38 protein-coding genes and 1 tRNA gene are annotated in these 46,262 nt (G+C 73.0%); 20 read left to right on the top strand and 19 right to left on the bottom strand.

Annotated elements, in window-relative coordinates:
- Nucleotides 1–157: 157 nt before the first annotated feature.
- The 7 genes from Aru02nite_RS10340 (at nucleotide 158) to Aru02nite_RS10310 (ending at nucleotide 12,096) form a co-directional block, all read left to right on the top strand.
- The gene (locus tag Aru02nite_RS10340; protein ID WP_203657114.1) at nucleotides 158–3,118 is read left to right on the top strand and encodes a bifunctional [glutamine synthetase] adenylyltransferase/[glutamine synthetase]-adenylyl-L-tyrosine phosphorylase; all 2,961 of its coding nucleotides are present in this window, start codon (nucleotides 158–160) and stop codon (nucleotides 3,116–3,118) included.
- A gap of 60 nt (nucleotides 3,119–3,178) precedes the next feature.
- Entirely contained in the window at nucleotides 3,179–5,128 is a 1,950-nt protein-coding gene (locus Aru02nite_RS10335; RefSeq protein WP_203657098.1) for a hypothetical protein, read from the top strand.
- 112 nt (nucleotides 5,129–5,240) lie between these two features.
- Complete coding sequence (locus tag Aru02nite_RS10330) at nucleotides 5,241–6,647, top strand: FAD-binding oxidoreductase (RefSeq protein WP_203657096.1); 1,407 nt, start codon at nucleotides 5,241–5,243, stop codon at nucleotides 6,645–6,647.
- Nucleotides 6,644–7,738: a (Fe-S)-binding protein gene (locus tag Aru02nite_RS10325; protein ID WP_203657089.1), complete on the top strand. Its 1,095-nt coding sequence runs from the start codon at nucleotides 6,644–6,646 to the stop codon at nucleotides 7,736–7,738. Before Aru02nite_RS10330 ends, Aru02nite_RS10325 begins: the two co-directional genes overlap by 4 nt.
- A 49-nt stretch (nucleotides 7,739–7,787) precedes the next feature.
- Nucleotides 7,788–8,957 (top strand): low temperature requirement protein A, encoded by a 1,170-nt coding sequence (locus tag Aru02nite_RS10320; RefSeq protein WP_239076589.1) that lies wholly within the window; start codon nucleotides 7,788–7,790, stop codon nucleotides 8,955–8,957.
- A 138-nt stretch (nucleotides 8,958–9,095) separates the two neighbouring features.
- Nucleotides 9,096–10,040, top strand: coding sequence for a ribose-phosphate diphosphokinase (locus tag Aru02nite_RS10315; protein WP_203657088.1), 945 nt, complete (start codon nucleotides 9,096–9,098; stop codon nucleotides 10,038–10,040).
- Between the two features lie 1,087 nt (nucleotides 10,041–11,127).
- The gene (locus Aru02nite_RS10310; RefSeq protein ID WP_203657087.1) at nucleotides 11,128–12,096 is read left to right on the top strand and encodes a glycosyl hydrolase family 18 protein; all 969 of its coding nucleotides are present in this window, start codon (nucleotides 11,128–11,130) and stop codon (nucleotides 12,094–12,096) included.
- A gap of 570 nt (nucleotides 12,097–12,666) precedes the next feature.
- Here the strand turns inward: Aru02nite_RS10310 and Aru02nite_RS10305 are convergent.
- From Aru02nite_RS10305 to Aru02nite_RS10295, 3 genes are all read right to left on the bottom strand, one after another.
- Entirely contained in the window at nucleotides 12,667–13,317 is a 651-nt protein-coding gene (locus Aru02nite_RS10305) for a LuxR C-terminal-related transcriptional regulator (RefSeq protein ID WP_203657085.1), read from the bottom strand.
- A complete protein-coding gene (locus tag Aru02nite_RS10300) occupies nucleotides 13,269–14,621 on the bottom strand; it encodes a sensor histidine kinase (protein WP_239076588.1) in 1,353 nt (450 codons plus the stop codon). Before Aru02nite_RS10300 ends, Aru02nite_RS10305 begins: the two co-directional genes overlap by 49 nt.
- A 75-nt stretch (nucleotides 14,622–14,696) precedes the next feature.
- Nucleotides 14,697–15,638, bottom strand: coding sequence for an MHYT domain-containing protein (locus Aru02nite_RS10295; RefSeq protein WP_203657083.1), 942 nt, complete (start codon nucleotides 15,636–15,638; stop codon nucleotides 14,697–14,699).
- Between the two features lie 268 nt (nucleotides 15,639–15,906).
- On the opposite strand from Aru02nite_RS10295, the gene Aru02nite_RS10290 reads away from it, so the two are divergent.
- Entirely contained in the window at nucleotides 15,907–17,547 is a 1,641-nt protein-coding gene (locus Aru02nite_RS10290; protein WP_203657081.1) for a hydrogenase maturation protein, read from the top strand.
- Nucleotides 17,548–17,561: 14 nt separating this feature from the next.
- Here Aru02nite_RS10290 and Aru02nite_RS10285 read toward each other — a convergent pair whose 3' ends face one another.
- The 3 genes from Aru02nite_RS10285 to Aru02nite_RS10275 form a co-directional block, all read right to left on the bottom strand.
- Nucleotides 17,562–18,668 carry a winged helix DNA-binding domain-containing protein gene (locus tag Aru02nite_RS10285; protein ID WP_239076586.1) on the bottom strand — a complete coding sequence of 369 codons (1,107 nt, stop codon included), beginning with the start codon at nucleotides 18,666–18,668 and terminating at the stop codon, nucleotides 17,562–17,564.
- 73 nt (nucleotides 18,669–18,741) lie between these two features.
- A complete protein-coding gene (locus Aru02nite_RS10280; RefSeq protein WP_203657079.1) occupies nucleotides 18,742–19,767 on the bottom strand; it encodes an LCP family protein in 1,026 nt (341 codons plus the stop codon).
- Between the two features lie 230 nt (nucleotides 19,768–19,997).
- Nucleotides 19,998–20,498: a universal stress protein gene (locus tag Aru02nite_RS10275; protein WP_203657077.1), complete on the bottom strand. Its 501-nt coding sequence runs from the start codon at nucleotides 20,496–20,498 to the stop codon at nucleotides 19,998–20,000.
- A gap of 180 nt (nucleotides 20,499–20,678) precedes the next feature.
- On the opposite strand from Aru02nite_RS10275, the gene Aru02nite_RS10270 reads away from it, so the two are divergent.
- From Aru02nite_RS10270 to Aru02nite_RS10260, 3 genes are all read left to right on the top strand, one after another.
- Nucleotides 20,679–21,161: a MarR family winged helix-turn-helix transcriptional regulator gene (locus Aru02nite_RS10270; RefSeq protein ID WP_203657075.1), complete on the top strand. Its 483-nt coding sequence runs from the start codon at nucleotides 20,679–20,681 to the stop codon at nucleotides 21,159–21,161.
- On the top strand, nucleotides 21,148–22,404 hold the full coding sequence (locus tag Aru02nite_RS10265; RefSeq protein ID WP_239076585.1) for a lactate racemase domain-containing protein: 1,257 nt from the start codon (nucleotides 21,148–21,150) through the stop codon (nucleotides 22,402–22,404). Before Aru02nite_RS10270 ends, Aru02nite_RS10265 begins: the two co-directional genes overlap by 14 nt.
- A gap of 242 nt (nucleotides 22,405–22,646) precedes the next feature.
- The gene (locus Aru02nite_RS10260; protein ID WP_203657073.1) at nucleotides 22,647–23,654 is read left to right on the top strand and encodes a gamma carbonic anhydrase family protein; all 1,008 of its coding nucleotides are present in this window, start codon (nucleotides 22,647–22,649) and stop codon (nucleotides 23,652–23,654) included.
- 6 nt (nucleotides 23,655–23,660) lie between these two features.
- Here Aru02nite_RS10260 and Aru02nite_RS10255 read toward each other — a convergent pair whose 3' ends face one another.
- Nucleotides 23,661–25,022 carry a type I glutamate--ammonia ligase gene (locus Aru02nite_RS10255; RefSeq protein WP_203657071.1) on the bottom strand — a complete coding sequence of 454 codons (1,362 nt, stop codon included), beginning with the start codon at nucleotides 25,020–25,022 and terminating at the stop codon, nucleotides 23,661–23,663.
- 140 nt (nucleotides 25,023–25,162) lie between these two features.
- Here Aru02nite_RS10255 and Aru02nite_RS10250 point away from each other — a divergent pair, with 140 nt between their 5' ends.
- Nucleotides 25,163–26,239, top strand: coding sequence for an amidohydrolase family protein (locus Aru02nite_RS10250; RefSeq protein WP_203657069.1), 1,077 nt, complete (start codon nucleotides 25,163–25,165; stop codon nucleotides 26,237–26,239).
- A gap of 10 nt (nucleotides 26,240–26,249) precedes the next feature.
- Here the strand turns inward: Aru02nite_RS10250 and Aru02nite_RS10245 are convergent, their stop codons facing one another.
- The 4 genes from Aru02nite_RS10245 to Aru02nite_RS10230 form a co-directional block, all read right to left on the bottom strand.
- Complete coding sequence (locus Aru02nite_RS10245; RefSeq protein WP_239076584.1) at nucleotides 26,250–26,630, bottom strand: rhodanese-like domain-containing protein; 381 nt, start codon at nucleotides 26,628–26,630, stop codon at nucleotides 26,250–26,252.
- Nucleotides 26,627–27,070, bottom strand: coding sequence for a cysteine dioxygenase (locus Aru02nite_RS10240; protein WP_203657068.1), 444 nt, complete (start codon nucleotides 27,068–27,070; stop codon nucleotides 26,627–26,629). The genes Aru02nite_RS10245 and Aru02nite_RS10240 overlap by 4 nt, the downstream gene beginning before the upstream one ends.
- A 41-nt stretch (nucleotides 27,071–27,111) precedes the next feature.
- On the bottom strand, nucleotides 27,112–28,410 hold the full coding sequence (locus Aru02nite_RS10235; RefSeq protein ID WP_203657067.1) for an FAD/NAD(P)-binding protein: 1,299 nt from the start codon (nucleotides 28,408–28,410) through the stop codon (nucleotides 27,112–27,114).
- A 102-nt stretch (nucleotides 28,411–28,512) separates the two neighbouring features.
- Nucleotides 28,513–29,340 (bottom strand): oxidoreductase, encoded by an 828-nt coding sequence (locus Aru02nite_RS10230; RefSeq protein WP_203657066.1) that lies wholly within the window; start codon nucleotides 29,338–29,340, stop codon nucleotides 28,513–28,515.
- 71 nt (nucleotides 29,341–29,411) lie between these two features.
- On the opposite strand from Aru02nite_RS10230, the gene Aru02nite_RS10225 reads away from it, so the two are divergent.
- Both Aru02nite_RS10225 and Aru02nite_RS10220 read left to right on the top strand, forming a co-directional pair.
- The gene (locus Aru02nite_RS10225) at nucleotides 29,412–30,065 is read left to right on the top strand and encodes a DUF6879 family protein (RefSeq protein WP_203657064.1); all 654 of its coding nucleotides are present in this window, start codon (nucleotides 29,412–29,414) and stop codon (nucleotides 30,063–30,065) included.
- A 179-nt stretch (nucleotides 30,066–30,244) separates the two neighbouring features.
- Nucleotides 30,245–31,177 (top strand): HU family DNA-binding protein, encoded by a 933-nt coding sequence (locus Aru02nite_RS10220; RefSeq protein WP_203657062.1) that lies wholly within the window; start codon nucleotides 30,245–30,247, stop codon nucleotides 31,175–31,177.
- 277 nt (nucleotides 31,178–31,454) lie between these two features.
- Here the strand turns inward: Aru02nite_RS10220 and Aru02nite_RS10215 are convergent, their stop codons facing one another.
- The gene (locus Aru02nite_RS10215; RefSeq protein ID WP_203657060.1) at nucleotides 31,455–32,429 is read right to left on the bottom strand and encodes a pirin family protein; all 975 of its coding nucleotides are present in this window, start codon (nucleotides 32,427–32,429) and stop codon (nucleotides 31,455–31,457) included.
- A gap of 238 nt (nucleotides 32,430–32,667) precedes the next feature.
- On the opposite strand from Aru02nite_RS10215, the gene Aru02nite_RS10210 reads away from it, so the two are divergent.
- Entirely contained in the window at nucleotides 32,668–33,636 is a 969-nt protein-coding gene (locus Aru02nite_RS10210; protein ID WP_203657058.1) for an NAD(P)/FAD-dependent oxidoreductase, read from the top strand.
- Nucleotides 33,637–33,694: 58 nt separating this feature from the next.
- Here Aru02nite_RS10210 and Aru02nite_RS10205 read toward each other — a convergent pair whose 3' ends face one another.
- Genes Aru02nite_RS10205 through Aru02nite_RS10195 form a run of 3 tightly spaced genes read right to left on the bottom strand, consistent with a single transcriptional unit; the run spans nucleotide 33,695 to nucleotide 35,554 of the window.
- The gene (locus tag Aru02nite_RS10205) at nucleotides 33,695–34,507 is read right to left on the bottom strand and encodes a MauE/DoxX family redox-associated membrane protein (RefSeq protein ID WP_203657056.1); all 813 of its coding nucleotides are present in this window, start codon (nucleotides 34,505–34,507) and stop codon (nucleotides 33,695–33,697) included.
- The gene (locus tag Aru02nite_RS10200; RefSeq protein ID WP_203657053.1) at nucleotides 34,504–35,115 is read right to left on the bottom strand and encodes a cell wall protein; all 612 of its coding nucleotides are present in this window, start codon (nucleotides 35,113–35,115) and stop codon (nucleotides 34,504–34,506) included. The genes Aru02nite_RS10205 and Aru02nite_RS10200 overlap by 4 nt, the downstream gene beginning before the upstream one ends.
- Before the next feature lie 13 nt (nucleotides 35,116–35,128).
- Nucleotides 35,129–35,554 (bottom strand): RlpA-like double-psi beta-barrel domain-containing protein, encoded by a 426-nt coding sequence (locus tag Aru02nite_RS10195; protein ID WP_203657052.1) that lies wholly within the window; start codon nucleotides 35,552–35,554, stop codon nucleotides 35,129–35,131.
- 473 nt (nucleotides 35,555–36,027) lie between these two features.
- On the opposite strand from Aru02nite_RS10195, the gene gad reads away from it, so the two are divergent.
- Complete coding sequence (gene gad, locus Aru02nite_RS10190; RefSeq protein ID WP_486303906.1) at nucleotides 36,028–37,416, top strand: glutamate decarboxylase; 1,389 nt, start codon at nucleotides 36,028–36,030, stop codon at nucleotides 37,414–37,416.
- 37 nt (nucleotides 37,417–37,453) lie between these two features.
- Here the strand turns inward: gad and ctaD are convergent, their stop codons facing one another.
- Nucleotides 37,454–39,259, bottom strand: a complete 1,806-nt coding sequence (gene ctaD / locus Aru02nite_RS10185) for an aa3-type cytochrome oxidase subunit I (protein WP_203657050.1) — start codon at nucleotides 39,257–39,259, stop codon at nucleotides 37,454–37,456.
- Nucleotides 39,260–39,481: 222 nt separating this feature from the next.
- On the opposite strand from ctaD, the gene Aru02nite_RS10180 reads away from it, so the two are divergent.
- Nucleotides 39,482–40,438, top strand: a complete 957-nt coding sequence (locus Aru02nite_RS10180; RefSeq protein WP_239076583.1) for a cation diffusion facilitator family transporter — start codon at nucleotides 39,482–39,484, stop codon at nucleotides 40,436–40,438.
- Nucleotides 40,439–41,964: 1,526 nt separating this feature from the next.
- On the opposite strand, the gene Aru02nite_RS10175 is transcribed toward Aru02nite_RS10180, so the two are convergent.
- The 3 genes from Aru02nite_RS10175 to Aru02nite_RS10165 all read right to left on the bottom strand — a co-directional run bounded on the left by Aru02nite_RS10175 (nucleotide 41,965) and on the right by Aru02nite_RS10165 (nucleotide 43,093).
- Nucleotides 41,965–42,037, bottom strand: a tRNA-His gene (locus Aru02nite_RS10175).
- Between the two features lie 59 nt (nucleotides 42,038–42,096).
- On the bottom strand, nucleotides 42,097–42,708 hold the full coding sequence (gene orn, locus Aru02nite_RS10170; RefSeq protein ID WP_203657048.1) for an oligoribonuclease: 612 nt from the start codon (nucleotides 42,706–42,708) through the stop codon (nucleotides 42,097–42,099).
- 16 nt (nucleotides 42,709–42,724) lie between these two features.
- The gene (locus tag Aru02nite_RS10165; RefSeq protein WP_203657046.1) at nucleotides 42,725–43,093 is read right to left on the bottom strand and encodes a DUF488 domain-containing protein; all 369 of its coding nucleotides are present in this window, start codon (nucleotides 43,091–43,093) and stop codon (nucleotides 42,725–42,727) included.
- A gap of 182 nt (nucleotides 43,094–43,275) precedes the next feature.
- Here Aru02nite_RS10165 and Aru02nite_RS10160 point away from each other — a divergent pair, with 182 nt between their 5' ends.
- From Aru02nite_RS10160 to Aru02nite_RS10150, 3 genes are all read left to right on the top strand, one after another.
- Nucleotides 43,276–44,274 carry an NAD-dependent epimerase/dehydratase family protein gene (locus Aru02nite_RS10160; RefSeq protein WP_203657045.1) on the top strand — a complete coding sequence of 333 codons (999 nt, stop codon included), beginning with the start codon at nucleotides 43,276–43,278 and terminating at the stop codon, nucleotides 44,272–44,274.
- 280 nt (nucleotides 44,275–44,554) lie between these two features.
- Nucleotides 44,555–45,427 carry a MurR/RpiR family transcriptional regulator gene (locus tag Aru02nite_RS10155; protein ID WP_203657100.1) on the top strand — a complete coding sequence of 291 codons (873 nt, stop codon included), beginning with the start codon at nucleotides 44,555–44,557 and terminating at the stop codon, nucleotides 45,425–45,427.
- Between the two features lie 111 nt (nucleotides 45,428–45,538).
- The gene (locus Aru02nite_RS10150) at nucleotides 45,539–46,168 is read left to right on the top strand and encodes a DUF4232 domain-containing protein (protein WP_203657043.1); all 630 of its coding nucleotides are present in this window, start codon (nucleotides 45,539–45,541) and stop codon (nucleotides 46,166–46,168) included.
- The last annotated feature ends 94 nt before the right edge of the window (nucleotides 46,169–46,262 follow it).

Here is a 46,262-nt window from a genome sequence, read left to right as displayed (position 1 = left end):
TGTACCTGCCGGAGGTCGGAGCGAATCGCCTCTTCCGGGTGGGGCTTCGGGGGCGGGATCCGTTGGGGCGGAAGCGGATCCGGGGCATTCGGTTGTACCGGGGGGTGAGCCGGCGTCGGTGGTGGCGGCGGTGCGGGCCGGGGCGTCGGGCGGTCTGGTGTCGCGGCCGGAGTCGGCGCGTCGGCGGGGTGACCGGCTGAGCCGGTACGGGTTCGCCGACGTGGCGCGGGCGGCGGCGTTGCTCGGCCCGGACGGGCTGGGCTGGTGGGATGCGGGCGCGGGCGGGCCGACGGACGACGGGGCGGCGGCGCTGGTGCGTACGGTGGGGTCGACGGCGGACCCGGACCTGGCGCTGCACCAGGTGCACCGGTTGGTGGCGGTGGCGCCGGAGGTGCCGGCGGCGTTGCGCGCCGACCCGGGGCTCGCCGCGCGGCTGCTGGCCGTACTCGGGGCGTCGGAGGCGTTGGGGGACCATCTCGTCGGTGCGCCGACGCACTGGGCGCAGTTGGCTTCGGACACCGATCCGGACACGTTCCGGGGCGCGGAGGCGTTGCGGGCGGAGCTGTCCCCGGCGGGCGGCGGTACGGCGGCGGTGGAGGAGCTGCGCCTGGCGTACCGGGGGGTGTTGTTGCGGATCGCCGCGGCGGACCTGACCGGGGCGCGGACCGTGGACGAGGTGATGGCGGAGCTGGCGGCGCTGGCGGACGGGACGCTCGCCGCGGCGTTGCGGATCTCCGAGGCGGAGGCGCCGGGCGAGCTGCCGCGGCTGGCGGTGGTCGCGATGGGCAAGTGCGGCGGCCGCGAGCTGAACTACGTGAGCGACGTGGACGTGCTGTTCGTGGCGGAGCCGGTCGGCGACGGGGACACGGACGCGGCGCTGCGGGCGGCGACCGCGATCGCGGTACGGCTGATCGACGTGTGCCGGCAGGTGGCGTGGCAGGTGGACGCGGGGCTGCGGCCGGAGGGCCGGGACGGCCCGCTGGTGCGTACGGTCGCGAGCTACCGGGCGTACTACACGCGCTGGGCGAAGGGCTGGGAGTTCCAGGCGCTGTTGAAGGCGCGGCCGGTGACGGGGGACGCGGCGCTGGCCGAGGAGTGGCTGGACTGCGTACGGCCGCTGGTGTGGCAGGCGACGGACGCGGCGCAGCGGCCGAAGATGGTCGCCGAGGTGCGGGCGATGCGCCGCCGGGTCGAGGACCAGCTGTCCGCGGCGGACGTGGAGCGCGAGATCAAGCTGGGGCGCGGCGGGCTGCGCGACATCGAGTTCGCGGTGCAGCTGCTCCAGCTCGTACACGGGCGGTCGGATCCGGAACTGCGCGAGCCGAACACGCTCGCCGCGCTCGCCGCGCTGACCGCCGGCGGGTACGTGGGGCGCGCCGACGGCGAGGAGCTGGCCGGGTCGTACCGGTTCCTGCGGACGGTGGAGCACCGGCTGCAGTTGCAGCACCTCCGGCGTACGCACCGGATCCCGGACGACGAGGCGGGGCTGCGCTGGCTGGCGCACGCGCTGGGCTACCGGGCGGAGGGCGACCGTACGGTGGTGCAGGCGTTCCTGCGCGACTGGTCCCGGCTGGCCCGCAACGTCCGGCGGCTGCACGAGAAGCTGCTGTACCGGCCGCTGCTGGAGGCGGTCGCGAAGGTGCCGACCGAGGCGCTGCGGCTGACCAGCGGCGCGGCCGAGTCGCGGCTGGCGGCGCTCGGGTTCGAGGACCCGGCCGGGGCGCTGCGCCACATCGGCGCGCTGACCGGCGGCGTGTCGCGTACGGCGGCGATCCAGCGGACGCTGCTGCCGGCGCTGCTGCCCGAGTTCGCGGACGCGCCGGAGCCGGACCACGGGCTGCTGGCGTACCGGCGGGTGTCGGAGAAGCTCGGCCGTACCCCGTGGTACCTGCGGCTGCTGCGCGACTCGGGCCCGGTCGCGATCCGGCTCGCCCGGCTCCTCGGCACCAGCCGGTACGTGACGGACCTGCTCGCCCGCGACCCGGAGGCGCTGCGGCTGCTTGCCGACGACGCCGAACTCGTACCGCGGGAGCCGGCGGCGCTCACCGAAGCCATGTCCGCCGCGGTACGCCGGCACGACCGGCCGGACGACGCGGTGGGTGCGCTGCGCGCGCTGCGCCGGCGCGAACTGTTCCGGATCGCCTGCGCGGACCTGCTCGGCCGGCTCGACGTGGTCGCCGTCGGCCGCGCCCTGTCGGACGTGACCGACGCGGTACTCGCCGCGGCGCTCCGGGTCGCCCGCGCCGCCGTCGACGCGCCCGCCGACCTGCGGTTCACGGTGATCGGGATGGGCCGGCTGGGCGGCGCGGAGATGAGCTACGGCTCGGACGCCGACGTGCTGTTCGTCCACTCCGGCGGCGACGACGCGCAGTCCCGGGCGCACGCGGTCGCGGAGAAGCTGCGCGCGCTGCTGTCCGCGCCGGCGCCCGACCCGCCGCTGCCGATCGACGCCGGCCTGCGCCCCGAGGGCCGCCAGGGCCCGCTGGTCCGCAGCCTCGCCGCGTACCGGAGCTACTACGCGCGCTGGTCGCGGGTGTGGGAGTCGCAGGCGCTGCTGCGCGCCCGGTACGTGGCCGGCGACGCCGCGCTGGGCGACGAGTTCCTCGCGGTCGCCGACCCGGTGCGGTACCCGGCGAAGGGCCTGGACACCGCGCAGGTACGGGAGATCCTGCGGATCAAGGCCCGGGTCGACGCCGAACGGCTGCCGCGCGGTGCCGACCCGGCGACGCACACCAAGCTCGGCCGCGGCGGGCTCGCCGACGTCGAGTGGACCGTGCAGCTCCTCCAGCTCCGGTACGCCGGCGCGACGCCGACCCTGCGTACCACCCGGACGTTGGACGCGCTGGACGCCGCGGTCGGCGCGGGGCTGCTGACCGCCGCCGACGCGATGGAACTGTCCGCCGCGTGGCGCCTCGCCGGTTCGGTACGCAACGCGATGATGCTGGTGCGGGGCCGCCCGTCGGACCAGCTTCCGCGGCACGGCGTCGAGCTGGCCGGGGTGGTCCGGGCGTTGCGCTTCGACGGCGAGGACCCGGGCGAGTTCGTTGACGAGTACCTGCGCACCGCGCGCCGCGCCCGGCACGTGGTGGCCGACCGGATGGAGGCCGAGGTCCCGTGACCGCCACCGTCCCCGTACGCCGGAGCGTGGTGCGCCGCCGGTCGTTGTTCGGGTGTGGTCATGGGTAGGGACGAGGCGCGTGGCATGTCCGTACCGGCCGGGCGCCGCCCGCCGGACGACGATCCGCCGCGCCCCGCCGGCGACCTGGGCAGTACGCAGCCCATCGACGCCGTGCACGACCTGGGCGGTACGCAGGGCATGGACGCGGTGGACGACCTGGGCGGTACGCAGGGGATGGACGCTGTCGAGGAGGGGGTGGACGACCGGCGGGAGCGGTCGGACCCCGTGGACGCGGGGCTGCCGGAGCGGGCCGGGCCGTACGTGGAGCCGACGCCGACGGCGATGATCCCGAAGGTACGCCGGGACTGGGTGGACCTGGTCGACCACTGGTTCCCGGAGCGGTACCGGGTGCCGACGATCGCGACGACGGCGGTGTCGCTGACGCTGACGGTGGCGTTCCTGTTCCTGCCGCTGGCCGGCACGGACCTGTCCGCGCAGGTCGCCCGCGGCCACTTCTTCGAGACGTACGGCTGGCACACGATCGACTTCCGCTGGTACGGCGGGGTCTACCCGTTCGGGTACAGCCTGCTGGCGGGGCCGCTGAACGCGCTGATCGGCGCGCGCGGGGTCGGCGCCGTCTCCTGCGTACTCACCTCGGCGGCGTTCGCGTGGCTGCTCGCCCGCTACCGGGTGCCCCGCCCGACCGTCGGCGGCGTACTGGCGGCGCTGGTCGGGGTGTTCAACCTGGTGAGCGGGCGGACCACGTTCGCGCTGGGGTTGGCGGTCGCGATGTTCGCGGTGGTGGCGGTGTCGCTGCCGCGCGCGCCCCGCCGGGTACGGCTGCCGCTCGGTTTCGTACTGGCCACGGGGTCGGTGGCGGGCAGTCCGGTGTCCGGGCTCTTCCTCGGGCTCGCCGGCACCGCGGTACTGATCGCCGGCCTGCGCCGCCGTACGCCGGAGGGTGGGGTGCCCGTCGGGCCGCGGCTGCCGGGCGGGTGGCACCTGACCGGCGCCTGGCGGGAGGGCCTGGTGCTGTGCCTGGGCGCGCTGCTCGGGCTGACGCCGAGCCTGATGTTCGCCGACGGCGGGGTGCAGCCGTTCAACGGCGACTCGATGAAGGTGTTCGTCGCGGTCGGGGTGGCGTCGTTCTTCCTGGTCCCGGCGCGGTACCGGGCGCTGCGGGTGGGCGCGGTGCTGCTCGTACTGGCGATCCTGCTGTCGTACTTCGTACCCAGCCCGATCGGGTCGAACGTGACGCGCCTGCCGATGCTGTTCTGCGCGCCGCTGGTCGCCGCGGTCAGCCAGGTACGCCGGCTCAAGCTGGCCGGCGCGATCGTCGCGCTGACCCTGTGGCAGCCGCCGCTGGTGGCGAGCGACCTGGGCAGCGCCGGCGACCCGGCCGCGCAGTCCGTCTTCTACCAGCCGCTGATCGAGCGGCTCGACACCCTGCGCCCGGTGGGCCGGATCGAGGTCGTCCCGCTGTACGACCACTGGGAGTCCACGTACGTGGCGGAGGCGGTGCCGCTGGCGCGCGGCTGGGAGCGGCAGGTCGACGTGGAGCGCAACCCGCTCTTCTACGACGACAGCCTCACTCCCGGCAACTACCTGACCTGGCTGTACCGCAACGCGGTGTCGTACGTGGCGGTGCCGCGACAGGTCAAGCTCGACAAGTACGGGCGGGAGGAGGCGGCGCTGATCGCCGCCGGCCTGCCGTACCTGCGGCTGTCCTGGTCGAACGCGGACTGGCTGGTCTACCGGGTGCTCGGCGCGCAGCAGCTGGTGTCCGGGGTGGGCGTGCTGGTCGACTCGGGGCCGACCGGGGTGACGTTCGACGCGACGTCCGCGGGCCGCGCCACGGTACGGGTGCGGTGGAGTCACTGGCTGACCCTGTCCGGGCCGGATGCCTGTTTCGCCCCGGAACCGGACGGCTGGACGTCGGTCACCGTGGGCAAACCCGGGCGGTACCGGATTTCCAGTGGGTGGCACCTGCGGCAGGGCCACCGCTGCTGAAGTTTTTCGCCGTCGTACCGTCATGGCGTGCAGGTCGGTTACCAGGGCGTGGGTCGCCTGGTGACCGTGGGCTCCACCCGCAACGACCCACCACCCCGTACAGGAGGGGCGCGTGGCCACACTCGTCGAGCGGCTGACCTCGATCGTCGGCGCCGCACACGTCCGGACCGCCGCCGGCGAACTGGAGGTGTACGCCCGCGACGCCACCCCGCTGTTCCACCACCGGCCGGACGTCGTGGTCTTCCCCGGCAGTACGGCCGAGGTGGCGGAGGTGCTGCGGCTGGCGACCGAGCTGCGGATCCCCGTCGTACCGCGGGGCGCCGGGTCGAACCTGTGCGCCGCGACCGTACCGCTGGCCGGCGGGATCGTGCTGGTGCTGACCCGGCTCGACGAGATCCTGGAAGTCTCCGGACCCGAACTCCTCGCCCGGGTCCAACCGGGCGTGTCCACGCAGGCGCTCGCCACGGCCGCCGCCGCCCAGGGCCTGCTGTACGTGCCGGATCCCGGCTCCAAGGTCGTCTCCACGGTCGGCGGCAACGTCGCCACCTGCGCGGGTGGCCTCCGCGGCCTCAAGTACGGGGTGACCCGCAACTACGTACTGGGGCTGGAGGTCGTGCTGCCGACCGGCGAGGTGGTCCGTACCGGCGGGCGGCTCTGGAAGGACGTCGCCGGCTACGACCTGACCCGGCTGCTCACCGGCTCCGAGGGCACGCTCGGCGTGATCACCGAGGTCACCGTGGCGCTGCTGCCCGCACCCGCCGCGACCCGTACCGGGGTGGCGTACTTCGCGGACCTGGCCGCCGCGGGCCGTGCCGTCGACGCCGTCATCGGCGCCGGGATCACGCCCGCCACCTGCGAGTTCCTCGACCGTACGTGCGTCGCCGCGGTCGAGGACTACGCGCACCTCGGGCTGGACACCGAGGCCGGCGCGCTGCTGCTGTTCGGTGACGACGGCGACCCGGAACTCGTCGACAGGAGCCTTGGCCGGATCGCCGACGTCTGCACGGAGCACGGCGCCACCGGCGTCACGCTCGCCGCCGACGTCGCCGCGTCCGAGGACCTGCTCGCCGCCCGCCGCTGCTCGCTGCCGGCGCTGTCCCGGCTCGGCTCGCTGACCATCCTGGAGGACGCGACCGTACCGAGGCCGCGGTTGGCGGAGATGGCCGACCGGATCACCGCGATCGCCGCGAAGCACGAGCTGACCATCGGCACGTTCGGCCACGCCGGCGACGGCAACCTCCACCCCACCTGCGTACTCGACGCCTCGGACGCGGCGGCGGTGGAACGCTCGCACGCCGCGTTCGGCGAGATCTTCGGCGCGGCGATCGACCTCGGCGGCACGATCACCGGCGAGCACGGCGTCGGCGCCGCCAAGCTGCCGTACCTGTCGCGCCGGCTCGGCAACGACCAGATGGCCCTGTTGAGCCGGATCAAGACCGCGTTCGACCCGGCCGGCATCCTCAACCCGGGGAAGCTCGGCTCGACCGGCGACCAGACCACCGAGGCGGGTACGGCATGAGCGACGAGCCGCGCACCGCCGCGGGTACCGGGGACGTGTTCGATCCGGACCTGCTGAGCCGGTGCATGTCGTGCGGGTTCTGCCTGCCGTCGTGCCCCACGTACCGGATGACGGGGGAGGAGGCGTCGTCGCCGCGCGGCCGCATCACCCTGATGCGGGCGGTACAGGACGGCCGGCTCGACGTCACCGACCCGACCGTACTGGCGCAGTCGCAGTTCTGCCTCGGCTGCCGCGCCTGCGAACCGGTGTGCCCCGCGGGCGTGCAGTACGGCGAGCTGCTGGAGGAGTGGCGCGACACCGCCTGGCAGGGCCGGAACCGCCCCGTACTGGCGAAGCTGCTGATGCTGATGATGTCCCGGCTCGGCATGGTCGGCATCACGCTCGCCGGCCTGGTCCGCCGCGCCGCCCGCACCCGCCGCGGTACGCCAGCGGCACCCAACCTGATGCTCGGCTGCGTCGAACGCGTCCTGTACCCGAAGGTGTCGCGCGCGGCGCGCCGGGCGGACCCGTCGCTCGTGGCGCCCGCCGTACAGGGCTGCTGCGGCGCGCTGCACGCGCACAACGGCGAGTCCGGACTCGGCAGGCGGATGGCGCGCCGGCTCGGCCGGCAGCTGCCCGGCACGATCGTCACCACGTCCGGCGGCTGCTCCGCGCACCTCGCCGCCGAACTCGGCGCCGACCGGGTACAGGAGTTCTCCGCCTGGCTCGCCGCCGGCCACGGCCCCGACCTGGCCGACCTCACGCCCATCCAGGTGGACGGCCGGCGCGCCCGCCTCGGCCTCCAGGACTCCTGCCACCTGCGCAACGCCCTCGGCGTCTGGCGCGAGCCCCGCGAGGTCCTCGCCCACCTCGGCGACTACGTCGAGGTACCGGACGCCGGGTCGTGCTGCGGCGCCGCCGGCTCGTACTCGGTGCTCCGGCCGGCCGACTCGCGCGAGGTACTGGCCCCGAAGGTCGCCGCGATCGCCGAGCTCGACCTCGACTACCTCGTCGTGGTCAACCCCGGCTGCTACCGGCAGATGGCGGCCGGGCTGCGCGGCTCCGGCACCCGCGTCGTGCACCTCGCGGAACTCGTCGCGCGGGCGCTCTGACCCGGCGCCCGTCACCGGATTCCCGCCGGCTGTGGCAGCATCACGTGGCGTGAGTGTCGTGGGGGTGTGGGTACGCCGCATGCAGGGGCGCGACCCGGGCGAGCAGCACCGGGCGTCGACCCCGCTGGAACTGCTGTTCGACCTGTGCTTCGTGGTCGCCGTCGCGCAGGCGTCCGGCCAGCTGCACCACGGCCTGGCCGAAGGCCACCCGAGCGTGATCCTCGGGTACGCGATGGTGTTCTTCGCGATCTGGTGGGCCTGGATGAACTTCACCTGGTTCGCCTCCGCGTACGACACGGACGACGTGCTCTACCGGCTGCTGACGCTCGTGCAGATCGCCGGCGGGCTGGTGCTCGCCGCCGGCGTACCGCGGGCGTTCGAGCACTACGACTTCACCGTCATCACCATCGGGTACGTGGTGATGCGGGTGGCGCTCGTCGCGCAGTGGCTGCGCGCCGCACGCCAGGACCCGGCCGGCCGCGCCGCCGCCCTCCGGTACGCGGTCGGCATCGTCGTGGTCCAGATCGGCTGGCTGCTGCGGCTCCTGCTCCCCGGCGACGCCGCGTACGTCGGGTTCGCGGTGCTCGTCGTCGCCGAACTCGCCGTCCCCGTGTGGGCGGAGGCGCGCGGCCGCCGCACGTCCTGGCACCCCGGCCACATCAACGAACGGTACGGCCTGTTCACGCTGATCGTGCTCGGCGAGTGCGTGTCCGCGTCGACCCTGGCCGTACAGGGGGCGACCACCCGGCACGGGCTGTCCACCGGCCTGCTCGTCACCGCCGCCGGCGGCCTCGTCCTCCTCTTCGCCATGTGGTGGTCGTACTTCAAGCACGAGGCCACCGCCGCCCTCCGCGTCAGCCAGTTCACCAACATGCTCTGGGGCTACGCGCATTACGTGATCTTCGCGGCGGTGGCCGCCGTCGGTGCCGGCCTGTCCGTCGTCGCCGCCGGGAGCGACATCCCGCCCGCCGCGACCGCCGCCACCGTCGCCGTCCCCGTCGTCGGGTACCTGCTCGTCAGCGGGCTGCTGCACGCCCGGATGCGCCCCGGCTCGGTGCAGCTCATCCCGCTGCTCGTGGCCGCCGCGCTCATCCTGCTGACCGCGGGCGGCGCCGGCGTTCTCGGCGTACCGGCCGCGATCCTCGTCATCGGGCTGCTCGTCGCCGCCCTCGTCGGCCTCGGTGTCGTCACCGCCAACCGCACCGCCACCCGCACCTGACCCCGGGCGGCGGCGCGCTCGCCCGCTTTTCGCAACCGGAAACCGGGCCCGCGGCAGGGCATAACGGCCGGCGGCGGCGGGCTGCGGCCCGCTGGGTACCGTGTGCGTGCCGTCCGCCGACGACAGGAGCGCCAGGCCGTGCACGAGATCGCCGTGTTCTCCGGGTCCGCCCATCCCGAGCTGGCGACGGAGATCTGCCAGCACCTTGAGGTACCGCTGCGGCCCTCGCGGGTCACCCGGTTCGCGAACGACTGCCTCGAAGTGCAGCTGGAGGCCAACTGCCGGGAGCGCGACGTCTACCTGGTGCAGCCGCTCGTCCCGCCCGTACAGGAGCATCTCGTCGAGCTGCTGCTGATGGCCGACGCGGCGCGCGGTGCCTCGGCCGCGCGTACCACGGTGGTCATGCCGCACTACGCCTACGCCCGGTCCGACAAGAAGGACGCGCCGCGCATCTCCATCGGCGCCCGCCTCGTCGCCGACCTGCTCGTCACCGCCGGCGTCGACCGCGTCCTCACCATGACGCTGCACTCCCCGCAGGTGCACGGCTTCTTCGGCGTACCGGTCGACCACCTGCACGCGCTGCGCGAACTCGCCCGCCACTTCCGGCAGTACGACCTGTCCGACGCCGTCGTCGTCTCCCCGGACCTCGGCAACGCCAAACCCGCGTCCGCGTTCGCCCGGCTGCTCGGCGTCGGCGTCGCCGCCGGCGCCAAGCAACGCTTCTCCGACGACCGCGTCGAGATCACCTCCGTCATCGGCGACGTCGCCGGCCGCGACGTGATCGTCCTCGACGACGAGATCGCCAAGGGCAGCACCATCCTCGAACTCCTCGACCGGCTCCGCGAACTCAAGGTCCGCTCCGTCCGCGTCGCCTGCACCCACGGACTCTTCGCCGCCGGAGCCCTCGACCGGCTCGCCGCCCAACCCGACGTCACCGAGATCGTCTGCACCAACACCGTTCCGGTACCGCACGAGCGCCGTACCGACAAGCTCCGCGTACTGTCGATCGCCCCCGCGCTCGCCGAGGCGATGCGCCGCATCCACAACGGCGAGTCCGTCAGCGCCCTCTTCGACACCCCCTGACCCACAGCTTCCACTCCGCCGGAACCCTTGCCACCACACCATTTCCGGTACTCCGCCGCGCGCCGGCCAAGGGGAGCGCGCGCCTACAGTGATGTGGTGCCGCGCCGATCCGTGTCGTGTGCGCCGGGATCGGTTGGGACACCACGGTCGGGCGTGCGCCGGGGGTCGGTTGTGTCACCGCGGTCGCGTGTGGTGTGCGCCGGGATCGGTTGTGTCACCGCGACCCTGTGTCGCGCCTCAGGTCGCCGCGGCCGTGTCGTCCACGCCGGGATCCCTTGCGCCGCCCAGTTCCGTGTCGGGTATGCCGGGGTTCGTTCCGCGGGTTGCGTGTCGCGTGCCGGGGATCCGTTGTGCCAACGGGAACCTCGCGTCGAGGGCGCCCGGTTCGTTGTTCCGTGGCGGTCTTTCGTTGGAGCCCCGAGAGCTGTTGCCGTCGCGCCGTTCAACGCCTTGGTGAGTGGGATCCGTTGCTGTTGCGGCTCTCCCGCGTGACCCCATGCTGCGTTCCGCAGTCAGGGCCCATGCCGAGTTCGTGGCGGGCGCCGCTCTGCCGCGTAACGGTCGGTCGGTGGTGACCGTGGTGGGGGCGATCGCGGGGTAGGGCGGCGGGCAGTGATCGCCCGGTGGGCGGGCGTTGCCGACTGCCAGGAGCGGGGACTGTCACGAGCGTGGCTGACAGCACAGGGTCGGCCATGAGCGGGGTCCTCGCGGGCGGGGCGGTCGCGGCGACGACACGTGGTCGCTGGTGGGGACGGTTCTGTGCGGGGGCACGGGTTGGCTGTCGGTCGGATCGGACTGGGTGGCGGGGTTCGTTCGGTGCTGGCGGCGGGTTGGCGGTGGGGTGGAGCTGGGCTGGCTGGCGGTCGTGGCGGTACGGATCCCTTGCAGGGCAAGGGGTTTCGGGGGTGGTGGGGGAGCGGGTACCGGCTGGGGCGTTGGCGGGCTGGTGGGGACGGTGTTGACGGGCCGCCGGTCGTACGGTAAACAAACCTAACATTTGAAATGCGGCAAATCCGCTGCATTGAACGGGTTGTCGGGAGCGCACTGAAGTGCCCCCGGCAACCCGGACGTACGAAGGGGAGGCTCCATGCTCAGAAGACGCTGGTGGACCGCGCTCGCCCTCACCGTCGGCGCGGCCGGCGCGGTCGTCCTCGGTACCGCCGAACCCGGGCTGGCCGCCGCCGGCACCGTCGCGCCGTACGTCGACATGTCGAACTCGCAGGTCGGCATGCTGGACCAGGCCGCCGGAGCCGGGCTGAAGACGTACACGGCGGCGTTCGTGATCGGGTCCGGCTGCAACCAGATCTGGGGCGACACGCTGCCCGTCGGCAACGACCCCAACGTCGACGGCGAGATCGACAAGGCCCGCTCCGAAGGCGCCGAACCCATCATCTCCAGCGGTGGCGCCGCCGGCCTCCCCCTCGCCTGGACCTGCACCGACCAGGCGTCCATCGTCGCCGGGTACCAGAACCTGATCGACACGTACCACGTGACGGCGCTCGACTTCGACATCGAAGGCGCCGCCATCGCCGACACCGCGTCCATCCAGCGGAACATGCAGGCGCTGAAAACGTTGAAGGACAAGGACTCCGGGCTCACCTTCTCCGTCACCCTGCCGGTACTGCCCAACGGGCTCACCGCCGACGGCGTCAACCTCGTCAAGGCCGCGCACGACGCCGGCGTCAAGCTCGACATCGTCAACGTCATGGCCATGGACTACTACCAGGGCGACCAGGACATGGGCAAAGCCGCCACCGACGCCGCCAGTGCCACCCTCGGCCAGATCCAGGGCGTCGACAGCAGCTACACGTACGGCAACATCGGGATCACCCCGATGATCGGTACCAACGACGACGGCTCCACGTTCAGCCTCGACAACGCGCAGTCCGTCGCGTCATGGGCCCGGACGCAGGGCGTCGGGAGACTCGCGTTCTGGTCCGTCGACCGGGACCAGTCGTGCGGATCGCTCGCCGGTGACGTACACCCGGACGCGTCCTCGACGTGCAGCGGCGTCAGTCAGAACCCGCTCGACTTCACGAAGGCGTTCGTCGGGTAGGGGTGGGGGCCTCGCCTGGGCGGTTGGGATGTCGTTCGGGCGGGGCCCACTGATCTGTCTGTCTACAGTGGACAGACTTAATCGATTGTCCAACTGTCTCATTGTTCAACTGTTCAACAATTGAACAATGAGACAATTGAACAATAATCGGTCGGACCGTTCGGCTCGGTTGTGACCCGATCCGCCAGCTGCGTGACGGGTCGGCAAGCCGGCCCGTCACGCCCGACTCGCCCCGGCCGCCAACCCACTCAGCCGCCGAGTCACCCAGGTCCAGGCAGCAACTCGGCCTTGCGAAAGCAACCCAGCCCTACGAGGCAATCCAGCCCTGCGAAGCAACCCCGCCCCGCGAAGCAATCCGGCGCGCCACCGGGTTCGTACAGCCGTCATCGGCCACGCCATCCAGCTTCGCGCCGCCTCACCCCAGCCCGCCTCGGCCGACCCGCCTCGCGCGTCTGTCACGTCATCCGGATCCCGCCCAGCCGCGACGCCGTCACGTCACCCGGACACGGCCGAGGCGCGACGCCGCCCGCGCCACCCGACCGCGAAGCCGCCGCCCAACCCGTACCCCGATCAGTACCGGGTGCCGTTCAGGTACGCCAGCACGGCGAGTACCCGGCGGTTGTCGTCGTCGGAGGCGGCGAGGTCGAGTTTGGTGAAGATGCTGGTGGTGTACTTGCTGACGGCGCCTTCGCTGAGGTGGAGCTGCGCGGCGATGGCGGCGTTGGAGCGGCCTTCGGCCATGAGCCCGAGTACGTCGCGTTCGCGCGGGGTGAGGCGGCTGAGTGGCTGGTCGTGGTGGGTGAGGAGGGTGGCGATGACGTCGGGGTCCATGGCGGTGCCGCCGGCGGCGACGCGGCGTACGGCGTCGATGAACTGGTCGGCGTTGAACACCCGGTCCTTGAGCAGGTAGCCGATGGCGCCGGTGCCGTCGGCGAGGAGTTCGCGGGCGTAGAGCTGTTCGACGTGCTGGGAGAGTACGAGGATGGGGAGGCCGGGGCGGGCGCGGCGGGCGGTGAGGGCGGCCTGGAGTCCTTCGTCGGTGAAGGTGGGCGGGAGCCGTACGTCGACGATGGCGACGTCGGGCGGGTCGCCGCCGGTGAGGGCGGCGAGCAGGTCGGGCCCGGTCTCGACGGATGCCGTGACGTCGAACCCGTGTGCGCGCAGCAGGTGGGTCAGTCCCTCCCGGAGGAGGTAGAGGTCTTCGGCGAGGACAACGCGCACGGGATCTCCAGGGTGGCCCGGGTGGGTCCGCCCGGCGGACTGTCCAGCGCGAGCGTCCCGTCGAACGTACCCAATCGGCGTCGGAGGCCGCGCAGCCCGGTCCCGGCGCTGTCGGTGGCGCCGCCGCGGCCGTCGTCGGTGACTTCGATGCGCAGCACGTTCGCCGCGTACTCGGCGGTCAGGGTGACGTGGGCGGCGCGGGCGTGTTTGGCGGTGTTGGTGAGGAGCTCGGCGACGGCGAAGTACGCGGCGGACTCGATGGGTGCGGACAGCCGCCCGGGTACGTCGATGCGGGCCTGGACGGGGGTGGGCCCGTCGAGGGCGAGCGCGCGGAGGGCGTCGGCGAGGCCACGTTCGGCGAGTACGGGCGGGTGGATGCCGCGGACGAGGTCGCGGAGTTCGGTGAGGGCCTGGGCGGACGCCTCGCGGGACCTGGCGAGGAGTTCGCGGGCGGCGGCGGGGTCGGTGTCGAGGAGGCGTTCGATGGCGCCGAGGGTGAGGCCGAGCGCGACGAGCCGGGCCTGCGCGCCGTCGTGCAGGTCGCGTTCGATCCGGCGCAGTTCGGTGGCCTGCGCGTCGGTCGCGTCGGTACGGGTCTGGGTGAGTCGCGCGACCCGGGTACGCAGCCGGCTGCGTTCGGTCGGGGCGAGCAGCCAGCGGGCGGTGAGGCCGTGCCAGGACAGCATCTGCTTCGGCGACACGTACGCGAAGACGAGGGCGGCGCCGGCGGCTGCCCCGGCCACCACGTACGAGCCGAAGAACAGGGGGTCGAGGGCGGTGGCGCCGCACAGCCGCACCACCGCGAGCGTGCCGTACACGCAGGCGGCGGCGGGCAGCACGACGACGCTGAGCGGGATGCCGAGGATCTGCCAGCACAGGTCGCGCCAGGTGGCCGGGTCGTTGCCGCGCCAGCGCAGCCACAGGTTGATCCGCGACAGCCACCGGTACTTGTTGTAGTCGTGGCCGTTCCAGTACCAGCCGTGTTCGGTGCGTTCGAGGCGCGGCCGTTCCCGGTACGGGTCGGGGATCTGCACGCCGCACCACTCGGCGACGAGCCGACGGTGGACGCGCAGCAGGCCCCGGCTGACGACGAGGAACACCGCGGACGCCGGGACGAACCACAGCCACAGCAGCCCGCCGACGGCCGCGCCGTGCAGCAGTACCACCGGCCAGATCGCCGGTACGACGATCGCCGAGGCCGGCAGGCCGAGCAACGCCAGCTCGGCCGCGGTCAGCGCGAAGAGCGCGATCACGCGGCCGAGCAGGCACATCCGCTGGCGTACGGCGGTCCGGAAGGCGGTCACCCCACCAGTCTCGCCGAGCGGCGCACGGGGCCGACAGCCTGCTCGACCCCGTTCGGGGGTGGGCCTGGCCCCACCTCAGCGGCGGCGCGTACCGACCGTGGGGTTGCGGGTGAGTCGCCGGGAGATCGGTTGCTGCGCCGCGGGCTTCGCCGGTTGGGCGGCCGGCGTGCCGGGCTGCGCCGGGGGCGGCAGTACGGACTCGGACTGGGGGCGCGGGCCGGTCCAGCGTTCCGCGGCGAGCCGCTCGCGTTCCTCGACGCTGCGCTCCAGGCGGGCGGCGAACGCGGCGTCCTCGACCAGTTCGGCCGGCGACGCGGAGAACGCCACGAAGATCAGCAGGACGACGGTGACGATGCTGGTGACCAGCAGTACCGGCGGGAGCAGGTTGTTGAACGTGGTGCCGACGCTGATGTCGGCCTGCGCGTCGGGGGTGAGCCGCATCGCGGCCATGCCGACGTAGTGCATGCCGCACACGGCGACGCCCATCACGGCGGCGGCGGCCAGCGTCGCGGCGCGCCCCTTGATGACGAGCGTGAACCACAGCGCGACGGCGGACGCCACGACCGCGATCAGGACGGACAGCGTGAACAGGATCGGCTCGTAGCTGATCGACGCCGGCATGACGATGGCGGCGATGCCGAGGTAGTGCATCCCGGCGACCCCGATGCCGGTCAGTACGCCGGCGAGCGCGATGCGGTGCAGCTTGCGCGCGTCGTTGCCGACGACACCGAGACCCGCGCCGACGGCGACGATCGCGACCAGCGCGCTGACGACGGTCAGCAGCATGTTGTACCGGATGACGGTGTCGTTGATGGAGAAGCCGAGCATCGCGATGAAGTGCATGACCCAGATGCCGGTACCACCGAGCGAGACCGCGGCGACGGTGAGCCATCCCCGGCGGCCCGGTCCGGTCAGGACGCGGGCGCGCGCGGCGCACATCAGGCCGAGCAGACAGCCCACGTACGACGCCGCGTACGCCAGGATCGGCGTGAGCGCTCCGTAACTGAAGTGATGCATGAGCACGGCGACAGCCGCCTTTCGCAGATCGGTTCCGCGTCCCCCACCGAGACGCCTACCGGTATGACCCCCGTACGTAGTCCTCGGACCTGCGGGACTCTGCGTTACGAGGGAAGTTTGGCAGGACTGTAGACGATGCGCCAGGGTCGCACCATTGTGGGCGTTGAGTGGAACCGGCAATGCGTACCGTGATCGGTCGCCTGATCTTCACGTGGTCTTCATTACTTGATTTGCATGCATGGATGGAACATCGCTAGCGTCACGCCTCGTGCGCCTGCTACTGCTCGTGTCCGCGTTCAACGGCCTGACCCAACGCCTGTGGGACGAACTGCGGGAGAGGGGTCACGACGTCGCCGTCGAGTTCGCGCTCGACGAGCGCACCATCTGTGACGGCGTGTACCAGGCCCAGCCCGACCTCATCCTGTGCCCGTACCTGAAGGAGCGGGTGCCGGCCGAGGTGTGGACGAAGTGGCGCACCGTGATCATCCACCCGGGTCCGGTCGGCGACCGGGGACCGTCCTCTTTGGACTACGCCATCGCCGAGGGCGCGCCGCGCTGGGGCGTGACCGCGCTGTCGGCCGTCGAGGAGATGGACGCGGGGCCGATCTGGGCGCACCGCGAGTTCGACCTGCCGGCCGACCCGCCGCGCAAGTCCGCGCTGTACACGGGCCCGGTGGCGGACGCGGCGATCGCGTGCGCGCTGGAGGTCGTGGAGCGCGCCGCCGACCCGGACTTCGTACCGACGCCGCTGGCCGAGGCGGCGCGGCCGATCCCGGACGCGCGGCTGCGCCCGCTGATGAAGCAGGCGGAGCGGGCGTTCGACTGGTCCGACGACGCGGCCGACATCATCCGGAAGATCCGCGCCGCGGACGGGTTCCCCGGCGTACGGACCGAGCTGGCGGGCGTGCCGGTGAACGCGTTCGACGCGCACCCCGGCACCGGTACGGGTCGGCCCGGCGAGATCATCGGTCGCCAGGACGGGTACGTGCTCGTCGCCGCCGGTACCGGTGCGGTGTGGCTGGGGCACCTGCGGCAGCGCGGCGGCGTGAAGCTGCCCGCGGCGACGGTGCTGCGGGAGGCGCTGGACCGCGTCCCGGTGCGTACGGACGGGCCGCCGGAGATCAGCTACCGGCGGCGCGGACCGGTCGGCGAGCTGACGTTCCGCTTCTACAACGGCGCCGCGGGTGTCGACCAGTGCCGCCGGCTGCGCCGCGAGCTGCACCGTGCCGCCCGCCAGGACACCCGGGTACTCGTGCTGCGCGGTGGACCGGACGTGTTCTGCAACGGCGTGCACCTGACCGAGATCTCGGCCGCTGCCGACCCCGCGGCGTACGCGTGGGAGAACATCAAGGCGATCAACCTGGTGTGCCGCGAGCTGATCGAGGCGGCCGAGGACCAGGTGACGATCGCCGCGTTCACCGGGAACGCGGGCGCCGGCGGCGTGATGCTCGGCCTCGGTGCCGACGTGGTCGCCGCCCGCGCCGGCGTCGTCCTCAACCCGTACTACGACATCGGGCTGTACGGCTCGGAGCTGCACTCGTACGCGCTGCCGCGGCGGGTCGGCATCGAGACCGCGGAACGGCTGCTGTCCGAGTGCCTGCCCGTCGGCGCCGGTACGGCCGCGCGGCTCGGCATGGTGGACCTGGTCGGCCCGGGCGACCCGGCGACGTTCGACTCGTGGCTGTCCGACCTGGCCGACCAGTACGCGCAGCCGGGGATGTGGCGGGACGTGGTCGAGTCGCGCAAGCCCGCGCCGCGCCCGCTGGACTACCACGAGACGCTGGAACTGGCCGAGATGGCGCGCGACATCTTCGACGACCGGTCCGGCTTCGTCGAGGCCCGCGAGTCGTTCGTCCGCAAGGTGGCGCCGGTCGCCACCCCGGCGAAGCTCGCCGTCCACCGCCGGTAGCACCCCGGCCTCGCTCAGTCGGGGACCGGCGCGAGGCGTACGTCGGTGGGCAGGTCGGGGGCGAGGAACGCGGCGAGCCGGCCGGCCTCCGCGGTGACGGCGGACTCGTGCCGGCGGGACAGCGCACGGTACGGGGTGACGGTGAGCGTCGCCGCTGTGCGCGTGGCGGTGTGCGCCCACTCGCCGCGGACCAGACCGTCGACCAGTACGGTGCCGGGCACCATGCCGTTGGCGCTGGCGAACACCCGCGGCCGGTACTCGTCGGGCAGCACGCGGCTGCGGTCGGCGTACGAGAGCAGCAGGTTGTCCCACTGCGGCAGGAACCGTACGGGCACGGCGGTGTCGGCGTCGGGGCGGGGCGCGTCGGGCAGGTCGAACAGTTCGGCGCCGTCCTCCGTGACGTACGTGACGAGCCGCGGGCGCAGCCGCTCCACTACCTCGCGCAGCCGCGTCAGGCCGGACCACGTCTGCACGTCGGCCACGGTCGCCGGGCCGAACGCCGCGAGATACCGCAGTACCAGGGGATCCGGGGTGTCGTCGGTGCCGGACGGCGCGTCCAGCCACGACTCTGCGGTGGTGTGCGCCGCCTTCCCGGAGCGGCCCCACAGCCCGCGCGGCGGGACCTGCACGAGCGTCACGTCGGTGCGGACCACGTGCCCGAGCAGCTCGCTCTTCGTCCCCGGGAAGCGCTCCGCGAGCGCCGCACCCAGCTCCGCGTACGTCAGCGGCCGGTCCTCGACCAGCACGCGTCCGGCGGCGGCGACCGCGGCCCGGTCCAGCCCGTCGAACCGCCCGCGGAACTGGCCGGCGAGCTGCCGGTCGAGTACGGGGCGGAGGCGGGCGCGCAGGTCGAGGCAGTCGGCGGCGGTGAGGGTGTGGATCGTGCCGCGCATCGCGACCACCCGTACGACGCGGCGGTCGGCCATCGCGTCCGACAGGTCCGCGGCGGTGAACCCGGCGAGCCGCGACCACAGCCCCACGTACGGCGGGGCCGGTGCCTGCGCCTGGAGTCCCACCAGGTGCCCGACCGCCGCGGTCACCGGCACGTCGGCCCGTTCCACCAGGTACTGCCGGGCCAGCGTGGCCCGGTTGAGCGCGCGTCGACCGATCGTCCGTGTCACGCCGCCGAGCCTAGCGAGCGCCGCGGTCGGATCCTGACCGCGATGCCGGCCCCGCGGTGGGACCGGCACCTCGTCAGCTCGGGAGCTTCGACGCCAGCTCCGGATGCGACAGCAGCAGGTCGTCGACCTTGTCCGTCCGCATCGCCCTGAACAGCTCGTTGCCGAGCGGCTGCTGCAACCCCTCACCCTGGTACGCGTCGCCTTGGCCGATCGCGTAGTGCGGCACCTGCAGGGTGGTGATCTTGTCGGCGGTGATGCCGTGCAGCGCCAGCGCCAGATCGGCGACGCTGTACCCGCCGAGGTCCAGCCGGACCGCCTTGCCGGCCGCCGTGATCACGTCGTTCAGCTTGGCCGGGTTGCTCACCACACCCTTGCTGGTGGCCTGCTTCAGGATCTGCTTCACGTACTGCTGCTGGAGTTTCTGCCGCCCGTAGTCGCCACCCGGTACGTCGTCGCGCTGGCGTACCAGTTTGAGGGCCTTGTCGGCGTCGTAGTGGTGGCAGCCCTTGGGGAACGTCAGCGGCGGGCCGTTGGTGAAGCCGGGCTGGTGCGAGGTGAAGCCCTGGTCGAGGCACATCGTGACGCCGCCGAGCGCGGTGGTGATGTCCTTGAACCCGTCCCAGTTGACGAGGCCGGCCATGTCCCACTCGACCCCGGTGAGTTTGCTCGTGGTCCGGCTCAACAGAGCCATTCCGCCGGCGATGTCGTTGACGGACTTCATCCCGTTCGGGAACGACGCGTTCAGCTTGTCCTGCCCGCCCTGGTACTGGCTGTGCGGGTCGGCCGGGATCGTCACCCGCATGTCGCGCGGCAGCGACAGCAGGTACGCCCGGTCGAGGGTGGCCGGGATGTGCAGCCACATGATCGAGTCGGTGCGGGGCTTCTCGCCGGTCGACTTCCACGAGTCACGCAGGTCGCTGCCGGCGAGCAGCATGTCGATCGGGCCCTTCACGTCGGACCCGGTCTTGTGCTTGCGGGCGTCTCCACCGATCAGGCTGGTCTGCGGGATCGCGTTGTCCACCTTGTCGAGCACGATGGAGCCGGCGGCCAGGCTCGCGCCGCTGAGTACGACGAACACGACACCCAGCACCAGCGACACTCTCGCCCACCACGGGGCGTGCCGGCGCTTCATTCGGGACGGTCGGTGACCACCCAACGGGACCTCCTCACACCTGTACCCGGGCCCGAACCTCTCGGGCGGCACTCCCGTCACCGCACCGCCCTGAAACGCCCATCCAGGTGGGAATCGCCGCGGGGGGTGATGACGGCTCCGGGCAAGATACTCCGCCTAGCTGAGAAGCGCCTGGAGGGTGTCGGTTTCGCGGCGGTTCACCCGGTCGAGTACGCGGCGACGTGCACCGGACAGCCGGCGTAGCTCTCCAGCGCGCGGGCCGGGCAGTGGTGGAAGCCGCGCGCCCACCACGGACGGGGCCGCGCCGCCAGGTGGATCGACCGCACCGGGTACTCCTCGGCCACCGCGCGCAGCGCCCGCGCCGGCTCGCCCTCGCGTACCAGGAACTGCCAGCGCAGGCCGGCGGTCTCCAGCGTCTGCACGCAGTCCAGCCAGGCGGTCAGCTCGCCGTCGTCGCGGCAGTCGAGCCAGCAGCCGCCGGCCGCACCGGCGAACGTCGCGCCCAGCGCCTCCACCGGACTCAGCCCGCGGCGTACGTGCACGGCGATGACGCCGAGCCCGTCGGCGGCCGCCTCGGTACGCGCGGCGAGGAGTGCGGCGCGTCCGGCCGGACTGCCGTCCACGCCGACCATGATCCGGCGCAGCGTGCCCCCGGTCCGGGAGCCGGCGTCGGGGCGCCGGCCGCTGTCCACGGTCATCATCGATCACCCGTTTCGGCCGTGTTTCGTACGGCGTCGGCGTGCAATGTAGATAGCAGGCTATGGACTTGACCGTCCCGCCGCAAGGGCCGGTTCACCACCTGGCAACCCGCCGGACCGCGCGGCGTCGCCCGACCTCGCCGTACGCTGCCGGCCCGGCCATGCAGGATGATCGGGAGCGTGACGACGACGCGGGGCGACGACGGGCCGGTACCGGAGTTCGCCATGGCGCTCACCGGCCTCATGCAGGCCGCCCGGCGTACCCGCGGGCGGGTGCAGCGGCAGCTGACCGACCTGTCCGCCGCGCAGCTCATCGCGCTGCAGGCGGTCGACCGGGTCGGGGAGAAGGGCGTGGTCGCCGTCGCGGCCGACATCGGGATCGCCCAGCCGACCGCCACGCGTACCGTGCGGGCACTGGTGGAACGCGGACTGGTGGAGCGGGCGACCGACCCGAGCGACGGCCGCGGCAGCGTCCTGCGGCTCACCGACGCCGGCGGTACGACGCTCGCCGCGGCGCGCGGGCTGTTCCTCGACCTGCTCGACGGGGTGTGGCAGGACATGACGGCGGCCGAACGGGACATCTGCGTACCGTTGCTGCACAAACTGACCGCCCTGCTCGACCGGCTCAACTCCGCCGACGGGAGTACCCATGGACATGGTTGAGGAAACCGGGCCGGTGGCCGTCGCCGACGGGATCGGGTCGGCGGACACCGTGCTCGACCCGGCCGACGTACGGCGGTTCGTGCTGGACCGGCTCGCCGCCGACGACTACACCGGCCGCCGCGTGCTGGTCCTCGTACCGGACGCGACGCGGAGCTGCCCGCTGCCGCTGCTGGTCGGCGCGGTGCACGAGGCGCTCGCCGGCCGGGCCACCGCGCTCGACGTCCTCGTCGCCCTCGGTACGCACGCGCCGCTCGGCGCGGCCCGGCGCACCGCACTGGTCGGCGGGCCGTACCCGGGGACGACGGTGCGGGACCACGACCGGCGCGAGCTGACCACGGTCGGGCGGATCGACGGGTCGCGGCTCGCGGAACTGTCCGGCGGGCGGCTGACCGAGGGCGTGGACGTCACCGTCAACCGCGCCGTACTCGACCACGACGTGGTCCTGGTCGTCGGGCCGGTGTTCCCGCACGAGGTGGTGGGCTTCTCGGGCGGTAACAAGTACCTGTTCCCGGGGATCTCCGGGCCGGACGTGATCGACGTGTCGCACTGGCTCGGCGCGCTGATCACCTCCGCCGCGCTCATCGGCACCCCCGGTACGACACCGGTGCGGGCGCTGATCGACGAGGCAGCGGCGCTGGTACCGGCGGAGCGGCGGGCGCTGTCGGTGGTCGTCCGTTCCGGCGGCACCGACCTGCACTCCGTCGCGTACGGATCGGCCGAGGAGTCGTGGGCGCGGGCCGCCGAGGTGGCCGCCGCCGCGCACGTGACGTACCTGGACCGGCCGGTGCGGCGGGTGCTGTCGCTCGTGTCCGACCGGTACGACGAGCTGTGGACCGGCGCGAAGGGCATGTACAAGGTGGAGCCGGTCGTCGCGGACGGCGGCGAGGTCGTGCTGTACGCGCCGGGCATCCGCACGATCAGCCACACCCACCCGGAGATCGCCGACATCGGCTACCACTGCCGGGACTACTTCACCGGCCAGTGGGACCGCTACCGGCACCACCCGTGGGGCGTCCTCGCGCACTCCACCCACCTGCGCGGCGACGGTACGTGGAGCGCCGAGCGCGGCGAGAGCTGCCGGCTCACCGTGACCCTGGCGACGGGCATCGACGAGGCGACCACCCGCGCCGTGGGGCTGGAGTACCGGGATCCGGCGGGGATCGACGTGGCCTCGTGGCTGGCCGACCCGGACGCCCTCGTCGTCCGGGACGCGGGCGAGGACCTCTACCGCCTGCGTACCTGAGGCGTGCGTACCTGGTGCGCCGTTCAACCGGAATCGGCCGTGGCGCGTGCAACCGGTGCCGCTGCGCGACCTGCACGCCGGGGCCGGTGGGGGACCACCCGGCCGGTACGGGCACGTGGAGCGCGGCGGGCACGGGGCGGCGGCACGCTGCGGCCCCGTGGCGCGGCGGGCGGATGAATCGCGGGATCCTCGCCACCCCAAGGGTTTTCCTCGACTACCGTCGCGGGCGGGGAGGACGTGCGATGGAGTCCGTGGCGGCGCTGGCCGGGTCGGCGGTGGTACTGGGCGAGGTCTGGCTCGGTGCCGGCGTGTCGATCGGGCACGGCGTCGTGGTGCGCGCGCACGACCGGGCGGTGCAGATCGGCCACCACAGCGTGGTCCGGGAGAACGCGACGGTCTGGGGCGACGCCCGCCATCCGGTACGGATCGGCCGGCGCACCGTGGTCGGGCACCGGGTGAGCGTGTCCGGCGCCCGGGTGGGTGACCTGTGCGAGATCGGTACGGGCTCGATCCTGCTGCCCGGTTCGTGGCTGGGCGACGGCTGCATCCTCGCGGAGGGCACCGTGATCCCGGCCGGCATGGTCGTCCCCGCCGGTACGGTCCTGGCCGGCCGGCCACCGCACGCGGTGCGGTCGGCGACGGACGCGGACCGGGCCCGGCTGGCGCGACTGCGCGGGCACCGTACCGGGCTGACCGACCACGGCTACCAGCGCCTCGCGGCGCGCCCCGTCTCGGGAGCGACCATGGGTCATCTGTACGCGTACGACGGGAAGCGGCCGTGGGTGCACGAGTCGGCCGTGCTGTTCGACTCGGCCGAGGTGACCGGCGACGTCGAGATCGGGCCGGACTGCGTGCTCGCCGCGGGCGTGAAGATCGCCGCGGACGGCGGCGGCCCGATCCGGCTCGGCCGCAACGTGCAGATCCTGGAGAACGCGGTGCTGCACCTGCTGCCCGACGAGGAACTCGTCGTCGAGGACGACGTGGTGATCGGGCCCGGCGCGCTGGTGCACGGCGGCCGGATCGGCGCGCACTCGGTGATCGAGTCCGGCGCGATCGTGTGCGACGGCGCCCGGCTCGGTCCGGGCACCCTGGTCCGCGCCGGCGCCTGCGTACGCCAGCGCAGCGCGTTCGGTCCGCTCGCCGTACTCGACGGGATCCCGGCCCGCGTCACCGACGTACTCGACGGCCGGCCGTCGCGCCCGCCGTGGGCGTTCACGCCGACCACGCTGGCCGCGGTCACCAAGTACTGAGGCGGGTCACCAGCGCCAGCGGGTGCGCGCGACGACCTCGTCGGCGGTGGCGTCGGCGAACAGCGCGACCTCGCCGAGGCGTACCGCGGTGACGGTGTCGGCGAGGTGCGCGCCGAGCGCGTCGGCGGGCACCGGGTCGGCGCCGAACGCGGCGACCGCGGCGGCGAGGTCCCGCGGCAGCGGCTCGACCGTACCGGCGGGCAGGGTTGCGGGGTCGACGTCGACGGGCGCGGGGAGCGTGGCGCCGGCGGCGAGCCCGGCGTGCCCGGCGGCGAGCAGCCCGGCGACCGCCAGGTACGGGTTGGCGGCCTGGTCGAAGCACTTCACCTCGATGTTCGCCGCGCGGTGCCGTTCCCCGGCGGCGCCGGTCACGAGGCGCAGCGCGGCCTCCCGGTTCTCCCGCCCCCAGCACCGGTACGCCCCGGCCCAGTGCGACGGGATCAGCCGCAGGTAGCTGGCGACCGACGGCGCGCCGAGGGCGAGCAGCGCGGGCAGGTGGTCGAGGATCCCGGCCGCGAACGCCTCGCCGGCCGCGGTCGTCCCGTACCGCCGGTCGCCGCCGGCGAACAGGTTCGCGCCGTCCCGCCACAGGCTCAGGTGCACGTGCCCGCCGTTGCCGACCCCGTCCGCGAGCACCTTCGGCGCGTACGTGACGCGCAGCCCGGCGCGCGCCGCCACCGCCCGCACCGTCTCCCGTACGAGGACGGCGGTGTCGGCGGCGGCGACCGGTGACCCGGCGGCGACGGACACCTCGCACTGGCCCGCCGCGTACTCGGGATGGATCTGTTCGACGGCGACGCCCTCGGCGCGCAGCGCGGTGACCACGTCGCGCAGGTGGTCGGCGAGCCCGGCCAGCCGACCCGTCCCGTACGCGGGGCCGGTGGCGGCGGGCACGAACCCGTCCCCGTCGCCGCGGGACACGCACCACTCCACCTCGAACGCCGCGCGCACCTCGTACCCGTCGGCGGCGAGCCGGGCGACCGCGCGCCGGGCCGCGTCCCGGGCGTCACCCGGATGCGGCGCACCGTCCTGGTCGTACCTGTCGGCGGGCGCCCACGCCCAGCCCGGGTGCGCGGCGAGCACGGTCAGCCGGGCCAGGTCCGGGTGCAGGCGCAGGTCGCCGACCGGGCCCCCGGCGTACCCGCCGACCACGGCCGAGTCGTCCACCAGGAACGTGTCGAACACCGGCGACGCGCCGACTCCCCACGCCGCCGCGTGTTCCAGCCGCTCCACCGGTACCGCCTTGACCCGGGTCAGTCCGCTGGTGTCCACCCAGGTCAGCGCGACCACCTCGACGCCCTGCCCGGCGAGTGCCGCCGCCCGCTGCCGGGCCTGCGCGCCCCGGGCCGCCCGTTCCGCTGCATCCACGGCGCCTCCCCGTCTTCGTCAGCGCCACCGTAGGACACCTCCGCGCACTCCGCGGCCGGTTCGCCCGTCGCGCGTCCGGGGCGCGGCGGCCCCGCGATGCTGTGCCCCGGGGCGCCGTGAGCCCGGGATACCGTGGGGCGATGCGGGTCACGGAGCCTCTCGCCCTGTTCGACCACCACTGCCACGGCGTCGTACGCCGGGACCTGGACCGGGCCGGGTTCGAGGCGTTGCTGACCGAGGGTGGTGCCGCGGGGCGGTGGGGCGGCAGCCGCTTCGACACCCGCGTCGGCCTCGCCGTACGACGCTGGTGCGCACCGGTACTCGACCTGCCGCCCGACGTACCGGCGGGGGAGTACCTGGCGCGGCGCGCCGAGCTGGGGTACGCGGAGGTGACGCGGCGGTTCCTCGGCGCCGCCGTGCTGTCCGGGCTGTGCGTGGACACCGGGTACGAGCCGGAGCCGTTGACGTCGCCGGCCGAGCTGGGCGCCGCGGCGGGCGCGCCGGCGTACCGGATCGGACGGTTGGAGACGATCGCCGAGGGGGTGCTGGCCGGGACGTCGGCGGCGGGGTTCGCGGCCGGTGTCGCCGACCGGATCGCCGCGGTGGCACCGGACGTCGTGGGGTGGAAGTCGATCGCCGCGTACCGGGGTGGGCTGGCGTTGCCGGGCGCGCGGCCGGGCGCCGCGGAGGTGACCGCGGCCGCGGACCGCTGCCTCCGTGGTACGGGCCGGATCGCGGATCCGGTGCTGCACGCGTACCTGGTGTGGACGGCGGTGGACACCGGGCTGCCGGTGCAGTTCCACACCGGTTTCGGCGACGCCGATCTCGACCTGGCGCGCGCGGATCCGTTGCTGCTGACCGATCTGCTGCGCGCGCTCGCCCCGGCCGGCGTACCGGTCCTGCTGCTGCACACCTACCCGTACCACCGGCAGGCGGGTTACCTGGCGCTGGCGTACGACCCGGTGTTCGTGGACGTGGGGCTCGCCGGGCACGGCGCCGCCGGGCGTACCGCGGAGATCCTGGCGGAGGTCACCGAACTCGCCCCCCTCACCAAGCTCCTGTACTCCTCCGACGCGTACGCCCTGGCCGAGCACCACCATCTCGCCGCGCTGCTGTACCGCGACGCGCTCGCCGCCGTACTCGACGGGTTGCCCGACGCCGAGCGCCTCGCCGGTCTCGTCGCCGACGGCACCGCCCGCCGCGTCTACCTGCCCTGACCCGGCCGGGTCACCGGCGCCAGGGCAGGCCGGCGTCGCGCCAGGCGCGGAAGCCGCCGGCCACGTCGGTCGCGTGCCGCAGCCCCAGATCCTGCAGGCTCGCCGCGGCCAGCGACGACGTGTACCCCTCCGAGCACAGCACCACCACGCGGACGTCGTGGTCGGTGGCCTCGGCGAGCCGGTGCGGCGAGGTCGGGTCGAACCGCCACTCCAGCACGTTGCGCTCGACCATCAACGCCCCCGGTACGACGCCCTCCTCGGCGCGCTGCCCGGCCGGCCGGATGTCCACCAGTACGGCGCCGTCGTGCACCGCCTCGTACGCCCGCTCGGGTGTCAGCCGGTCGAGCCGTGCGCGGGCCTGCGCGAGCATCCGGTCGATCGTGGCCGTCACCAGTCCACCCCCGCCCGGTCGGTACGCACCAGCGTCAGTTCGCCGTTGGCGTAGGAGTACTGGGACATGGCGGTGAGGCCGGGGGCGTACACGTGCAGGGTGACGGCGGGCGCGTCGCCGGCGTTGTGTACCCGGTGCACGTGGTGCGGTCCGAACGGGCGGACCTCGCGTTCGGTCCAGCTGACCGTGGTGAGCCCGTTCGGGGCGACGACGTCCTCGGCGATCGTGCCGCGCAGGACCGTGAACGCGCCGGACGCGCCGCCGTGGTCGTGCAGGTCGGTGCCCTGGCCGGGCAGCCAGGTGAGCAGCCACGCCTCGTGGTCGGCGTCCGCGTGCAGCCGCCGGAACCAGCGGTTCTCCGCGTCGAAGACGGGCGTGTACCCGACCGCGGCGTACCGGCGGACGAGCGTGGCGGGGTTCGTGGATGTACTGGTGGGCAAGGGAAGTCTCCGGATCGCTGGGTGCGGCGGTGCCGCGGTGGTCACGCCGCGGGGCGGCGCGCGGGGACGGCGGCGAGGGCGGCGGCGATCGTGTCGGCCTGGGCGCGGATCTCCGGGATCGCGGTGGTCTCCCAGGAGTCGCCGAGCCGGGGCGGTCCGAGCGCGAAGACCCGACCGCTGCCGGCGAGCCGGCCGTACGCGTCGCAGCGCAGCCCCGTCGCGGAGTCGTCGAGCCGGGCGAGGCCGGTGCCGCGGACCGACACCGCGAGCGGATCGGTTCCGGTGGCCCACCTGCCCGGCCCGGTACAGTTCACCAACAGTCCACAGTGGACCGTACTGCCGTCCGCGCAGGTCGCGGTGAGGCCGTTCCGGCCGGACTCGACCCGGGCGAGGGTGCCGCGGGTGACGGTGAGCGTGCCGGCGTCGCGCATCGCGTCGACCGCGGTCGCGACCGGCGGCGCCATCCGGTGCCGGTGCACCTGCCAGTACCGGTCGACGTGGCGGCGGAAGCGGTCCCGCTCGACCGGGGACAGCGCCTGCCACGCGGGGCCGGCGTCGCAGCGCAGCCCGTCGACGACCGCACGCCAGTCGGCGCCGGCCGCGACCGCCCGCCGTACCGCACGCAGCAGTCCCGTGGTGGTCGTCGGGATCCGACTCAACCGCACCGTTTCCGGCGGGTCGGTACGGTGCGCGGCGGGCAGCAGGCCGTGCCGGCTCAGCGCCCGCAGCCGCCCGTCCGGCCGCCGCCGGTGTACGACGAGCGCCACGTCGACGGCGGTCAGCCCGGTACCGAGCAGGACGACGCGGTCGGCTGAGGTGATCCGGTCGAGCGCGCCCGGCGCCCACGGATCCGCCACGTACCAGGGGTTTCCGGCCAGCCCGGGTACGCGCGGGGTGGCCGGGGCGGCGTGCCCGACGGCGAGCACGGCCGCGTCACCGCCGATCCGGCGCCCGTCGGCGAGCGTCACCTCGACCGCGCCGGCGTCCTCGCGCAGCCCGACGGCCCGGCCGGCGACCCGGTCGGTGCCGGGCAGCGAGCCGAGCCGGTCCGCCAGGTATCCCGCGTACCGCCGGCGGGGCAGGAACGCGTCGGCGTCGACGGGCCGGCTCGTGGTCCGGCTCCACCCCACCAGATCGTCCGGTACGTCGGCCCGCGCGCTCATCGTCCCCGCGCGCGCGTTGAGCAGGTGGTACGGCTCGGTGGTCCCGTACGCGCAGCCGGCGCCGGGGGTGCTGCCGTCGCCGACGAGCAGCACGGGGCCGACGCCGCGGCGCGACAGGGCGAGCGCGACCAGCACCCCGCTGGCCCCGTCGCCGATCACCACCACCGGTCGCGCCACGCGCACTCCTCGACCACCCGTCGGCACATTCCCCATCAAAACTGTAGGGTTAATCGGGAATGCTACCCGACGCCGGCGGCCGCCCGCCAGGAACCGCCGGAATCAGCCGGCGAGTCGCGCGAGGTCCGCGCCGGTCAGTACGAGGTCGGCCGCCGCCAGGTTCTCCGCCAGGTGCGCCGGCGACGACGTACCGGGGATGGCGAGGACGACCGGGGAGCGCGCGAGCAGCCAGGCCAGCGCCACCTGCGCGGCGGTCGCCCCGTGCCGCGCCGCCACCGCCGACACCGCCGCCGACCCGATCGACGTACGCCCACCGCCGAGCGGGAAGTACGGCACGTACGCGATGCCCGCCGCCGCGCAGGCCGCGAGTACCGCGTCGTCGGAACGGTCCGCCACGTGGAACTCGTTCTGCACCGCGACCACCGGCGCGATCGCCCGCGCCTCCGCCAGGTGCCCCGCGTGTACGTTGCTCAGCCCGAGGTGCCGGACCAGCCCGCGCTCGCGCAGGCCGGCGAGTACCGCGAAACGGTCGGCGACCGACTCGTCCGGCGGGCCGTCGATCCCACCCACCCGCAGGTACACCAGGTCGAGGTGGTCGCGCCCCAGCTCGCGCAGGTTCCGCTCGACCGACGGGACCAGGTCGTCGATCGTGCCCTCCCGCGGGAACCCGTTCGGCCGGCCCGGGATCGGGCCGACCTTCGTCGCGATCACCAACCCTTTCCGGTACGGCCGCAGCGCGGCGCCGATCAGTTCGTTGGCGGCCTGGCCGTTCCACCGGTAGAAGTCGGCCGTGTCGATGTGGTCGACCCCCGACTCCACCGCGGTACGCAGTACCGCGAGCGCGGTCTCCCGGTCCGCCATCGGCGTCCGCATCGCGCCGAACCCCATCCGCCGCACCGTCAGGTCACCCAACCGGAACTCGTTCGTCATGCCCCCACCGTGCCCCGGTACGCCCGTCCGTGCCGCGGTCTGGCAGCAACGTGCCACGTAGACTCGGGTACGTGACGGACGTGGTGACGGTGCGGGGCGAGGACGAGCTGGTCGCCCGCGCCGGACACCTGCTCGTCGCGCCGCGCGAGGAGTTCCTGTGCGCCGCGACCGACCTGAACACCTGGGACCGCAGCGGCATCCGGGAGCGGCTCGCCGACCGGATGCGGATGACCGCGCCACCCACCGGCATCGTGCGGAAGCTGTTCAGCCCGGCCGTACTCGACGACGACCGCTCCGTCGCGCACCTCGCCACCGTGGCCGCCGGCGGCGCCCGGATCCGTATCTGCCGGGCCGATCTGCCGCGCGAGACCATCGTCGTCGACCACCGCCTCGCCGTACTCGCCGACACCGGCGCCGACGCCGCGCGCACCTTCACCCTCGTCACGTCCCCCGGCGTCGTCGCCGGCGTACGGGCGCTGTTCGACGCCGCGTGGGAGCAGGCCGTCCCGCTCGCCGAGTACGCACGGGCGGGGATTCCCGCGCTGCGCCCCGAAACCCGCGCCATCCTCCGCGAGCTTGCCGCCGGCCGAAAGGACGAGGCCGCCGCCCGCACTCTCGGCCTTTCCCTTCGTACCTACCGGCGCCGGGTCGCCGAACTGATGGATCTGCTCGGCGCCGAATCGCGCTTCCAGGCCGGCGCCCGCGCCCGCGCACTCGGCCTCTAGAACCGTTGCGGGCAAACGGTTCCGGCCTTTCACCGTCGCATTAGGACACATCTCCGCGGGCCGATCGTCCATAGCCACGCGGAATTCCGCGAGCTGTCCTATGTGGTCAGTTGAGCAATCTGTGTGCATACTGTTCCACAAGGCAGCCACATGCTCACCGACCTCGTATGGGAGATGTCGTGAACAAGGCAGAGCTCGTCACCGCGCTGACCGCGCGCATCGGCGACAAGAAGCAGGCCACCGAGGCGCTCGACGCCGTACTCAACGAGATCCAACGCACCGTTGCCAAGGGTGGCACCATTTCCATCGCCGGCTTCGGCGTCTTCGAGAAACGCGCCCGTTCCGCTCGTACGGCACGGAACCCGCGTACCGGAGCGCCGGTGAAACTGCGGAAGACGTCCGTTCCGGCGTTCCGTCCGGGCCAGACGTTCAAGGATCTGGTGACCGGAAAGAAGAAACCACCCAAGGCCCCGACCACGAAGACCGCCCGCCCCGCGACCAAGACCGCCACCAAGGCGACGAAGTCCGCGGCCAAGGCGACGAAGGCGGCCGCCACCAAGGCAACCAAGGCGGCGACCGCCAAGGCGACGAAGGCCGCAACGGCGGCGAAGTCCGCCACCGCCAAGGCCACCCGCGCGACGGCGAAGACGACGACGAAGGCCACGCCCGCGACGAAGTCGACCCGCGCGACGGCGAAGACCGCGCCGGCCAAGACGACCCGCGCAGCCGCCAAGGCTCCCGCGAAGTCCACCCGTACCGCCAAGGCCACGACCCGCAAGGCCGCTACGACCAAGGCCGCGGCGAAGACGACCACGAAGGTGGCACCCGCAAAGGCAAGTACCACAAGGAAGACGGCGGCGGCGAAGACCACGGCCAAGCGCGCAACGAAGTCCGCGGCGAAGGCTCCGGCCAAGCGTGCGACGAAGTCGGCCACCCGTACGGCGCCCGCGAAGAAGGCGACGGTCACGAAGGCCGCGGCGAAGGCCCCGGCAACGAAGTCGGCCAAGGCAACCAGCCGCACTCCCGCCAAGCGCCCGACGAAGTCGGCCGCCAAGCGGCCCACCAAGTCGGCCGCGAAGCGCGCCGCGACCTCCAGGAAACCGCGCCGCTGAGCGGAAGTAGAACGTCGAGGGCCCGGCACCGGTGCACGGGCAACACCCGGGGAGACGGTGACCGGGCAAGGAAGAACCCCGCTTACGTCGGGATCACACGGAGCCCGTTGGGACAGGAGAGAGTGCGGGAGAGGGTGGCGCCCTTTCCCGCACTTCCCGCGCCGGCACCCGCGCCCGGCACCGAGGTGGACACCGCACAGCGAGGCGCCGCAACGAAAGTAGCCGGTACGACAGGACGTGGGCGGCGCCCAGCGACGCCGCCCACGTACCGGATGGGTCAGAGGACGTCGTGTCCGGGGTGCGGCTCGGCGGGGATGGATCCGAGCCGGCCGGCCTGGTAGTCCTCGAACGCCTGGATCAGTTCGCGGCGGGTGTTCATGACGAACGGCCCGTACGCGGCGACGGGTTCGCGGATCGGCGCCCCGCCCAGCACCAGTACTTCCAGGGCCGGGCTGCGCGACTCCTGCGTGTCGGCGGCGTCGACGGTGATCGTGTCGCCGGGGCCGAACACCGCGAGCTGGCCGGATTCGACGGGTCGCCGGGACGGTCCGACGGTGCCGCGCCCGGCGAGCACGTACACGAGGGCGTTGAAGTCGGTGCGCCACGGCATCCGCAGCCGCGCGCCGGCGGCGACGGTGGCGTGTACGAGGGTGATCGGGGTGTGGGTGACGCCGGGGCCGTCGTGGTCGCCGACGGAGCCGGCGATGACGCGGACGAGCGCCCCGCCGTCGGTCGACGACAGCAGCGCGACCTCGCCGCCCCGGATGTCCTGGTACCGCGGCTGCGTCATCTTGAGGCTGGCGGGCAGGTTGACCCAGAGCTGGAAGCCGTGGAACAGCCCGCCGGACACGACGAGCGACTCCGGCGGCTTCTCGATGTGCAGGATGCCGCCGCCGGCGGTCATCCACTGGGTGTCGCCGTCGGTGATGAGCCCGCCGCCGCCGTTCGAGTCGTGGTGCTGGAACGTCCCGTCGATCATGTACGTGACGGTCTCGAAGCCGCGGTGCGGGTGCCACGGCGTACCCTTGGGCTCGCCCGGCGCGTACTCCACCTCGCCCATCTGGTCCATGTGGATGAACGGGTCGAGGTCCTTCAGGTCGACGCCGGCGAACGCGCGCCGGACCGGGAAGCCTTCGCCCTCGAAGCCGGCGGGCGCGGTCGTGACGGAGCGGACCTCGCGGTCGACCTGGGTCGGGGCGATCTCGGGTACGCGGGGCAGAACCAGAAGATTCTCCACGGTGACCGCTGGCATGGCGTGCTCCTCGGTGTCGTCGCTGCGGACCCCTTCGGTCCTGCCGGCACCAACTATAGTTGCCTAAGCAATATTCCACGAATCAAAGTGTGGCCGGCGGCACCCGGGCGTCGCTCCCTCCACCGTGCGCCGGCGCCGGCCCGCTGTCCGCCGAACCGCGCGGTCATTTGCCGTACCGGCAACGAAGCTTGTCGACTCCGCGCCACGCCCGGCACGCTCGCGGCGGAGGTGACACACGATGGATCACGACGTACTGGTGGTCGGCGGTGGCGCGGCGGGGCTCAGCGCGGCGCTCGTCCTCACCCGGGCCCGCCGCCGCGTACTGGTGGTGGACGCCGGAAACCCGCGCAACGCACCCGCCGCCCACCTGCACGGGTACCTGTCCCGGGACGGCGCCGCGCCGGCCGAGCTGCTGTCCGCCGGCCGCGCCGAGGTCGCCGGCTACGGCGGCGAGATCAGGACCGGCACCGTCACCGCGGTGACCCGCACCGGCGACGGCTTCCACGCCGTACTGGCCGGCGGCTCCGCGGTCACCGCGCGCCGCCTGGTACTCGCCGGCGGCGTACGCGACGAGCTGCCGGACATCCCGGGCCTGGCCGAGCGCTGGGGACGCGACGTCCTGCACTGCCCGTACTGCCACGGGTACGAGGTGGCGGACCGGCCGATCGGCGTACTCGGTGGGCCGATGACCACGCACCGCGCGCAGCTGCTCCGGCAGTGGTCGGCCGACGTGGTGCTGTTCCCGCACACCGCGGAGGTGTCGGCGGAGGACCGCGCCATGCTCGACGCGATCGGCGTACGGGTGGTCGACGGGCGCGTCACCGGCGTCACCGTCGAGGACGACCACCTGACCGCGGTACGGCTCGCCGACGGTACCGAACACCCGCGTGCGGCGCTGTTCGCCGGCAGCCGGATGCAGGTGGACCGGACGCTGCCGGACGCGCTGGGCCTGGCGCTGCGCGAGGGCCCGACGGGTACCTGGATCGACACCGACGAGACCGGTCGGGCCAGCGTGCCGGGGGTGTGGGCGGTCGGCAACGCCGCGGACCCGCCCGGGCAGCTCATCACCGCGGCGGCCGCGGGCGCCCGCGCGGGCGCGATGGTCAACGCCGACCTGATCGAGCAGGACGCCGCGACGGCGGTCCGGGCGCGACAGTCCACATCGGACGATCGCACCCGGACCTCGGCGGCGGTACTCCCCGCGTGACGCCGACCGTCCACGCGGGGCGCCGCACGCCGCCCCGGCCTCTCACCGGGGCGGCACGTCAGGCCGGTACGGGCTCGGGATCGGTGACCACGGCGACGCGTACCGAGTCGGGGTCGTAGCGCAGCCGCGGTACCGCGAACACCGCCGTGGCGGCGGAATCCGTGCGGTAGCAGACGATCCGCCACTCGCCCTCGTCCCAGTGGTCGAGCACGTCGCTGCGCAACCGGCCACCCACCTCCCGGTACGCGGGGCTGCGTTCGAGCTGCCGCACCGTGGACGCGAGCGGCAGGTCGTACGCCAGGCCGGCGAGCGGGTGCGGCCGGACCCGGAGTACCAGGCGGCGCACCGGGAACAGCCACCGCTCGTCGAGTTCCGGCGACAGCAGCGCCACCGCGGCGAGCTCCACCACGAGCACCCCGACCGCCAGGTACGGCCGGGCGACCGCCGCCGGCCACGGGGTGCCGGCGACCAGCGCCACCACCGACGCGGCGAGCAGCAGTACGGCCCGCGCGAACGACCGCCACCGGATCGGCGCCTGCCGCGCGCTGACGCAGCCGCACGACGAGTCCGGCGCGAACAGCCGCGCGTAGCCGAGGTAGCCGACGAAAGCGGTGCTCGCCGCGACCGCCAGCGCCGCCCCGATCCGTTGCGGCACAACGGGAACACCGCCGGCGAGCAGCGCCAGTGCGACGACCGCCTCGACCCCGCCGACCATCCCGTACGCCAGCGGGGCGCGGCGCTTGCCCACGATCGCCGCCAGCGCCGTACCGGTCGCGCGGCTGCGGGCCGTACGGCTGGTCAGCTTGACGCGGGCGGAGGCGGCGAGGACGAGGGCCAGCAGCAGCGGCTGGACGGCGGCCGGCACGGTCATCCCGCCACCGTGCCCGCGTAGACGGTGGCCAGGTCGACCTCGTTGGTGTCCGGCCGCCACGCGCCGATGATGTGCGCGTGGCGGCCGACCCGCAGCTTCGACAGGTCACCGGTGGTCGGCGCGTCCCGGTACACCGCGGCGGTACGCCCCGGCACGACCCGGCCGACGATCCGCTTGTTGTCGTGGTCCAGGTGCAGCCAGCCGTTGCCGATCGCGGTGATCTGCACCGACATGCTGACGATGTTGACCCACAACGAATCCGCGGCGAGCGTCCCGTCCGCCATCCGTACGCCGCGGGCGTAGAGGCCGTCGCCGACGTCGACCGCGTCGAACGTCGTCGGGTACAGCTTCCAGATGCTCGTACCGTTGGTGACCCGGATCCGGTGCAGCACCGTGTCCGAGCCGGTCACGAGCAGCATGGTGCCGGAGATGCCGGTGATCCGGCCCTCGGCGAAGTTCGGGTCCTCCACGACCGGCTCCGTCGCGGGAAGCGCGGGGGAGGCGTGCGCGGGCTCCGGCGACAGCGGGCCGAGCGCGGTGGCGGTGGCGAGCCCGGCGGTCCCGAGTACGGCGGAGGTCAGCAGCCGCCGACGGTCCATGGCGTCCATGTCGTCCCCCTCCTCAACTGTCGATCCGGCACGGCAGGAGGCCGCTGGACAGGCTGGCGATGGCGCTGAACGCCGACGGCGTGAGGTCGATCAGCCGGTCGGTACCGCAGGTGGAGCCGCAGCAGTGCGACTCGCCGCAGAACTGGTGCGTGTTCGGGCCGCAGTCGGCGACGCTGGCGCTGACGCAGGAACCGTTGCACCGGTTCGTGACGTAGAAGACGTGGCCGCAGCCGCGGAGCGCGAGGTTGTGGCCGCAGGCGTACGGCTGGGTGATGTTGTAGCAGGCGTCGGAGGCGTGCGGCCATGCGCACTGGTGCGAGCCGGAGTTGCAGGTACCGCAGGCGCCGCCGCCGGCGGAACCGCACGGACCCCAGGCGGCGCCGCAGCAGAACCACGACATCTCGCCGTACGCGGGGGATGCGCTGTTGGAACAGCCCATGACGGGAAACCCTTTCGTGCCAGGCGATCCGGCCGTACCACGGGCACGCCGTACCGCCCGGTCGGGGGATCGGCGCGACCGGTGCGGCGGTACGGCGTGCCGGTGCGCGACCGGCACCGCGAGGATGGGTACGGACAGTCCACAGTGGACTGTGTGGACCCGGGGCGGGCCACCGCGTGCCGAGGGGCAGGGCGCGGTGGTGGTGCGGCGCCGTGGGGATCGGCGCGCGGATCTGGTGCTACCGGGGGATCTGGTGGGTCTGTCGCATGTGACCTCCGAGGGGTGTGGTCATCGCCATGGCGACAGGTACGGGGGCGAATGGGGCAATGATGTCAACGGCGATCTCATGCGTCAAGACATCAAACGCCGTAACTTTCCTACCAAAAGGGGCGGTCGATCGCCGCGTTTCCCGCCGTTCGCGCGGCCCATCGGAGGATGATGACGGGCAACCGGCGCATCTGTGGGGGAGTGCGATGGCAGTCAAGCGGACGCATCCGGTCGGGCGGCCGGATCTCGACATCAACCCGATGTACGCACGGACCGCGGAGACGAGGTCCGTGTCGCGGAACCGGTTGCCGGACAACGAGATGCTGCCCGCGACCGCTGCCGAGATCATCCACGACGAACTGATGCTCGACGGCAACGCGCGGCTCAACCTCGCCACGTTCGTCACCACGTGGATGGAACCCGAGGCCCGCGTACTGATGACCGAGTCGTTCGACAAGAACATGATCGACAAGGACGAGTACCCGCAGACCGCAGAGCTGGAGGCGCGCTGCGTCTCGATGCTCGCGCACCTGTGGCACAGCCCGGACCACACGCACGCCACCGGCTGCTCCACCACCGGGTCGAGCGAGGCGGCGATGCTCGGCGGGCTCGCGCTCAAGCGCCGCTGGCAGCACGCGCGCCGCGCCGCGGGCAAGTCGACCGACCGGCCCAACCTCGTCATGGGCGTCAACGTCCAGGTCTGCTGGGAGAAGTTCGCCAACTACTTCGAGGTCGAGCCGCGGTACGTGCCGATGTCCGGCGAACGGTTCCACCTGGACGCCGCCGAAGCCGTGGCGCACTGCGACGAGAACACCATCGGCGTGGTCGCCGTCCTCGGCTCCACGTTCGACGGCTCGTACGAGCCGGTCGCCGAGATCGCCGGCGTACTCGACGATCTGGCCGCGCGCGGCGGCCCGGACGTACCGGTGCACGTGGACGGCGCGTCCGGCGCGATGATCGCCCCGTTCATCGATCCCGAGCTGCCGTGGGACTTCCGGCTGCGGCGGGTCGCGTCCATCAACACCTCCGGCCACAAGTACGGGCTGGTGTACCCGGGTGTGGGGTGGATCGTGTGGCGCAACGAGGAGGCGCTGCCGGACGACCTGGTGTTCAAGGTGAACTACCTCGGCGGCGAGATGCCGACGTTCGCGCTGAACTTCTCGCGGCCCGGCGCGCAGGTCGTCGCCCAGTACTACAACTTCCTGCGGCTCGGCCGGGCCGGGTACAAGGCGGTGCAGCAGGCGTGCCGCGACGTCGCCATGTACCTGTCCGGCCGGATCGCCGCGCTGCCCCAGTTCGAGCTGGTCACCGACGGTTCCGAGCTGCCGGTCTTCGCGGTACGCCTCGCCGACGGTGTCACCGGCTACGACGTGTTCGACGTGTCGCGCGGGCTGCGCGAGGGCGGTTGGCTGGTGCCGGCGTACACCTTCCCGGAGAACCGGACCGACCTCGCCGTGCTGCGTGTGGTGGTGCGCAACAGTTTCAGCCGGGACCTCGCCGACCTGTTGCTGGACACCCTGACGCGTACGGTGGCGCAGTTGGAGCGGGACGGTGGCCGCCGCTCGGGTGGCGGCATGCACGCCTTCCACCACTGAACGGCGGGGGCCCGACCGGAGCGGTCGGGCCCGTGCGTCAGTCCTCGGCGCGGTGCGCGCCACCGTCCCGGCGCTCGCCCTCCGGCCCCGAACCCTCCGGCCGCGAACCCTCCACAGTGGAGTGTTCGGCCGCGGCGACGTCCGCCATCGTGGTCGCGGTGGTCGGCGGCTCGTCGCGCAGTTCCGGGAACTTCAGGTCGAACGCCGGCCGCTCGCTGCGGATCCGTACCATCCGGTCGAAGTTGCGCAGCGGCGGCGGGCAGCTCGTCGCCCACTCCAGCGAGTTGCCGTAGCCCCAGGGGTCGTCGACCTCCACGATGGGGCCGGACTTGTAGGACTTGTAGACGTTCCACAGGAACGGCAGGAGCGAGATCCCGAGGATGAACGAGCCGATCGTCGACACCATGTTGAGCGTGGTGAAGCCGTCGGACGGCAGATAGTCCGCGTACCGGCGCGGCATGCCCTCGGCGCCCAGCCAGTGCTGCACCAGGAACGTCGTGTGGAACCCGATGAACGTCAGCCAGAAGTGCAGCTTCCCGAGCCGGTCGTCCATCATCCGGCCGGTCATCTTGGGGAACCAGAAGTAGACCCCGGCGTACACGGCGAAGACGATGGTGCCGAAGAGTACGTAGTGGAAGTGCGCGACGACGAAGTACGAGTCGGTGACGTGGAAGTCGATCGGCGGCGAGGCGAGCAGCACGCCGGACAGCCCGCCGAGCAGGAACGTGACGAGGAAGCCGAGACAGAACAGCATCGGCGACTCGAACGTCACCGATCCCCGCCACATCGTCCCGATCCAGTTGAAGAACTTCATGCCGGTCGGGATCGCGATGAGGAAGGTGAGGAACGAGAAGAACGGCAGCAGCACCTGGCCGGTGGCGAACATGTGGTGCGCCCACACCGTCATCGACAGCGCCGCGATCCCGATCAGCGCGCCGACCATCCCCTTGTACCCGAACAGCGGCTTGCGGCTGAACACCGGGATCACCTCGGAGATGATCCCGAAGAACGGCAACGCCACCACGTACACCTCGGGATGGCCGAAGAACCAGAACAGGTGCTGCCACAGGATTCCGCCCTTGGTGGCGGAGTCGAACACGTGCGCGCCGAGTATCCGGTCGGCGAGGGCGCCGGCGAGCGTGGCGGCGAGGATCGGGAACACCATCAGTACGAGCAGGCTGGTGATGAGGATGGCCCAGGTGAACAGCGGCATCCGGAACATCGTCATGCCCGGCGCGCGCAGCGTCAGGATCGTGGTGACCATGTTGACGCCGCCGAGGATCGTACCGAGGCCGGAGATGGCGAGCCCGACGTACCAGAGGTTGCCGCCGACGCCGGGCGAGTTGGTCGCGTCGGCGAGCGGTTGGTACGCGGTCCAGCCGAAGTCGGCCGCGCCGCCGGGCGCGACGAAGCCGGCGAGGACGAGCAGGCCGCCGAACAGGTACGCCCAGTACGCGAAGGCGTTGAGGCGGGGGAACGCCACGTCGGGCGCGCCGACCTGCAACGGCACGATGTAGTTGGCGAAGGCGAACAGGATCGGCGTCGCGAACAGCAGCAGCATGATGGTGCCGTGCATGGTGAACAGCTGGTTGTACTGCTCCGTCGACAGGAACTGGAGGCCGGGGCGGGCCAGCTCGGCGCGCATCAGCAGGGCCATCACGCCGGCGACGATGAAGAAGCCGAACGCGGTGACCATGTACATGATCCCGATCTGCTTCGCGTCGGTGGTCCGGAGCGTACGGGCGAGCCAGGAGCCGCGTACGCCCTGGTACACCGGGTACGGCCGGGACACGATGGGCCGCGGGGTGAGTTCACCGCCGGGTTTCGGTGCCGTGACGGTCATGGCCAGCCTCCGCAAGCATGGTCCGGTCTGGCGAAATGGCTCTGCGACTGGGTTTTCGAGGCGCTGCGGGCTGGCCGTTTTGCGCGAATCGCCCCGCGACCGCGCCCTAACCATGGACCATAGTCCTGCTCGGTCTCCCGGGCACGGTTTTGCCGGATCGACGGCGGGCGCCCGTCGAGCCGCCGTTTGCACATATAGCAATGTGCGCATATATTGGCCGGCGTGGGAGCGGGACACGAACACGGAGTCACGGCAGGTGCCGACCGGCGCTGGCTGACCGCCGCGCTGGTGCTGATCGTCGCGTTCATGGCCGCCGAGGTCGTCCTCGGCGTCCTCGCCGGGTCGCTGGCACTGCTGTCCGACGCGGCGCACATGCTCACCGACGCCGCGTCCATCGCGCTCGCCCTGATCGCCATGCGGCTCGCCGCCCGCCCGCCGCGCGGCGGCTTCACCTACGGGTTCCGGCGCGCCGAGATCCTGTCCGCCCAGGCGAACGGGCTCACCCTGCTGCTCCTCGCCGTCTGGCTCGGGTACGAGTCGGTCCGGCGGCTCGTCAACCCGCCCGAGGTCACCGGTGGGCTCGTGCTCGGCACCGCGCTCGCCGGCGTCGTCGTCAACATCGCCGCCACCTGGCTGCTCAGCCGCGCCAACCGCACCAGCCTGAACGTGCGCGGCGCGTACCAGCACATCCTGAACGACCTGTTCGCGTTCATCGGCACGGCGGTCGCCGGGCTGGTCATCGTCCTCACCGGGTACGCCCGCGCGGACGCCATCGCCACCCTCGTCGTCGTCGTACTCATGGCCCGCGCGGGCATCGGACTGCTCCGCGACTCCGGCCGGGTCTTCCTGGAGGCCGCGCCCGCCGGGCTCGACACCACCGCGCTCGGCCACCGCCTCGCCGGGCTCGACGGGGTCGACGAGGTCCACGACCTGCACGTCTGGACCATCACGTCCGGCGAGCCGGCGCTGTCCGCGCACGTCCTCGTTCGTCCCGGCCACGACTGCCACGGAGTACGGCGGGACATGGAGCGGACGCTGCGCGACGGCTACCACATCGAACACACCACGCTGCAGGTCGACCACGCCGACGACCTCGCGCGCACCGAGGCCGAGCCGTACTGCGAGCAGTCGCACGGGCCGGTGCACCGCAACGTGACCGCCCCGGACCGGACCGGCTGACCGCCGCTGTCCACCTTGGACAGTCCGATGTGGACGGAACAGGCGTCGCGTCCGCGCCCCGCGTACCGTAACGCGCGAACACGCACGAGGTGTCGGATTCGTTGCGCCCCAAGCGAAAAGGACGGGCCCGTCCCCCGGTGCACCCCCCAGAACATCGGGGGACGGGCTCATCGGACCAGGTACCCGGACCGGCGACGTGTCACGCCTCGATCCTCGAACGAGACCCAGCTCATCCAGCCGTGTCAGCACCCGATCGTGGCGGTCGTACCGCGCCCCACCCCCCAGAAGAGCCCGGCCGACGCCGCTGGGAACAGCCTAGGCACGCGTGGCGGGTGACGGTGCTGACCGTTCGGCCCCAACCGTTGGGACCAAAGACCCCCCACCCCCTGGCTGAGCGGTGGGCGGATTCGGATGGTCGGCGACGTTCCGCCTTGGTACCCGCCGTTTCCCGGGTTCGCCGCTCTTGTGCCCCGCCGCTCCGTCCCGTACCCGACGTACCCCGCGATGGCGCCGTTTCGCCCCGCTATGCCCCGACCCACCAAGCGCTGCCAGTACGAGGAAAGCTCGCGTTTCCCCGCACATCTCGGCGCCTGCGGAAACCCCCGAGAACAGGCCAGTACCCACCTGCTACGTCGAACGTCCCGATGCCAGCCCCACGCCTCGATTCCCACGCCCTGGTACCCCTCAGCTCGCATGTCGGGCCAGGGCGATCACCGCGCCCAACCGTGGTACTGCGCCGGCGTCGAAGGCGGGGCATCGAGCCCAGCATGGCCGGTCGGATCGAGTCAGCCGAGCAGCCCGCCCATCCGACGGCGGTACCAAGCAGAGCCCGGTAGGTCGGCCCAAGCGCGATGGGTGCCTGACGATCCCGACGCGGGTCATCTGGACAGGGCCGGTCGGTGGATGCAGTTCGAGTGGGGCGGGTGCAGTTCGGTCGAGGTGCCAGACGTTCCGCCGCGGGCAACCGTGGCATGGCCTGGTGGGCCGGGTCGTGGGTCCGATGGAGGCGCCCGGCCGCCCGCGGCGGCCTACCGGAAGGCCGGACAGGTCGCGTGGGGTGACAGCGGCCCGGTGGTCGGGGAACCGATGGCTGGAGCGGGGTGTCGCGGGCTGAGCCCCCGGTAAGCGCAGCGGAGCGGGACGCTCCGGTCAGTCGGGTGAGGTGCAGCCCGGTGAAGGCAGCGGACAACCGGACAGGCCCCCGGTACGGACGGTGGTCGGGGAACCGGTGACGGGAGCGGGGGTGCCGGGGGGCGAAGCCCCGCCGGCGCGGGGCCCGGGGCTGCGCCCCCGGGAAGCACAGCGGAGCGGGACGCTCCGGTCAGTCGGGTGAGTGCAGCCCGGTGAAGGCAGCGGACTACCGGGCAGGCCCCCGGTACGGACGGTGGTTGGGGAACCGGTGACGGGAGCGGGGGTGCCGGGGGGCGAAGCCCCGCCGGCGCGGGGCCCGGGGGCTGCGCCCCCGGAAAGAAAACCGGAGCGAGATGGTCCGCGTACTGTGCGGACACATCTCGCCCCGAGAGAAGGGTGACTGATGGGACTTGAACCCACGACACCCGGGACCACAACCCGGTGCTCTACCAGCTGAGCTACAGCCACCATCGCGCGCCTGGCTCAGGTGCGCCGGTTCATGATAGCGGGTGTTCGGATGGGGTCGGCTACGGGGTTTCGGTGGGGTCGGGGAGGGCGGCGGCGAGGGCCTTGGCGGTCTCGACGTCGGGGCCGGGCGGGGGTACGAAGATGGCCTGCCGGTAGTACGCGAGCTCGCGGATGCTTTCCTTGATGTCGGCGAGGGCGCGGTGGGCGAGGCCCTTCTGCGGCTGCCCGAAGTACGCCCGGGGGTACCACCGGCGGCACAGTTCCTTGACCGACGAGACGTCGATCATGCGGTAGTGCAGGTGGTCGTCGAGGCGGGGCATGTCGCGGGCGAGGAAGCCGCGGTCGGTGGCGATGGAGTTGCCGCAGAGCGGCGCGGTCCGCCGGTCGGGGACGTGTGTGGTGATGTAGTCGAGGATGGTGTCCTCGGCTTCGGCCATCGAGATGCTGGAGGCGCGGACCTCCTCGGTGAGGCCGGACTTGGCGTGCATGTCCCGGACGACCTCGGTCATTCCGTCGAGCAGCGCGTCGTCCGCCTTGATCACGATGTCCACGCCCTCGCCGAGCACGGTCAGCTCGGCGTCCGTGACCAGCGCCGCGACCTCGATGAGAGCGTCGCGGCGCAGGTCCAGGCCGGTCATTTCACAGTCGATCCAGACGAGGTGTCCTGTCACGGCGGTAAGCCTATGCCTAAGTGGCGGGTGACTGGCTGGCCCGTTCCTGCAGGACCTCCTTGAGTACTTCGGCCTGGCTGTGCTCGGGGTCCTTGGTGGCGGTGAGCAGGGTCAGCGTGCCGGACTCGGCGAGCCGGGCGAGCCGTTCGACCGCCTCGGCGCGGTCCGGCGAGGTCAGTTCCTCCCGGTACCGCCGGGTGAATTCGGCGAACCGCTCCGGGGTGTGGCCGTACCACATGCGGAGCGCGTCGGACGGCGCGACGGCTTTCTCCCAGTCGAAGTCGGCGTCTTGCGAGGCGAGCCCGCGCGGCCAGAGCCGGTCGACCAGGACCCGCTTGCCGTCGGCGCTCGCCGCTTCCTCGTACACGCGCTTGAGGACGATCATCTTTCGATCCTGGCGCGCGGAACGGCTCGATGTACCGGAAACGGCCGGAACGGTCGGGCTGCTTTTCCGGTGCGTCCCGCGGATTCCGCTGTCGGCGTATCCGCTGCCGGCGAACGTACCGGGCGTGGCGGGGTCCGGGCGGCGAGCATCGGGTGACCGTACGACGAGGAGAGGGCGACCCGATGCGAACGCTGGTACTGGGAGGAACCGCGATGCTGTCGCGGACGGTGGCCGAGGCGGCCCGGGACGCCGGGCACGACGTGACGTGCCTGGCCCGCGGCCGGTCCGGGGAGCCGCCGGAGGGTGTCCGGTTCGTCCGGGCGGACCGCGCGGAACCCGGCGGGTACGACGGGCTGACTGGTGAGTTCGACGCGGTGGTGGACGTGGCGCGGCGGCCGAGCGAGGTGCGGTCGGCGCTGGCCGCGCTGGCCGGCCGGGTCGGGCACTGGACGTTCGTGTCGACCTGCAACGTGTACTCGGACGACGCGACGCCCGGTCAGGTCGCCGACACCGCGCCGCTGGTGGCGCCGGCGCCCGCCGACGTCGACGAGTCGGACCAGGAGAACTACGGGATCTGCAAGCGCGCCTGCGAGGTGGCGGTCGTCGACGCGATGGGCGCCGACCGGTCGTTCCTGTGCCGGGCGGGGCTGATCGTCGGGCCGCGCGACTCCGTCGTCCGCTTCGGGTACTGGCCGGACCGGCTGGCCCGTGGCGGCGAGGTGCTGGCGCCCGGCGACCCGGACCGGCCGGTCCAGGTGATCGACGTACGGGATCTGTCCGACTGGATCGTCCGGGCGGGCGTCGACGGCCTCGCCGGTGCGTACGACGGGACGGGCGCGCCGGTGCCGATGCGCGAGTTCCTGGCCCGGATCGCCGCCGGGGTCGGCGTCGAGCCGAAGCTGACCTGGGTGGACCAGGAGTTCCTGGTGGAGCAGGGCGTCAACCCGTGGGCGGGGAAGCGGTCGCTGCCGCTGTGGCTGCCGCTCCCGGAGTACGGCGGGTTCCTGCGGCGGGACGTGACGCGGTCGCTGGCCGCCGGCCTGCGTACGCGGGACCTGGCGGAGACGGCGCGGGACACGCTGGCCTGGACCCGCGAGTCGTGGCGCCCGCACGAGCGCGACGGCGGCATCACGGCCGAGGACGAGTCGGCGCTGCTGGCCGCCTGGCACGCCCGCCCCTGACCGCCGGTACCCGGGGTGCGTGGACCCGCGCCCCGGGTACCGCGGTGACCTGCTGTGCCGTACCGGTGGGGCGTGAGCTTTACTTGTCCCCTACACCCGGGAACGGTGGATCGGGGTGGCCTGATGCCCACGACCTCTCGCTGTCCGGTTGTCGCGTCGGCGCGCCGGCGGGCCGAAGTTTGACCTGTACCCGAGAGTGAAAGTACGTTCGCGAGTGTCGAAGAATGCGAAGGATTCCGCCGACGACGCGTCGGACGCGCGCGGCGGGGCGCAGGGCGGGCTGATCGTCCACGTCACCGGGTTGCTGCCGTCGCTGTCGCCGGCGGAGCAGCGGGTCGCCCGCCTGGTCACGGCCGATCCGGCCGCCGCGGCGCGGCAGACCATCACCGAGCTTGCCTCCGCGGCCGGTACGTCCGAGGCCACCGTCATCCGGTTCTGCCGGTCCGTCGGCATGGCCGGATACCCGCAGCTCCGGATCCGGCTGGCCGCCGAGGCCGCCCGCCGGGTCGAGCCGCCGGACGCGCGGGTCGTCGGCGGTGACATCCCGCCGGGTGCCGACATGGCGCAGATCGTCGCGACGATCGCGTTCAACGACGCCCGCGCCGTCGAGGAGACCGCCGACCAGCTCGACGTACGGGCGTGCGAGGAGGCGGTCGCGGCGCTCGCCTCGGCCGGCCGCATCGACGTGTTCGGCGTCGGTGCGAGCGGTTTCGTCGCGGCCGACTTCCAGCAGAAGCTGCACCGCATCGGCCGCACCGCGTACTACTGGCCCGACACGCACACCGCGCTGACGAGTGCCGCGCTGCTCGGCAAGGGCGACGTGGCGTTCGGGATCTCGCACTCCGGCGCGACCACCGACTGTGTCGACGTACTGGCCGAGGCGCGCGAGCGGGGCGCGACGACGATCGGCCTGACGAACTTTCCGCGCTCGGCCATCGCCGACGTGGCCGACCTGGTGCTGACCACCGCCGCGCGCGAGACCACGTACCGGTCGGGGGCGACGGCGAGCCGGCTGGCGCAGCTGACCGTGGTGGACTGCCTGTTCGTCGGGGTCGCCGCACGCAACCGGGGACGTACCCGGCGGAACCTGGAGTCGACGGCCGCGGCGGTGAAGTCGCGCCGTACCACGCGGGGCGGGCGTCGGCGGGGCTGATTGCGGGGCGAGGCCGGACAAATCCCGCTAGGATCGCCGGTCTGAGGCCGTCCGCGGGACATGCGTCGGTGTTCCGCACCGGGCGGCCGGACCCGACCGCGGGAGGTCGCCATGCGGAAGCGTTCCGTTCTCGCCCGGCGGTACTGTCTGGCCGCCGCCGGGGTGGTCCTCCTGACCGGCCTGGCCGCCGGTTGCGGCAGGCAGGGCGGCACCGGCGCCGCGTCGGGCGGATCCGGGACGCCGTCGACGGCGCCGTCGAAGGGCGACCCGACGTCCGCGTCGCCGTCGCCGACCGCGGCGGGCCCGGACCGCTGCCACACCGCCGCGCTGAAGATCGTCACGAAGGCGATGGGCGCCGCCGCGGGCACGCACTACGCCGCCGTCGTCCTCACCAACACCGGCGGCACCGCCTGCCGGGCGTACGGGTACCCGGGGATGCAGTTGCTCACCGGCTCCGGCGACAAGATCAAGACCACCGTCGTACGGGACGGCAGCGTGAAACCGACGCTGGTGTCCGTACCGGCCGGCGCGAGCGTGTACGCGACGGCCAGCTGGGCGGCCATCCCGGCCGGCGACGAGTCGCAGAGCGGCAACTGCGAGCCGGTGCCGGCCTCGACGGAGGTCACGCCGCCCGACGAGACCCGGTACAAGGTGGCGACCTGGTCGTTCGGCCCGGTCTGCCAGCACGGCAAGGTGACCGTCACCCCGCTGCGCGCCGGTACCGGGCCCAAGAGGTCCTAACAGTAAGGACCGTCGGCGCCCTGTCAGGACGTCTAAGCAGTGACCCGCTGACCGGTGCCGCGCGACCCCGTCCGGGCCCGCGCGGCGGCGCCGG

The sequence above is a fragment of the Actinocatenispora rupis genome (assembly GCF_016861975.1).
Classification (GTDB): domain Bacteria; phylum Actinomycetota; class Actinomycetes; order Mycobacteriales; family Micromonosporaceae; genus Actinocatenispora; species Actinocatenispora rupis.
This window is presented reverse-complemented; position numbering and strand designations above follow the sequence as displayed.

What these genes read in the sequence shown, in the direction of transcription:
- Aru02nite_RS10335 (WP_203657098.1), top strand. Translation starts at nt 3,179, where the DNA reads ATGGGTAGGGACGAGGCGCGTGGCATGTCCGTACCGGCCGGGCGCCGC.
- Aru02nite_RS10325 (WP_203657089.1), top strand. Translation starts at nt 6,644, where the DNA reads ATGAGCGACGAGCCGCGCACCGCCGCGGGTACCGGGGACGTGTTCGAT.
- Aru02nite_RS10310 (WP_203657087.1), top strand. Translation starts at nt 11,128, where the DNA reads ATGCTCAGAAGACGCTGGTGGACCGCGCTCGCCCTCACCGTCGGCGCG.
- Aru02nite_RS10295 (WP_203657083.1), bottom strand. Translation starts at nt 15,638, where the DNA reads ATGCATCACTTCAGTTACGGAGCGCTCACGCCGATCCTGGCGTACGCG.
- Aru02nite_RS10275 (WP_203657077.1), bottom strand. Translation starts at nt 20,498, where the DNA reads ATGACCGTGGACAGCGGCCGGCGCCCCGACGCCGGCTCCCGGACCGGG.
- Aru02nite_RS10265 (WP_239076585.1), top strand. Translation starts at nt 21,148, where the DNA reads ATGGACATGGTTGAGGAAACCGGGCCGGTGGCCGTCGCCGACGGGATC.
- Aru02nite_RS10260 (WP_203657073.1), top strand. Translation starts at nt 22,647, where the DNA reads ATGGAGTCCGTGGCGGCGCTGGCCGGGTCGGCGGTGGTACTGGGCGAG.
- Aru02nite_RS10250 (WP_203657069.1), top strand. Translation starts at nt 25,163, where the DNA reads ATGCGGGTCACGGAGCCTCTCGCCCTGTTCGACCACCACTGCCACGGC.
- Aru02nite_RS10230 (WP_203657066.1), bottom strand. Translation starts at nt 29,340, where the DNA reads ATGACGAACGAGTTCCGGTTGGGTGACCTGACGGTGCGGCGGATGGGG.
- Aru02nite_RS10215 (WP_203657060.1), bottom strand. Translation starts at nt 32,429, where the DNA reads ATGCCAGCGGTCACCGTGGAGAATCTTCTGGTTCTGCCCCGCGTACCC.
- Aru02nite_RS10210 (WP_203657058.1), top strand. Translation starts at nt 32,668, where the DNA reads ATGGATCACGACGTACTGGTGGTCGGCGGTGGCGCGGCGGGGCTCAGC.
- Aru02nite_RS10205 (WP_203657056.1), bottom strand. Translation starts at nt 34,507, where the DNA reads ATGACCGTGCCGGCCGCCGTCCAGCCGCTGCTGCTGGCCCTCGTCCTC.
- Aru02nite_RS10200 (WP_203657053.1), bottom strand. Translation starts at nt 35,115, where the DNA reads ATGGACGCCATGGACCGTCGGCGGCTGCTGACCTCCGCCGTACTCGGG.
- Aru02nite_RS10195 (WP_203657052.1), bottom strand. Translation starts at nt 35,554, where the DNA reads ATGGGCTGTTCCAACAGCGCATCCCCCGCGTACGGCGAGATGTCGTGG.
- gad (WP_486303906.1), top strand. Translation starts at nt 36,028, where the DNA reads ATGGCAGTCAAGCGGACGCATCCGGTCGGGCGGCCGGATCTCGACATC.
- ctaD (WP_203657050.1), bottom strand. Translation starts at nt 39,259, where the DNA reads ATGACCGTCACGGCACCGAAACCCGGCGGTGAACTCACCCCGCGGCCC.
- Aru02nite_RS10165 (WP_203657046.1), bottom strand. Translation starts at nt 43,093, where the DNA reads ATGATCGTCCTCAAGCGCGTGTACGAGGAAGCGGCGAGCGCCGACGGC.
- Aru02nite_RS10160 (WP_203657045.1), top strand. Translation starts at nt 43,276, where the DNA reads ATGCGAACGCTGGTACTGGGAGGAACCGCGATGCTGTCGCGGACGGTG.
- Aru02nite_RS10150 (WP_203657043.1), top strand. Translation starts at nt 45,539, where the DNA reads ATGCGGAAGCGTTCCGTTCTCGCCCGGCGGTACTGTCTGGCCGCCGCC.